The organism is Cyclobacterium sp. L-R, from assembly GCF_056859355.1.
On record NZ_JBSXOH010000097.1, the window covers coordinates 57,672 to 115,342 of the forward strand.

Below are 57,671 nucleotides of genomic sequence, written 5' to 3' on the forward strand. Positions count from 1 at the left end.
CGGACACCTTTTTCTCTATTTATTGGTTATGGTAAATGATCAAGGAGTAATTTCGGATTTTAAGACTTTTGTATTTATAAAGAAAGAATGGTGGGTTTTGGCCTATGCTTTGTCGGTGGGAGTTTTGGCTTCCATCATTCCTGCATGGAATGCATATAGGACACAAATCGCTGGACAATTGACCAAGTAAATAAGATAGTATGAGGTATTTAGTTTTATTGATAGGCTTGCTGTCTTTTTCTGCCATAGGGCAACAAGAAAATGTTTGGAAAAACCTATCCAATGTAACCTATGAAATCGGGGAGGATGACTTTGGTGAGTTGTATTTGCCCGTTTTTGGGGATAAGATTAAGGAGATGGAAGGTAAAGAGATTACAGCTGATGGTTATATTATACCCTTTGAAGGTATGTTTAAACCTGAGCACATTATACTTTCTTCACTTCCTTTGGCAGAATGTTTTTTTTGTGGTTCGGGTGGGCCAGAAACAGTGATGGAGGTAATGCTAAAAGAACCCATCAAATACACCTCTAAAAAGATAAAGGTAACTGGTAAGTTGATGCTTAATGCGAAGGACCCTGAAAAATTGATGTATATCCTTAAAGAAGCCAATATTATTGATCCGTGATTTAAACACAAATTTTGAATAGTCATTGTCAATATTCCATCTAAATTTTTGTTGACGATTTATTGAAATAGGCTGGGCCAAATATTATTGTTGCATTTTTTTTATCACATTATTATTATAACATTTGATGTAATTTAATTCCGTTTCAAACCATATACTACTTAATAATCCATGAAAAAAGCACCAATTGTATTGTTGATTTTGCTGTGTGTATCAATTTATTCTTGTGGACCGAAAATAAGCGAAAATGAATTGTTAAAAGAAAAGGTCATTCAAGTTCATGATGAGGTAATGCCTAAAATAGGTACTTTGAAATCTAATCAGAAGGTGTTAAATGAAAAAGCTGCAGAGCTTGAGGAATCAGATGACTCGGAAAATCTTCAAAAACAGATTAGCGATTTGGAGGCGGCTGCTACAGATTGTGAGAAAGCCTATGACGAAATGTTTGTATGGATGAGACAATTTGAGACAGATCTTGAGGGAATGTCCGATGAGGAAGCAAAAGCTTACTTGGAAAAAGAGCTGGTAAAGGTAGAAAAAGTAAAAAAAGACATTCTACTGGCTATTGAAAAAAGCGAGGCGCTATTATAGTTTTGGTTTTTGAGCAAGGGCTTTATTTACTTCTTCGGGAGTAATAAGCCCATGTTCATTTCCCCATACATTATAAATATAAGTGCCAATTTGGGCAATTTCCAAAGGTGTCAAATTACTATTACCCGGCATTGGCTGATTGTATTCAATATCATTCACCATAATGCTTCCCTTAAGACCATTTCGGATGATATAAAGGCTTCTGCCTACATCAGTAATCATATAGTCAGCTTTGCTTAATGGAGGGATGAGCCTGTTTAACCCTGTTCCATCTTCTTGGTGGCAATTACTACAATGTTGCAAATAGAGTTGTTGACCTTGAATAGCATATTGCTTTGTTTTTAGGTCATTAATTTTATCAATACCGTTTTGACTATTAGAATCAGTACTTTGACAGCTAGTGAAAAGTATTAATAATAAACTACCTATTGTTGCTCTCATTGTTCTCGTTGAGTAATTTGGGGATGTCTTTGATGAGTAAGTTTACCTGAGTTTCTTTTGTTCCGTCATAAACCCCTCTAATTCTTCCTAATTGATCAATCAGTACAAATGCCCCTGAGTGCAAGAATCCACCAGGCTCATTTTTATCATTCATGGCTGTAGTTAGGTAACTTGTTTGACCAATTTCAAAGATTTTTTCTTGATCACCAGTCAGAAAATTCCAAGTATTTGCATTCTCAATGCCTAGCCTCATGGAGTAATCTTTTAAAAGAGTTTGGGTGTCATACTCTGGGTCTATGGTATGACTTAAAATCATGAATTTTGGATCATCTTTATAGGCTTCAAAAACCCTCAACATTTGTTTCTTCATCACTGGGCAGATAGTAGGGCAGCTAGTGAAAAAAAAATCGGCAACATAGACTTTTCCTCTGACATCAGCATTGGTTATTTGTTTACCCTCTTGATTGGTAAAACTAAAATCTGCAATCGTATGATAGATGGTATCCTTTACTGTTTTGTTATCAATAATTACCTCCTCTACATGCCTATTGCCCAAGATAGGTAATACATCGTTATTTGAGCTTGTTTGGCAGGAGTTGAAGAATAAAACACATAGAAATAGAGGGCCTAAATAAATGAATCGAAGCATTTTATTTTTAATTAGTATGACAGCGAAAAGTGTTGTTTAGTTCCTTTTACGCATTTTTTTATACCATTTCGTTGCAAGCATTAGGGTGATGCCCAAAAGGATCAATCCTGTAATTCCCCAAACCATATTGATTAAACTTTTGAGGACGATTAAAAATACTATTGCAAATAGTAATAAGGTTGCTATTTCATTCCAAAGTCTAAGTTTGGTGCTGGACCAAACTGCTTTCCCATTCTGCAGTGATTTGAAGATATAGTGGCAACGAAAATGATAGATATAAAGCAATAAAACAAAAGTTAGTTTTGCATGCATAAATGGCATGGACAAGTATCCAGGTCGGTAAAACAACACCCATGTCCCGAAGATTAGCGTCAAAATCGCCGATGGCCAGGTAATGATGTACCAAAGCCTATTTGCCATTAAATCCAATTGGGGTTTTAATATTATTCGCTCAGCTTCAGGTCTATCCAAGGCTTCTGTTTGGTAGATAAAAAGCCTGACTATATAAAATAACCCAGCAAACCAAGTTACAATAAAAATAATGTGTAAAGCTTTAACGTATTCGAAGGCCATTCTTGCTATTTTTGGCTAAATTAACTGTTTAAGATTGTTTTTAGGACATATGAAATCAAAAAATATTATTTATTTACTTGCTGTCTTGGTTGGTGGGCTTTTAATGGTGATTGTTTACCAAAGCTTGAGTCAGCCAGGGGTTAAGGACCTGAAGGGTAACTACACAGAATTAGCCAGTTACAGAAATGAAAACAATACTGGTCCGGTGGTTAGAATTTTTGCAGTATTTACAGATAGCGAAGATTGGGAGGAAATGCGGGCCTATGGTGATTTTATGCCGCATACCAAGTATGGAAACACAAAGGTGTATTTTTTTAATCAACCTCTAGACCAGCTCGATTTGTTTCCAGAAGCACCTTATTTTAAAGCGGATTTTCAAGAATTCTGTATTGGTAGTTATGAAAAAACGGCCATGGGTAATTCAAGTTTTAAAAAGTATCCTTTTACAGAAAGCCATTAAAAAGGGATGGTTAAGCATAAAGATTTGATAGGTTCAATTAGTAGGACCTGATCTTAAATTGTTTTTTCTGCTCCTGCACTGCATTTCTAAAAGATGGCTCTGTTTCCATAAGATCATTAACAGCTTGAACGGCATGAATTACTGTACTATGGTCTCTTCCTCCAAAATGATAACCGATAGATTTTAATGAGTGGTTGGTAAACTCCTTGCTAAAATACATTGCAACTTGTCGGGCAATTACTATTTCCTTTTTTCTGGTTTTGGCTTTCAGGTTTTCTACCTTGATACCGTAATAGTCTGCACAGGATTTTTGAATAAACTCTATGCTCACTTCAGTCTCAATGTCTTTGATAATGTTTTTCATGATTGTCTTGGCCAATTCAAGACTGATTTCGACCCTGCTTAATGAAGCATGGGCGATCAAAGAAATCATGACTCCTTCAAGTTCCCTTACATTAGTGTCAACAGTGTAAGCAAGGTATTCAATCACATTATCAGGAATATCTATTCCTTCTGACTGCATTTTCTTTCTGATTATCGCTATTCTTGTTTCGAAATCAGGCATTTGCAAATCTGCCGTGAGTCCCCATTTAAACCGGGAGAGTAATCGTTCTTCTAAGCCCATTAAGTCCTTAGGAGCACAATCAGAGGTCATGATGATTTGCTTTTTATTTTGATGCAGATGGTTGAAAATGTGGAAAAACATCTCTTGGGTTCTACCTTTTCCAGCCAGAAATTGGATGTCATCGATGATCAGTACATCCACTTGCATGTAAAAGTTTGTAAAAGATTTGATGTTTCCATCTTTAATGCCATCCATAAACTGATTGACAAATTTTTCTGAAGAAACATAGAGTACAAACTTTTCATCAGGACCATTTTTGATTTCATTTCCGATGGCCTGTACGAGATGCGTTTTTCCTAAACCTACACCACCATACACCATCAATGGGTTAAATGAGGTGATTCCAGGTTTATTGGCTACCGCAAATCCTGCAGATCGGGCAAGACGATTACAATCACCTTCAATAAAAGAGCTGAAGGTATAAGTGGAATTAAGGTTGGATTGTAAGGTTGTTTGTTCATCCAAACTAGAAAGATCAAAAGGACTGTGTGCGGATGCAAGGTTTTCCTTTTTTTTGATGGCTGCAGGGCTGTTTACTCCTTGGGGATAACTAACCATATAAGGTTGGTTTTGTGAATTCCCTTTGTCTACTACTACAGCATATTCTAATTTGCCCTGAGCCCCTAAAATAGTTTTGATGGCTAATTTTAATACTTCAACATAATTGTCTTCCAGCCATTCGTAGAAAAATTGACTTGGGACTTGTATGGTAAGTACAGATCCATCGATTCGTGCAGGGATTATTGGTTTAAACCAAGTCGAAAAACTCTGTTCATTGACGTGTTTTTCGACCACCCGCAAACATTCAGTCCATATAGCATTAGCCTCTGAATTCATTGAATTTATTTTAACCGAAAGTTGAAAAATCGTGAATACTCCTTTTTTAGGGGGTAACAAAATTGTGGAAAATTATCTTAAATAAAAAATGCCCTTTTACTTGATTTTTTTACTTTATGGGTACATTGTCAGTTCAGGCGGATTTTGAATTTTAATTATTTGAAAAATGAAATGTTTTCCTTGATAATCAATAGGAATTTTGAGAGGTACCACCATTTATAATAATTCCGTTTTTAAACTGCTTAGTTTTAGGATTTTATCCTCAATTCCAAGCCAGTTAATATCAAGTTTAATGAGAGATAAGAGGCCGCTCAAGCAGGGAATAGAGGATTTGAATTGAATTTACACGATCAATTGGTCTTGAAAATGGCAATTCAAAAATATTTCAAAAAAATGTAAAAATTACCTTAAAATCAATTTAGAACCTGCTTTTAGATTGTTTTTATAAAGATATGGGTCTGGCTCATTCAGGATTGGATGAAAGGGTATTAAATTGACTTTCTAAGTTATCTTTGGATGGGTTCTTGGTATAGGAAATCAAGCTGGAAAACAAAAGCATTGCCTATTGAAAGAATTATCAATTTTGAAGAATTGGTACATTGAAAAGAGATTAAACCCGAAATATGCAATAGCCATTCTATTGCGTGCTGAAATCGCTTTAAAATACCCAATCTTTGCTGTTTTCAATTTCACCATAGCGGTGCTATGCTAAAATCTCCAAACAGCCTGATTTTCTTGCGATAGCAACACTTCCCGTAAACACGGGACAGGCTTTACCCCTGACATTGTCAGGGCGGAGAAATTCCATTACATAATCCGGGTTAACCCAGATTAAGGAATAGCTGTTTTTAAATAATATTAAGAAATGATAAATGAAAAGCAGAATATTAATTTATGATAGTAATGAAGAGGATTCAGTGCAAAATGACATTTTGCCTGAATTTGGTTCAAATTTAAGGGCAAGCTATCCTTATACTGAAGCTTTTATTGAGGAAATTGAGGAGGATGAACAGGTTGTAACTTTTCTTTCTGATGAACAATTAAAGTCATTTCTTCTTATCGCGATTAAAAGAAATCTAGAAATAGCACTTCTACCACACCCTAAAATGATCCATGGGATTAAAGGGTTTGGCGTGAAATCCAGCCTTGAGGATAATATTGCTTATATTCTACTTGAGGAGAAAGTGTCCAAAGTAGATGTTCTTGAAGCGAATGGGGTACCAGTTTTTAATACCATACTAATAGGAGAATCACTGAGTCTAATGAGTAGCTCAGTTGCTAGGTTTGGTTTTCAAAGATTTTGGCAGAGGTTAAGTTATTTTTTCAAACTTTTTTGGAGCACTAAATTGGTTGGTTTCAATATCAAAGCAGAGAATCAAGATGAAATTAACACAGCGGCCATTGGTCTAATCATCGTTCACCACGCTCAGAGTAGCTTGATAAGTAAGAAAATACTCGAGCATTCAGTAATTAATGATGGGAAGTTACATGCCTTTATTTTAGCTCCTAAAAGTATTAGTGGTTTGTTCTGGTTTGGACTTAACAGTTTATTTAGAACAAACAGTAATAGAAAATTACCGCCTTTTGCAGCTCATATTAAAACTTCGTCCATAACAATAACTGGAGACCAGCCTATAAATTATTCCCAGGATGGTGTGCTATTGTCCACCGAGAAATTGCAGATAGAAATAGGAAAAGGTGCCTTAAATATGCTGCCTGGGCAAAAGTTAAATATTGAGAATAAAGGTGGGAGTGATGATGTGTATAAAGTTGAAGCCCTGCCTAGGGGGGATGCAAGAAAGGAATTATTAAAAAGAAAACTTCCACTTATAAATCATGCAACAACAGAGGAATTTAAAGACCTGTTTTCTAGCTTAAGATCAAGTTCTATCACTTCGAGCGTATACCTTGTACTGATGCTATTGGCGACCCTAATTGCGACATTAGGGCTTTTTGGTAATTCTGCTCCTGTGATTATCGGGGCCATGATATTAGCCCCTTTAATGGCGCCGATTATATCTCTTTCTATGGGTGTTTTGAGACAAGACCGCACCTTAATAGTTAATAGCTCCAAGACAATAGGTTGGGGTGTTCTATTGGGTTATTTGTGTGCTATATTTATCACATGGCTCACTCCGTTAAATATTGCCAATGACGAGATTATGGCGAGGGTAAGACCTAATTTATTGGATTTAGGAATTGCTGTTGGCTCTGGAATAGCTGGTGCATATGCGAGTGCTAAATCAGAAATCTCTAAAACCTTGGCAGGTGTAGCAATAGCGGTAGCATTGGTGCCGCCTTTAGCAGTATCAGGTATAGGATTAGGATGGATGGAATGGGATATTTTTCGAGGAGCATTTCTCTTGTTTTTAACCAACCTTGCAGGCATGGTAATGGCTGCAGCTATGACATTTTTGCTATTGGGATTTAGTCCATTCCGTCTGGCAAGACGGGGGATTCTCTATTCCTTGGTTGTTGTTGGTTTGGTAAGTCTTCCTTTGTTTTTTGGTTTTATGGACATGGTAAGAGAAAACAATATCCTATCCAAATTAAATGGGTACACGACTAATGGTGTTGTTTTGAGAGATGTTTCTGTGCGAAATATTAAGCCTATGCGCTTAACTGTAAAAATTGTAGCAGATAAACCTCTTGACAAAACTGAGCTGGAAAATATAAAAAATGAAATTGAAAATATTGTAGGTGACAAGGTGGTCTTGGAGATAACGGTGGCAATGAAGGTCGAGTGATCCTTCTGCTTTTGATAGGAGAAAAATTAAAATGGATTTCAAAGATCTATTCTGAATAGCATTTAAGTTGAGCTTCAAATCATTAATCTGAAGATACAAATTCCCAAGTCCATGCTACAATAGTTTTAGCATTTCTGACAGATAATTAATACATTGAATATTGAAATAAAAGAACAAACTTTAAACCAATCAATACCTAAAAAGATGAAAAGAAAAGCAACAGCAATTTGGAAGGGATCCGGTAAAGATGGCAGTGGAACATTGTCTTCACCAAGCGGATTTTTTGATAAGTCACCTTATAGTTTCAAAACCAGATTTGAAAATGAGGATGGTACTAAAGGAACCAACCCTGAAGAAATGATAGCGGCAGCCCATGCGGGATGTTTCAATATGGCATTAAGTTTTCAAATCGCTGGAAAAGATTTGGAAGCTGAGGAATTAAATACTACCGCTACTGTTACTATCGAAAAAGGTGATGCGGGATTTGCCATTACAGGGATAGTACTTAACCTTACAGGGAAAGTTCCAGGTATGGATGAAAAGCAATTTATAGAGTTGGCCAATGCAGCCAAAGAAGGTTGCCCGATTAGCCAGGCTTTAAGTTCAGTTCCTATTTCATTGAATATTACTTTTAATTCCTAAGCATTTAATTTTTAATTTATGTTTGGAAAGTGCCAAAGAGTTTCTTTTTGGCACTTTTTTATTTTCCTATTACCTAATCATTATAATTATTGGTAAAGTTATCGAGTAGTTCGGAGGCAAATTAAGTGTATGAATAAAAAAATGGCAATGCTGGGGTGGATCACCCTTTTAGGCTTTGGTTTGGCTGGACTCTCCTTGGTGTATTTCTTTCAAGAAATCACTTTGATGGAGCTATTTGAAGGGCATCGGTCCCTATTTGCGCAATTGATTGCAGGATTAGTCTCCGGAATTATTGGTGCTTTTATAGCCCTAAAAATCATCAATGCCCCTTTTTTTAGAATAGAGAAGCAAAAATACAATGCACTCATCAATACTTGGCCATGGACAATAAAAGGAATTGTTTTTATTTCAATTTGTGCTGGAGTGGGAGAGGAACTTTTGTTTAGGGCTGGTATTCAGCCATTGTTGGGTCTTTGGGTGACCGCAGTGCTTTTTGTTTTAATTCACGGTTACCTCAATCCGTGGAATTGGAGAATAAGCTTATATGGATTTGTAATGATTTTTTTTATAGCCGTTTTAGGAATTCTTTTCGAAAAATACGGGGTTTCATCAGCCATAATTGCTCATTCCGTTTTTGATGCCATTTTACTTTATTGGATAGCGATAAAAAAGTCCTAAAAATCTATTTTTTTATACCAATTGTCGATTCGAGTCAGAATTGAAGATACGGAAAAATATAAAGTCTAAAACCTAAATAAAATCCAGATTTTGGCAGTGTTAACACAGAGAAAAAGCAAGAATAACGATGACCTGTCCTAAATGTTTTAGGTGGGATAAGGATATGGGAAACTCTGTGCTAGAGTTTCCCATATCCATTACTTATCATTAGGACTATTGCTTATTTCAAGTGTAGCTGATTCAATAGATTTTGCATGGTATAATTATTCCAAAGGAAAGCTAAATTCATTACTACTCCTGCCTCCTGGAGTGATGGTAACATAGCGAAGAGTGAGCGGTTTTTGGTCTTCTCCAGCAATTGGCGCTAAAATAGGAGATGATGTGTAAAGCAAAGCTGTTTGGTCGGCTTTATGCCCGTCAAAAGTGTAATAGACTGTAGCATTTTCTACCATTGGGTGGATTTCTACTATATGTCTACCGCTTGTTGGGTCTGTGCTAACATTTATTATTGCTTCTGGAATCCTGAAAAATACGTTTTTTTCTTCTAGGTTAAGAAGTCTTTTGGGTAATCTCTCAAGGCTAAAGGAATCGAAATTTTTATTACCCGCTTTAGTCCAAGCAACTTCAGCCAAAGCAAAGGCTCTTGGGAATAAAAAATATTCCATTTTGTTAACACTAGGGATGTATTCAGTCCATAAATTGGCTTGTACACCCAAGACATGCTTAGCTTCTTCTTTGGTTAATTCGTTTGGAATTGGGGAATAGCTATAAACTTTCTCTAAAGGTAGAAACCCGCCTATTGCCAAAGGTTCTGTGGTTTTATCAGCTGCCTGTGAGTGGTCAAAGTACATGTGGCTATTGGGGGTCATGATAACATCATGTCCCATTTTGGCTGCTTGAATGCCACCTTTTTCTCCTCTCCAGCTCATAACGGTAGCATTTGGGGCAAGTCCTCCTTCTAATATCTCATCCCAGCCAATCAGTTTTCTATTGTTTTTATTGAGAAACAATTCAATTTGATGAATAAAATGGCTTTGAAGTTCATGTTCATCCGCTAATTTTTCTTTTTTGATTACCTTTTGAGCAATCTCAGAGGTCTTCCAATGGTCTTTAGGTACTTCGTCTCCACCAATGTGGATGTACTCACTAGGGAAAATTTCCATCACCTCAGTAAGGACATCTTCCAAAAAGGCAAAGGCTTTAGGAGTCGGACCATAGATATTATAATGAACACCCCAAAATCCAGGGACTTCTTGGTTTATATCGTTGTCGTATTCCTTTCCATTTTCATTTACTGCAGCTATAGTACCTGTACCCATTCCTTCAAAAGTATCAAAACTTCCAAGTTCCGGATAAGCAGCCAGTACTGCAGAACTGTGACCAGGAAGTTCTATTTCAGGAATGACTGTAATTTTTCTATCAGCAGCATAGGCTACGATTTCTTTTGCTTCCTCTTGGGTGTAATATCCTCCATGTGGTTGACCATCATAAACAAATGGTTTGAAATCATAGTATTGACCAATTATTGTAGAATCTCTCCAAGCACTTACCTGAGTAAGTTTTGGGTGTTTTTTGATCTCTAAACGCCAGCCTTGATCGTCTGTTAGGTGCCAATGCAAGGTGTTTAATTTTAGCTGACCCATCAAATCGATTATTTTTTTAACTTGGTCTGTGCTAAAAAAATGCCTCGAAACATCTAACATTATTCCTCTATATCCGAAAGCTGGGGCATCGGCTATCTTCAATTGGGGTACTGTCACTTGGCCATTATTTATTTCAATTAATTGAAAAAGAGATTGTAGACCATAGAATATGCCTTTAGAGGAGCCTTTTATTATGACATATTTGTTGTCAATTTGTAAAGAATAACCTTCATCATTTTCCGGATTTTTAACTTCCTCAAGGACGATGGCCACCTCGCTTTGTGGTGTTGCCATTTTTATTGGTAAACGAAATCCTGCTTTAGTTTCTAATAGCTCGTTGAAAATGGTTGCAGATTTTCTGGTGTCATCACTATATGCTGCTATAATGGTTCCCTGTCTTAAGACCAATTGACCATCACCCATTTGAATGGATTCGGGCAAGGGGACTATAGTTAGGTTTTGCGCTTGGATATTTAAGGCAAATAAAACCAAAAAAGAGCTGGTTAGAATTAGGAATCTATACATGATAATACAATTATTTAATACCTTGTTTTTATGTTAAAGAAAGGAAAGTTAAATAAAAAAATTGATTAACATGATGATATATGTGAAAATATTTTAATTCTACAGTTGGTTTAGCTCACCTGAACGATTATTTAAAAAATAGAATCTGTATTTAGTTGCCTTTAATGTAGAATGGGTCAATACTAAATAAATTGGTATTATCTGGAGAGACATTGATTTTAACTGCATGAATGTCATTGTCTCCAAATACCTGTACAGCGGTGAAATTTGTCAAAGTCTTGCCGTTATTATCTCTCATAGGTTGATTTACCATGAAACGGTGGTGATCCCCATAAAGAAGCAGGACTGGTTTATCGTAATCCTGCACTTGCTGCCTAAGTAATGTGACGAAACTTGCGTGGCCATTGTTTTCGTCCTTGTTGTTATAGTTTAAGCCAGCGTGTAATACTAATACTAGGCCATTGCTATTGTTTTTCTTTGCTGCTTCAAAAAGAGAGATTAACCAAAAATTATTTGCTAATTCTCTTTCATAAAACTCATCGTTTAAGGCACCTTTTCCGCTGTCAAAGTTATTGTTTGAACCAATAACATGTAAAGTTCCAAATGTCACATCAGATTTTTGCCAGGTTGAATTTTCAGCGAACTTTTCAAAGCCTTCAGTTTTATTTTGTCTTAATAGTTCAATAGATCGTCCCCCTTGACTAAAGTCATTTGAGAAAAACAACTGTCTTAATTTATCCAGTCTTTCTTCAGGAACATAGCTGCCACAAGACTCCCTATCACAATCTGTCCATTCATTGTCACCTGGTGTATAGATCAAGGCTTCATCAAAGGAGTCGAAGTATCCTTTTATTTTTTCGTAGTACTCATCTGAGCAAGGAATATGGCCAGATTTAATATCTCCCACATGTAGAGTAAATGCTGGTTTGTCTTTGTTGATTTGAGCGATCATGCGATCGAATCTTTCAAAATCTTCAGGGAGGTGATATGGGACATCTCCGATGGCCATAAAACTGAACGAAGCATTTTCTTCACTTGTACAAGAAGAAAAAATGGTGCTTGCTACTACTACAAAAAGGAAAAATACTGATGTTTTCATTTGGGAAAGGTAATAATTTGCCAGTAGAATTTAAACAATTAAATATTTGAAAATTTCTGGACATTGTAATGGTGAAGTTGTTGAATAACCCTTTATTGGAGGGGCGGGAAAACTTTTTAGAAGAAAAAATCAGCCTGATTTAAGAAAAAAAATAATTTTTGAGCGCGTTGACAGCCTTCTTTTATTGCTGTAAATAATTATTTTCTATTGTTTTTTAATTACAAATAATACCTTTCTCTTTGTAAAACCATAGTTTCCCTATCAATTTGGAAGGCTAAAGATGAATGTAAAGGTTTTCGGCCGATCTAAATTATAATCTTGGGTAGAATTTATAATCATCTAAAAATTTTGAATTACCTGTTTGTGCTACTACTTTTATATTTCGATTATCGAAAGTGCTTAGGGGTTTGAAAATAGTAGTTGAACCTTTGCCTTTGAATTACCGAAATCACAAATTCATTACCTTTGAAAAATTAAGGTAGACACAACAGTTATTTACTTCTCAAAAACCAAGAATGTTATTGAGGATATTTATAATTGAAATTTCCCTTTAAAATTTATGGCCTATCAGGCGAAGCAATGATCAACAAATTTAAATTTTTATGTTCTCATCTGGTCTGATAACCATATCGATTGTAATCATCTTGGTCATTGTGTTGTACAAGGACCTGTTGAGGCCCTCTTTTGCGTTTTTGGGTGCTGTATTTTTATTGCTTGTATTGCAAATAATTAGCCCGGAAGAATTTCTGATGGGCTTAGCCAATAAACAAATCATTGTTATATTTCTACTGATTGGCTTGACATCCGGAATTCAACAAAATATAGGGACAGGATTTTTTTTTAAAATCTTTAGTCAAAAATTAAAGCCTGGTACTTTTAGGTTGAGGCTAATGTTGTTGGTAAGTAGCCTTTCCGCGATTTTGAATAATACTCCGGTGGTGGCATTCATGATACCTTATGTAAAAGAATGGACCAAAACCAATAAATTCCCCGCTTCGAAATTTCTAATTCCGCTATCCTATTCCACAATTCTAGGAGGAATGATTACAGTGGTAGGTACTTCAACAAACTTGGTATTAAATGGCCTGATTAGTCAGTTTGGTTATCCCTTATTGGGCTTCGAGGATTTTCTTTATTTGGGTATTTTGGTAGCCAGTATAGGCATGGTTTATTTAAGTATTGCCTCCAATTATTTATTGCCCTCGAGGGAAGAAAACAAAAGTGAGGTAATTGATCATTTGAATGAATATTTGGTTGAAACCTATCTGCCTATAGGTTCAAGTATGCATGAAAAAACTGTAAAGGAGGCTGGTTTAAGACAGTTAAAAGAAATATTCCTTGCTGAAATCAGAAGAGGGAAAAAGGAGATTTCACCAGTGGGGCCAAATGAAATATTACAGGAAGGAGATAAGCTTTTTTTTGCCGGAAATTCCGAAGCTATTTTAAAACTTATCCAAGAGGAGAATGGCTTAAGTTTACCGGAAGATGGGCATGTGTCAAATTATGGTTTCTTTCAACTGACAGAAGCAGTGGTGCCTACCTCTTCATCATTGATAGGTCTAAAGGTTAAAGACAGTGATTTTAGAAACAAATACCAGGGGTCAATTATATCTATTCATAGAAATGGTACTCAACTAAAGGGGAATATTGGTGAAACCAAAGTGCATGCTGGGGATCTTTTCCTAATGTTGACAGGAAAAGATCACAATAGGAATGACTATTATAAGGATTTAATCATAGTTACCCTAAGGGGTGAAATAAGTGTTGATAGAGGAAATTTAAAAAGACTTCCCTCTTTTTTGGCTTTAGCGGTGTTGTTTACTGGGATTATCGGATGGATAGATCTTTTTATAGCAGCTTTTGCAGGAATTCTTACCCTGTATCTATTTAAAGTGTTAAATTTGCAAACTTTAAAGAAGGCTGTTGATTTGGATCTTTTGTTGATTCTAGTTTGTTCGCTTTCTCTGGGGTTGGCATTAAATAATTCAGGTGCTGCCGGTGTGTTGGTGAACCTATTGATTCAATTAACAGAAGGGTCGGGAGTGATGCTAGCCTTGGTGCTATTGTTTGTCATGACTTTGATTTTAACAAGTTTGATTACCAATGCAGCTGCTGTGTCTATTATGTTTCCAATCGCATTGGAACTGGGCAACCAATTGGAACAGCCTTTGACACCCTTCTTCGTGGCAATAGCGTTTGCCGCATCAGGTGATTTTATGACTCCAATAGGATACCAAACCAATTTGATGGTAATGGGTCCTGGGAATTATAAGTTTAGAGATTATTTTATTATTGGCTTTCCACTTACTTTGATCTATACTGTAGTGGTATTGTGTTTTATTAATTGGTATTACCTTTAATTTATATAAATAGAGTAGCGTTAATTTCATTTTCCATATGCGTGAAAACATTCATCCATCTGTATTTAAGGTGAAAGTAGAACACCGAGTAAAGGCCCTAGGTCAGCAACCAAGATTAATTTGGTTTACGGGATTATCGGGTTCTGGAAAATCTACTTTAGCCAATGCAACGGAAGATGCGCTTTATAGAATGGGCTACCATACCTACCTTTTGGATGGGGATAATGTAAGGACGGGATTGAATAAAGACCTTACATTTAGTGACAAGGACAGGGTAGAAAATATCCGAAGGATAGGGGAAGTAGCAAATTTAATGTTGGATGCAGGGTTGATAGTGATTTCGGCATTTATATCACCTTTTGTCTCAGATAGGGACATGATAAAGGAATTGGTTGGAGAGGAGAATTTCTTGGAAATTTACTTGAATTGCCCCCTAAGCATATGTGAAGAACGGGATGTCAAAGGTTTGTATAAGAAAGCCCGACAAGGACTGATTAAGGACCTTACAGGAATTGGATCACCTTATGAACCACCATTGTCTCCATTTGCCGTAGTGAATACTGCAGAGGAAAAAATGGAAGATGCAGTAGCAAGATTAGTACAAAAAATAAATAAAAAAATAAAAATTTGATATGGCACAATACTATTTATCCCATCTGGAAGAGTTAGAGGCAGAGGCAATTTTTGTTATTAGAGAAGTTGTTTCTCAATTTGAAAAACCAGCCTTGTTGTTTTCAGGGGGTAAGGATAGCATCGTTTTGGCTCATTTGTCTAAAAAAGCCTTTTATCCATCCAGAATTCCTTTTCCTCTTATCCATATTGATACAGGACATAACTTTCCTGAAACCATCGCCTTTAGGGATGAGTTGGTGAAAGACCTTGGGGTGCAACTTATTGTTGGATCGGTTCAGAAAAGTATAGATGATGGTAAAGTAAGAGAAGAAACTGGGGCAAATGCCAGCAGGAATGCTTTACAGACAGTCACTTTGCTAGATACTCTGGAGGAAAATAAAATAGATGCTGCCATGGGTGGTGCTAGAAGAGATGAGGAAAAGGCACGTGCAAAAGAAAGATTTTTCTCTCATAGAGATGAGTTTGGACAATGGGATCCAAAAAATCAAAGACCAGAATTATGGAACTTGTTCAATGGTAAAAAACATATGGGAGAGCATTTTAGGGTGTTCCCAATATCAAATTGGACTGAAATGGATGTATGGCAATACATCCAATACCAAAACATAGCATTACCATCTTTGTATTTCTCTCATCAAAGAGATTGTGTGGTAAGAGACGGTGTGATATTAGCCAAATCGGACTTTATCCAGTTAAAACCTAATGAAGAAATAAAGAATTTAACGGTAAGGTACAGAACCTGTGGAGATATGCCCATTACTGGGGCGGTAGAATCTGATGCTGATGACCTAGATAAAATCATTGCTGAAGTAGCGACTACAAGAACTACCGAAAGAGGTACAAGAGCAGATGATAAAAGAGGGGAGACGGCCATGGAGGACAGGAAGAAGAGTGGTTATTTTTAGGATTAAATAACCATTATATCCCAGCCGATGTAAGGATATGCTTTTGATATTTAATTCACGCGCTTTTAGGGTGAATAAGCGTTTATATCAGAATATTCGGCAGAAATGAGATTAATAAAAAAAATTCTAGTGAAATAGTATACATACAATATGAGCATACAGGAAACCAATCAATTGTTGAGATTTACCACTGCAGGATCTGTTGATGATGGAAAGAGTACCTTAATAGGTAGATTGCTTTATGATTCAAAATCTATTTTTGAAGATCAGATTGAGGCAGTGAAAACTTCCAGCGAGAAAAAAGGATTTGATTATGTAGACCTCTCTTTGCTCACAGATGGATTGAAGTCTGAAAGAGAACAAGGGATTACTATTGATGTAGCTTATAGGTATTTTGCTACCCCTAAGCGAAAATTTATAATTGCAGATACTCCAGGTCATATTCAATACACAAGGAATATGGTAACTGGCGCTTCTACTGCAAATCTTGCCATTATTTTAATTGATGCGAGAAAAGGTTTATTGGAGCAAACTTTCAGACATAGCTTTATCGCTTCCTTATTGAAAATCCCACATGTAATCGTTTGTGTAAACAAAATGGATTTGGTGGATTATGATGAGGAGGTTTACCAGAAGATAGTAAAAAGTTACAAGGACTTTGCCAGTAAAATGGAGATTAAAGATGTTCATTTTGTGCCTATTTCCGCACTTAATGGTGATAATGTGGTTGACAGGTCTACCAATATGAAATGGTATGAGGGGCCTACTTTACTTTACCTTTTGGAAAATGTACATATAGCCTCGGATTTCAATCATATCGATTGCCGTTTTCCTGTACAAATGGTAATTAGGCCTCATACACATGAACACCAGGATTTTAGAGGCTATGCAGGTAGAGTAGAAGGTGGTATATTTAAGCCAGGAGATGAAGTAAAGGTTTTACCTACAGGATTTACCTCCAAAATTAAAAGTATAGAGTTGGATGGTAAGCCTATAGAGGAAGCCTTCTCTCCAATGTCCGTTACCATGACTTTGGAGGATGAATTGGATATTAGTAGAGGCGATATGCTGGTAAGGCCGAATAATGTGCCTAATGTAAGTCAGGACCTTGATGTAATGGTTTGCTGGATGAGTACGAAGCCTTTAGCAGGAAGAACAAAACTATTGCTAAAACATACTACTCAGGAATGCCAGGTGATGGTGAAAGATATTCTGTATAGAGTGAATGTTAATACCTTACATAGAGAAGAAGGAGTCGATCAAATTGGCATGAATGATATTGCAAGAATTAGTGTTCGCTCTGCGAAACCTTTGTTTTTTGATGCATACAGAAGAAACAGGCAAACAGGCTCAATTATTTTGATTGATCCAAATACCAATGAGACTGTTGCGGCTGGAATGGTAATATAAAAACGCGTTTTAGGGAAGTGAAGCCTATTTACTTAAATGGTAATCTTTATTTTTTCTTAAAATATAAACAGAATGGAGAACTTGTCAGGTTGTTTCTAAGCGATTCAGCTTGATAAGTTTATTTTTTCACAAACCTTGACCAATTGATTTCTGGTAAGGTATTTAGTTCTACTTTTAAAAGAATTTCATGGAAATTGATGAAAAACACCTTACGGAAATAGCCTTAGTGGCAGCAAAAGCTGCTGGACTAGAGATTCTGAAAATCTATGAAAGTGCTGATTTTGGCCTTGCTTATAAAGATGACGACTCTCCACTTACTAAAGCTGATTTGGCAGCTCATAAAAAAATATGCGAGTTGCTCGTCAGTACTGATCTACCTATTCTTTCTGAAGAGGGTAGAAATATTGCCTATCAAGAAAGAAAAGATTGGGAATATTTTTGGATGGTAGACCCTTTGGACGGTACCAAGGAATTTGTGAAGAGGAATGGAGAGTTTACTGTTAATATTGCCCTAATTCATGAGGGACGTCCCATCTTAGGGGTTGTTTATGCCCCAGTATTAAATTGGATGTATTGGGGGAATAGCCAAGGGGCATGGAAATCCAATGATGGAATAAAAACTGAAGAATTACAACAAAAGGGAAATGTCTCGGTTAGTTCTATTGTGGCTTCTAGATCACATCTGAGTACCGAAACGCAGGAGGTTATAGATAAATATCCCAATGCTGAAGTTATCAGTATGGGGTCTTCACTTAAATTCATGCTTATAGCCGAAAATAAGGCACAACTTTATCCTCGTTTTGCACCTACTATGGAGTGGGATACTGCTGCCGCCCATGGGGTGTTAATTGCCTTAGGGTATGAGATTAGGAAAGTAGATGTTGATGAACCTTTGGAATATAATAAAGAAAATCTTTTGAACCCTTGGTTCATAGCTTCTTAACTTTCTCTTGACAAAGTGAACTAAACCCGGTTTTGTTATTTAGCTCTGAACTATTAAAAATATTAGCTTTTAACTGTTTTAAGAGGTGTTTCATTTCGAATTTAGTTTAATCTGACGCTTAATTTTAAACAATACTTACAAATACGTTCTTCTATAATTAGAGTAATTCTTAAAAAAGGAAGTTGGTTTTTTGTTAAATTTTTAATTTTTGTTGGAAATAATATTAGAATTAATAATATATTTACTTAAAATTCACCAAATTAAATTGGTCTTTTTCAATATTACAGCTAAAGGAGGAGTGTGATGAAATAAGCATTGCTTTGAGGGGATGTTTTGGATATAATTCCTTGTCCTCTTAATAAGTAATGGATTACTAGTTTATTTTGTATTTGAATATGTTGGTATGATTTGGAATATAGTCTTAATTAACCAGTGAGATTATTTACTTTTGTAAGCTTTCTTTTGAGGGAATTAGAAATTTTGACGATAATTTTACGTATTTTAATTTTGAATTGGAAGGCTTAAATTTGTTGTCATAAACACTGCTTTTTGGTTAAAAATTAATAATGATTTTGTTTGCATGAATGAAGGTTTTTATCAGATATCCAAGAGCCCTTTTATTTTGAAAGAAATGGTTTTAGCTTTTGAAGCTTGGTATAAATAAATGAAACGAATTCGTAGATAAAGTATTTAGAATTTAAAATTTTAGTATTTTTGTATAATTTTTATTAATAAATGAAATATAGGGTAAGGTGAGCTCCACCCTGATTTTATAAATGTTTTAAACTATAAGAAATGAAGATCCAAAGTATTTGTTGTATAGGTGCAGGTTACGTTGGGGGTCCAACTATGGCCGTTATTGCAAAAAAATGTCCTGATATTAAGGTAACTGTAGTAGATATCAATGAGGCGCGTATTGCAGCCTGGAATGATGAGGATGTTGAAAAAATTCCGGTTTATGAGCCAGGGTTGCCTGAAGTGGTGGCAGAGGCTAGAGGAAGAAATCTATTTTTCTCCACAGATGTGGACAAGGCAATTGATGAAGCTCAAATGATTTTTATTTCTGTAAATACACCTACCAAAACCTACGGTGAAGGAAAAGGTCAAGCTGCAGATTTGAAATGGATTGAACTGTGTGCCAGGCAAATCGCCCGAGTAGCTAAGGGAGAGAAGATCGTTGTTGAGAAATCCACTCTACCGGTCAGAACAGCCAGTACTTTAAAAGATATATTGAAACATACTGGAAATGGAATGAATTTTCAAATTCTTTCAAACCCAGAGTTTTTAGCAGAAGGAACTGCTGTAGATGATTTGATGGCACCAGACAGGGTATTAATCGGTGGTGACCAATCAGAAGAGGGATTAAAAGCAATCAATGCATTGGTTGAAGTTTATGCCAGATGGGTACCGAAAGAAAGAATTCTTACTACCAATGTATGGTCTTCAGAGTTATCGAAATTGACCGCCAATGCTTTTCTTGCACAGCGAGTGTCTTCTATCAATTCTCTCTCTGAGCTTTGTGAACATACAGAAGCTGACGTGAATGAAGTGTCTAGAGCTATTGGTACAGACTCAAGAATAGGTCCTAAATTCCTTAAAGCATCAGTTGGTTTTGGAGGTTCTTGTTTCCAAAAAGACATTTTGAATCTGGTATATATCTCACGTTCTTATGGTCTTGACGAAGTTGCGGATTATTGGGAGCAAGTGATAATTATGAATGATCACCAGAAAAAGCGTTTTGCTAAAAAGGTAATAAGGAATTTGTACAATACCGTAAGTGGTAAAAAAATCGCTTTTTTGGGCTGGGCCTTTAAAAAAGACACGAATGATACCAGAGAATCTGCTGCTATTTATGTAGCCGATCACTTGTTAAATGAGCAATCTAAGGTGTCTGTTTATGATCCAAAAGTGACTGAACAACAAATATATTCTGACTTGGATTATTTGGGTAGTCGCAGTTCAGAAGAAAACAAAGCTTCCTTAAGTGTGGGTAGTGATCCTTATAAGGTATGTGAAGGAGCTCATGCAATTGCAGTTTTAACTGAATGGGACGAGTTTAAAACTTATGATTGGAAGCGAATCTATGATAATATGTTAAAACCTGCGCATGTTTTTGACGGTAGAAACATTATGGATAAGAAGGCATTGAAAGAAATTGGTTTTCAGGTTCATTCAATTGGAACCGCAGATGACAATTAATTCAAAAGAAATATAAATATTACCGAATAGTTCGGTTCTGAATCAAAAAAAGGTGAACGAGAAATCGTTCACCTTTTTTTGATTCATTATGTAGAGTATGCGGTTAAGAATTATTTGTCTTTTACGTCATCCTTTACTTCAGCCATAATTTTTTCCAAAGCTTTAATGTCTAATTGTTCATCTTTGGCAAAAAAGGAGGCAAGGTTGGCAAAAGAACCACTAAAATACCCAGTCAATAAATTTTTAATGGTAAAGCTTCTGTATTCGTCTTTAGAAACTATTGGGTAATATTCATGAGATTTTCCATACGCTTTGTGCTTTACAAAACCTTTTCTTTCCAATATACGTATGATGGTCGATACAGTATTGTACGCTGGTTTTGGAGCGGTCATTTTTTCTAGGACATCTTTGACAAATCCTTTCTCGATGTCCCATAGAATCTGCATTATCTGCTCTTCTGCTCTTGTTAGTTCTCTCATATTGATTATTAAAGTAGGTGATTTTTTATGAACTTAACCATTTAGTTTTTTATTTGCAATACTTTTTAAAAAAAACATGGCGTTTTTCATGACTTTTTTCATAAAAGTCCTTAGAATTCAGCTTTTTTAATAATTTGGAGACCTTTTTCAATGCCAATAGGAATTAGCATTATATGGTACAAGCTATTTATCTTATTTCAAGATCACATTTTTTCTGCTCAGTTTTATTCTCCTCCGTATACCTATAATGGCTTAAATAATTGGAGCCATTTTTTATGTGTTGATTAAGAAAGTAAAGTTGTACGTTCGAGGTCAATTCCTTTTTTGTTTGCAAGCAGTTACCTGCATTTTTTTAAAGATTAGCTGACCGACTTAAGTTTAATTATTCCTGTGGCATGAAGTAATTTTACAATTGGATAAGTTGGGTCAAACTCATACCATTTTACGGCGAAATTAACTCTTTTAGGAAGTCTATGATGATTGTTTTGGAAAAGCTCACCAAGCATAAGGAAATCCAGTATCAATGAGTTTTTAGACTTATCGTTATTGTCAAAATTGGCATAACCATATTTATGCCCACTCCAGTTTACTATAGCTCCATGAACGGGGCCCATCATAAAATGAATAGGTAGCATAAAATACATCCACCAATAAGTTCCCGGAAGTTCGAAGACGCTAATACTAAGTACATAGATTAAAACATATACAACAACCCATCCAATTCGAATACCCATAGTATCCGCAAAGCGATCAAATCGATTCCAATCTGGAATGTCTTTAGCAAATCTCTCTTCTGGCTTTACCTTAAAGGTGAAATGTTCATTGTAAATTTTTTTCGTTTTCCACATCATGGTAAATAAATTTTCTGTGTGATGTGGGCTATGAGGATCTAAAGGGGTGTCACTGTATGCATGGTGCATTCTGTGTAAAATAGCATAGGCACGTGGGGAAAGGTAAGAACTGCCTTGACAAAGCCAGGTGAAAATATAAAAGAATTTTTCCCAATATTTATTCATCACAAACATTTGATGAGCAGCATACCGATGTAGGAAAAAACTTTGGCAAAACAGGGAGAAATACCAATGCAATAGAAAGAAAATAATTAGAATCACTTGAGATATAATTTGATATACTCTGTAAAATTAAATCCTATTTTCATTAATTAAGCAATCTTGGCATTATTTTTTATGAAAGGTGATAATATTCATGTTTCTCGACTTCGTTTAATGAATTTTTAGGCCACTTGAGCATTCTTTTTAATTAATAAAAAGAAAATTATACTTTTACGGCATAATGAATAAACCCAACCCAAATAACATACTTACTACCAAAAAGATTTCTTTGGACAAAAGCTCAAATGGAAGTTATAGGGTTAGTGATGCTACCTTATGGCAGCAATTTAAAGAAGGTAGCGAAGCGGCATTTATCAAGATTTACAATGAAAATTTTAACATGCTTTTTAACTATGGGTTTCAACTTACAGGAAACCAGGAGTTTATTGAAGATTGTGTGCAAGATATTTTCATATACCTAAGACAAAAGAGAAAGTCCCTAGGACCTACTGATTGCATTAAGTTTTATTTAATGAAATGCATGAGAAGGAAGGTTTTTAAGGAGATGAAAAAATCAAAAATATCTTTTTGCTTGGAATACTCTGAAGGTTTTCAAATTACCTTTTCTCACGAGGACTTTTTGATTGATCAACAAATTGAACAAGAAAAATCCGAAAAGTTAAATAAAGCTTTACGTCTTCTTTCAGGTAAAAAAAGGGAAGCCATTTATTACTTTTATTTTCAAAACCTGAACTATACTCAAATCAGTGAATTGTTGGAATTATCTCATGTTAAATCTGCTCGGAATTTGGTATATAAGGCGCTTTCAGTCTTAAAAGCTTCCATGGAATAGCTTCATGATTTTTACATTTTTTGAAATTTATTCTGACAAGATCAAAGCTCCATTATAAACAGTATTGAATTTTTTTTTAACAAATTTTTAAAAATTATTGATGTCATTTTGCCATTATGGGCCTTATGTGGTTGAAGGTATTAGAAAATGACTAACAGAAAGGAAACATCACTAGTGTTATTAACAAACCCTGAATTTGTACAATGGGTATTGCATCCTAATAAGGAGTTGGATATGTATTGGAACAATTGGATGAAGGTACATCCTGAGAGTATACAGGAAGTTAAGAAAGCCAGAGAGATGCTACAAGGGTTACAACACGAGCCGCTTCATGTTTCTCAGGGAGTTAAGTCAAGGGTTTTGCAAAATGTCTTAGCAAATGATCAAGCTGTTTCATCTGAAATATCACGATATCCGTTTGACTATAAGGAGACAAAGTCATGGTTGACCATTAAACAGTGGTATAAAGTAGCGGTGATTTTAGTTTTAACCTGCTGTTCTGGCTATTTACTAAATCAGTTTTTAGGATCGAAGGAAACGGTAGAAGTAATTAAGGAGACAATGCCAACTTTAATTGCTAAGACTACTCATACCGGGGAAAAATTAAATTTTAAGCTTCCAGACGGATCAACTGTTTGGTTAAATTCCGGTAGCGAATTAACATTTCCCGAAGAGTTTGACTCCATTGAGAGAAAGGTTATATTGTTGGGTGAGGGTTATTTTGAGGTTAAGAAAGATTCTTTAAGGCCTTTTAGAGTGGTTTCAGGCAATTTGGAAACTGAGGCATTGGGTACATCATTTAACGTGAATTTTTTTGACCCTGAAAAAATATTGGTATCGCTACTTAGTGGTAGTGTTAGGATTCAATCTAAGACTGCGGATAGCAGCTATATACTTAATCCTGGACAGCAACTGCAATTTATTCCAATGGAAAAAGCATTTAAAATTTCTAAAGTTACCTCCGAAACAGCAATTGGTTGGAAAGACGGGCTGCTTTCATTTAAAAATGCTGGATTCAATGAGGTTATTAAAAGTCTTGAGCGTTGGTATGGTGTTAATATTCAAGTGACTGGTAAGCCATCGAAGACATGGAAATTAAGTGGGAAGTATAAAAATCAAAACCTTGATTTGGTGTTGGACAGAATGTCCTTCGTTGAGAATTTTAACTACGAAATAAACAGAAAAAACATTCACTTAAAATTTTAATAATATGCATATAAATAATTAAAAATGAGGGGTTATTCCCCAAAAAGTGGTAGTTAGGCTTAGTGAAATAAGCGGTATCTACCATGATCATTGATTGAAACAATAAACCAATAAAACTATGAAATTTAAATTACAAAAGACAATCTACCTATTGTCGCGTTATTTGCTATATGGGTTCTCCTTACAACTCGTTTTCTTCAACTTGGTTTTGGCATTAAATGTAAGTGCTCAATTCCAAAGCATAGAGGAAGTAAAGGTGAGTGTGACTAAAAATGAAATGACTTTGGGAGAATTTCTCCAAAAAATAGAATCTGAAACTACTTTCACCTTCTCTTTTGATAGGGCAGATGTAAATGAGGATATCTCCTTGGTGCTTTCTAAAGGGAATGCCAGTATTGAATCCTTTTTAAAAGAAATAGCCGCCCAAACTACTTTAGGCTTTCGTCAAGTCAATGACCAAATTGACATTCGACTTACAAAAAAATCAGAAGCCTTGTTGGTTGCTGTAGTAGAGAAGACAATTAAAGGGGTGGTTAAAGACGATCAAGGTCAACCATTGCCTGGTGCTACTATTTCCGTACAAGGAACAACTACTGGAACTATTTCAGATTTGGATGGTGGTTATTCTATTACTGTACCTGATGGGGCAGTGTTAGTGTTTTCTTATATAGGTTATGAATCCCAAATAATTAATATAGGAAATCAATCCATTATTAATGTTACCATGTCTATGGATGAGTCTTCTCTAGAAGAGGTAGTTGTAGTAGGTTATGGTACACAGAAAAGAAGCGACCTTACAGGTGCTGTTTCTTCTGTCAAATCAGAGGAATTGACCGCTTATCCAGCTATTGATGCTGTTCAGGCTTTACAAGGTAGGGCTGCCGGAGTTCAAATTCAATCCAATAATGGAGCACCTGGTGCCAGTATGAAAGTAAGGGTAAGAGGTGGAACTTCTATCAATGCCAGTAGTGATCCTATATTTGTAGTGGATGGGTTTATTGGAGCGGCCATGCCTCCCCCTGAAGATATTGCTTCCATAGAAGTATTGAAAGATGCCTCTGCAACAGCAATATACGGCTCTCGAGGTGCTAATGGTGTGATCATGGTGACGACCAAAAGAGGTAAGACAGGTGCTGCAAGGATTGAGTTCAATACTTCCTACAGTATGCAAAATGAAATCAACAGACTTGACTTATTGAATGCGGCTCAGTTTAATGATTATATCTCTGATGCTAGACCTAATATTCAGCCTGCAGGAGGAGATACAGATTGGCAGGATCAGATCTTCAGAACTGGAGGTATTCAAAATTATCAGCTTTCCATTTCAGGTGGCACTGATAATGTGAATTATTATGTTTCAGGTGCCTACTTTGATCAAAAAGGTGTAATTATAAATTCAGATTTCAACAGGTTTAGTATTACCAGTAATTTGGATATTCAGGCATCGGAAAAGCTCAAAATTGGCTTAAACCTTTTCGCTAGAAGAAGCAGTAGTGATGGAGTGAGAACTCAGGAGAACTCGGGGGGGTTAACTCCAGGAGTAGTTGCTTCCGCTTTTAAGTTTGAGCCTGATCAACCTATTTATAATGCAGATGGTTCTTTTACAGTAGCAAGACTTAATGACCCACATGACAACCCTTATGCAGTGGCCACTCAGTTGGTTAATGAAAATGTAAATGACAGGTTTCAGGGAAATTTCTTTGCTGAATATGATATTATAGAAGGACTTAAATTTAAAACAACCTTTGGAGCAACCGCAAATACATCAAGAACAGGTACTTTTGCTCCTACTTCAGTTACCGAAGGTAGAAATGTTGGTGGAGATGCTTCTATTAATGCGTTCAGAAACACGCTGGTTTTAAATGAAAACTACCTTACTTATTCCAAAACCTTTGGCATTGATCATACTGTATCTGCAATGGGTGGGTATTCTTTCCAGTCTTCAGAAAGTGAGAGCTTTGGGGCTAGAGGTACTTCCTTTATCACAGATGCCTTTTCTTTTTGGAACCTCGGTTCTTCTGCGGTATGGCAAGCGCCTAACTCAGCATTAACTGATTGGCAAATTTCTTCCTATTATGGACGGTTAAATTATTCTTTTGGAGACAAATACCTAATTACATTTAATGCAAGGTATGATGGTTCTTCAACCTTTTCTAAAAACAATAAATGGGCATTCTTTCCATCTGGAGCCATTGCTTGGAACATGAAAAATGAAAAGTTTTTGGAAACTTCAGACCTAATAAGTTTTTGGAAATGGAGAGGAAGTTATGGTATTACCGGTAATCAAGCCATTTCTCCTTACCAGACTTTAGCAAGGTTTTCCCCTGTTTTTACCATCATTGATGGAGTTCCTGTAAATGCCGTAAGACCTACCACTGTAGCCAATGATAATTTGACTTGGGAAACTACAGCTCAATTGAATATTGGTACAGATGTTGGTTTTTGGGATGATAGAGTGACTTTCTCTGCTGAGTATTACCGAATGGTGACTTCTGATTTGTTGTTTGCTGTTCAATTGCCTCAATATTCTGGTTATACCAATCAACTTAGAAATATTGGAGAAGTAGAAAACAAAGGGGTTGAGTTGACCTTAGGGTCTAGAAACCTTGTTGGAGCATTTCAGTGGGACATGGATATTAATTTCTCCAGAAATAGAAACAAGGTGCTTTCTTTACCTGAAGGTACTGAAATCCAGTATGGATCAGGTCCAGGTCATATGGTAGGCTTAGGCAATACACAGTTATTGAAAGAAGGCTATCCTGTAGGAAGTTTCTATGGTTGGGTTTATGATGGAGTGTACCAAGAAGGGGATGAATTTTTACCAGGTGGAGGTTTTGAACAAGTTCCAGGTGGTGAAAAATTTAGAGATCTAAACAATGATGGATCTCTCAATAGTGATGATAGAGAAATTATAGGAAATCCACATCCTGATTTCTTCTGGGGTTGGAATCATGCCTTTAGGTACAAGAATTTTGACCTTAATGTTTTCTTCCAAGGTTCTTTCGGTAATGATATCTTGAGTTATACATTGATGGAACTCAACTTGATGTCAGGTATTAACAATGCAACTACTGCTGCCCTAGACAGGTGGACACCTACTAATACCCAAACTGACATCCCTATGGCATTTAACGGAAGGACAAGAAGGGTTTCATCGAGATGGATTTATGATGGTACTTTCACCAGATTAAAGAACCTTTCTTTGGGTTATAACTTTCCTAAAACGGTTGTGAACAAATTGAAGCTTTCCAAATTAAGACTTTATGTAAGTGCACAAAACATATTGACTTTTACAGACTACGAAGGGTATGATCCAGAGGTTAATTATCGATCTGATGGAGCTACTGATGGCAACCGAAACCTTGGTTTGGATTATGGAAGTTATCCAAATGCAAAGAGCTATACTGTAGGTCTTAATGTGGGATTTTAAGCATCGAAAAAAATAGAAATAACCATGAAAACTAAAATATATAAATCATTGGTATTGGCCGCAACCTGTTTGTTTGCAGGATGTGCTGACCTAGAAGAAAAGCCTGTGGGCTTGTTGGCCCCTGAAAGTTTATTCAATTCCGAAAAAGATGTGGAGACAGCTATTTTCGGAGCCTATGGCTGGATAGCCTCAGAGAGGTTGTACGGTAGGCAATTTGTTACCTCTATCATGCTGAGAGGCGATATGGTGGATATTGGTGATAGGGGAACTCCTGCAGAAAGGCAACAAGTGAATGATTTCAATATGGACGATAACAATGGTATGGTCAGGGTTTTCTGGCCCTATTGGTACCAAGTTGTTAGTGCCGCCAACGCTGCCATCGCTGGTGCTGAAACTTTAGAATTAGACGAAACAGTTAGCAATCAATTGATTGCAGAAGCAAGGTTCGTTAGGGCTTTTAGTTATTATCACCTGGTTAGGGTGTTTGGAGACATACCTTATATCGATTATTTTATTACCGATCCTGAAGCAGTTAAGGATATTTCAAAAACTTCTGCTGAAGATGTTTACAAGGGGATTTTGGAAGATTTAGCCTTTGCAAAACAATACCTTCCAGAGACTCAGCCCAGTGATGTTAGGTCAAGGCCTACCAAAGGTACAGCAGCATCCTATTTGGCATCTGTTAATTTAACCCTTGAAAATTACCCTAAAGCTTATGAAGAAGCAAAATGGGTGATTGACAACAAAGATAGGTTTGGTTATGAGCTTGAAGCCGATTATCAAAACCTCTTCAGAGCTGATATGGCAGACAACTTAAAGGAGCATATCTTTGCGATTGATTTTCTAGGCCAACAAAATGGTGGCGGAGGAGCGAATGATGATATCATGCCACCAATGACAGGTATCAGAGGAGCTGACAATTTGGGTTGGAGTGTATGTGTTCCATCTATGGCGGTGTACAACACCTGGGACGATGGGGATTATCGTAAGCAAGTGAGTTTTGAGGATGAAGCTTTGGTTGGTGGTGTAATGGTGCCCTATACGGAGTTCCAAAATACACAAAGACCACATATTGCTAAGTACAGAAGGTTCCCTGGAAATAGTAACTCTGATGGTAGGTATTCAGACAATAACTATGCTGCCATGCGTTATGCGGAAGTATTATTAATTGCCGCTGAGGCTGCAACTGAAATAAACAATGGGCCTACTGCTGAAGCGGTTGCTTTAGTAAATTCCATTAGAGAAAGAGCAAGAAATGCAGCTGGACAAATGAATAATTTTCCTGTAGACGTTCAGTCTGGTATGGATAAAGATTCCTTTGTAAACCTTGTTTTAGAGGAAAGAAGGATTGAACTGTCTTTTGAATACAAAAGATGGTATGACATTAAAAGAAGGAAATTAGGTGAGACCGTTTTTAAAGGTGCTAATAGCTTAGAACCGCATTCTAATTTTGATGCTTCTAGAGATTATTTGATGCCTCTACCAAGTATTGAATTGGATGTAAATCCAAATTTGGCACCACAAAACCCAGGTTATTAATTGTGATTTTAAAAAAGAATTATGCAATAGGATTTCCCGATTCTAATAGGAACCTTTTAAAAAAGCGAGTAGGTGCTTGGATATAAAATGATTTAAGTGCTTTTTTTGTTTGATTATTGCATTTTCGAACTAAATATTAAAAGGTGGTAGGTTTGTCCTGCCACCTTTTTTTAAATTTACCCGAATTATGTAATAGGATTTCTCCGCCCTGACATTGTCAGGGGTGAAGCCTGTCCCGTGTTTACGGGAAGTGTTGCAATCACAAGAAAATTAGGCTGTTTAGAGATTTTAGCATAACACCGCTATGGTGAAATTGAAAACAGCAACGTAGTGGCTGATTTTAAAGCGATTTCAGCACGTAATAGAATGTCTATTGCATATTTCGGGTTTAAGGACAAAATATAGCTTTGGATAGGGATTATCGTTTCGATCAAAAGCAATTTACTCTGTGATAGGAATACTTTTTAAACACAATTTGGATGGGATCCTGTTTTAATAAACAGGGAATTCTTGCTGAAGACCACTAAAATTATCTATCATCTGCCATCTATCCTCCCTAGGTCTAATCCTAGTATTTGGATTTAGGTTTCCATAAAGAATATAAGATAAGGCGCTGGATAATTTCTTATCCTCAAGCCCGCCCCAATTGATTGAAGGGTCGTCTGAAGCAGGAATGTCTACAGGGAACCCATCATAATAATCAGCCTCACCTGAAGCATTGGCAATGGAAAAAGTTATGGGTACTAACTCGATGTCACTTTGTTCCAACGTCTCATTAAAGGAGGACAATGGAAAGGAGCCAACAGGTTTGCCGTAGGTTCTTTCACCTATAAGTACAACCTCCATATAGGGTCTTAAACAATTGATGACCAATTCACTTGAAGAAGCAGAACCTCTTGAGGTGAGCACCACCAATCTGTTCAAATCTAGATCTTTGGTTTTTTCGAAATAATAAGATTCATTCAGGCTTTCCTTATCCCGATTGAAAGCATTGGTATAAAGCAATTCCCCATTAGCTGAAATCGGCACCAAGGCATTCATTATTTGTTCTGCTACATCTACAGATCCACCACCATTGTACCTCAAATCAAGAATCAATTCATCAATGTTTTCCGCCTCCAAATAATTTAACGTTTCTTCAACTTCTAAACTCTTTATTGGGCTAACATTAGCTGAAGCTTTGAAACTATTGTAAACCCAATAACCGATTTTTTTACCACTCTGTTCGAATATTTCTTTATGTAGGACAGAGTTTGCCTGATAATTGCTTTTGGTGTTGGTCCGGCTTGTTATGGTACCATCAGGGAGTTTAAAAGTAAATGTATTTGAAATCCCAGTAGTGCTTTCTCCCAGGTTGAAATTATACCCCCCGTCTACACGGTATGACGAGATAGGTTTCCCATTTATTTCAAGAATTTGCCATCCTCTTTGCCAACCATCTTTTCCGGCAGGGGAATCCTCATAGACAAAACTAACAAATAACTCATCGTCTTCATTTAATCCAAATCCAAAGCCGTGACCAGCATTTTGGCCTGTAAAAGCATTTTCAAATTCTTCTTTTGTCGTGAGATATGACCACCTATCATATTGTAAGTACATCAAGTTGTAAAGTAATTCATCGTTAGTGCCATAACTACTGACGTCTACTGCGCTAGGCAAATGATCGTTCCAATAATACCATTCCTGCATACTCTCTAAAATTGCACTTTTGACCAGATTAGGGTCTTCTAGTGTTTCGTCTTTATTAAAATCGCAGGATGTAGCACTGAAAACAACTACAAGGAGCACCAAAAAAAAGAAGTTTTTTGACTTTATCATTGAAGTATTAGGGTTAAGCTGTTTAATGAATAACGAAAAAATATAAAAAAAAGATATTCAAATGTTTATCTACTATCGTCAAATTACTCATTCTCAAGCAAGATTTAACTGTTTATGAAAAACTTTTGCAACAATTAACAAACCACAAGGGTACTTATGGTGTTAATAAGCTGAGATAAATACACAAGAAAAATGACGGAAAAATCTAAAAATCAGGAAACTGACAAAAATAAAATTATTGAAGGATATATAGCTCATATTTTGGAGACGGGGCATGAACCGGTATCTGTTTTTAAGTTTGCCAAAGACTTGAAAATGAAAGAAGCGACATTTTATGAGTATTTCACTTCCTTCGATGCTGTGAAAAAAGCGGTATGGGAATTGAATTTTGACAAAACCATTCATGCTTTGGAAAGTCAGGAAGTTTACCAAACCTATACTTCAAGAGAAAAACTGCTTGGGTTCTTATTTACCTGGATTGAAGAACTCAAGGAACAAAGGTCTTATTTACTCGCCGTTTATGGCAATGTATCCTTGAAGGATCGTAGTTTCCCTACTGAGTTAAAAGAATTCAAATCAAAATTTAAGGATTTTGCCAATAGCATTGTAAACGAAGGCAAAGAAACAGAAGAGATTGCTGAAAGGCCTTATTTGACAGACAAATACCATGAGGCCATGTGGCTTCAGGTCATGTTTGTATTTCGTTTTTGGTTAAAAGACGATTCCCCAGCGTTTGAAAAAACAGATGCCGCCATTGAAAAGTCTGTGAATTTGGCTTTTGACCTGATGGGAAAATCAGCTGTGGATAGTTTTGTTGATTTTGCCAAATTCTTATTTCAATCCAAATAGAACATGACAGACAAATTAAGTGAGCAGCAAAGTATTCCTGTTTCAAAGGTCCAAAGAGCAGCAAAATTTATCAGTACTGGTGCCAAAGTAGGGGGCAATTATATGAAGCATTATGCCAAGAAAGTGGTGAACCCTTCCATGTCCAAAGATGAGCTTCATAAAAACAATGCCACAGATATATATGATTCATTGAGCGAACTTAAGGGAAGTGCCCTGAAAGTGGCTCAAATGATGGCTATGGATAAAAATATGCTTCCAAGAGCTTATCAAGATAAATTTACGATGGCACAATACAGTGCTCCACCTTTGTCTTACCCTCTTGTGGTAAAAACATTCAACCAATACTTTAAAAAAGGACCTGAAAGCCTTTTTGATACTTTTACCCCTTCGGCTGTTAATGCAGCATCGATTGGTCAAGTGCATAAGGCCACCAAAGACGGTAAGGAATATGCTGTCAAAATTCAATACCCTGGAGTAGGATCAAGTGTAAAATCAGATTTGAAATTAGTAAAGCCTTTTGCTCTTCGCTTATTGAACATGAGTGAACGTGAGCTAGACAATTATATGGATGAGGTGGAAGAAAAGTTATTGGAAGAGACAGACTACCAGTTGGAAGTTTTGAGAAGTAAGCAAATATCTGAAGCATGTGGCCATATAGAAGGATTGAATTTCCCAAAGTATTATGAGGAAATGAGTAGTCCAAGGGTGATTACAATGGATTGGATGGAAGGTATGCATTTAAAAGAATGGCTTCTAACTGATCCATCACAAGAAGCCAGAAATAAGGTAGGGCAAAGCTTGTGGGATTTTTATGACCATCAGGTACATAATTTAAAACAGGTTCATGCAGACCCTCATCCTGGTAATTTCATTATACAGGAAGGGAATCAATTGGCTGTTATTGATTTTGGTTGTGTTAAAGTAATTCCTGAAGATTTCTATTCTGGCTATTTTTCATTGATAAAAAAGGACCTATTAATCAAAGAAGAGGAACTAGACCAAATATTTTATGATTTGGAGTTTATTTCTGATAAGGATTCACCAGATGAAAAAATCTACTTTAAAAACACCTTTAAAGAAATGATATCATTGCTTGGAAAACCATTTCATGTAGCATCCTTTGATTTCGCTGAAGATGACTATTTTCAAATGATTTTTGCATTGGGTGATAAGATTTCTAATGACAAGATGTTTAGAAAATCAAAGCAGGCTAGAGGTTCAAGGCATGGATTGTACATCAACAGAACCTATTTTGGTTTGTATAATTTATTAAATCAATTGCAAGCAAATATTAAAACGACCAAACCAGACTGGCTAAAAAGCTAATCTGGGGTCAAATTAAAGTTGTTTTAACATACTTGATACTAGTTTGTAGGGAAGAAGTGGGTCGTCACATTGATTTGTAGTCCCAGTCATGAAGGTTTGATATTCAGGTATGTAAAAGCTGAAAGCTCCAGAGGTAAAGCCTGAATAACCTATTATCTCAGGATCCTTAGAGGCTGTCAAAAGCATTCGGGGTTTCTGATAGCGGAGAATTCCCTTACCCTGACTTAATCCTTGTTTAATTGGAAGCCATTTCATGGCCTGTTCCAGTTCGGAAAGTGGGAAAAGATGTCCATGGAAAAATGCTTTAACAAAAGTTAGGCAGTCTTTGGCTGTACTGACAATGCCACCTGAGGCTCCCATTGATACCATTGCCAAAGGTGAGTTTATTGGATTTGACTTGTAAGAAAAAAGTGCCGGGGTTCGGTCGTTTGGGTCTTTATAAATATAGGTTTGGTTCATGGAAAGTCTACTGAAATGAAAATCATTCAATGTCTTTTCCAAAGGTTCCCCATTGATGCTTTCAATGACCTTACCTAGAAGCTGTTCATTTGTAGATGAGTAAATGCCTTTTTTTGATTTTCCAGGTTTGAAATTAGGCTTTTGACCTTTAGTTCTATTAATTATTTCGGTCCAATCCCAGTCCAAGTCCGCCCCGGAAAGAATGTCTTCTTTAAAGGGGTTTTCTTTGCCTTTGGAATAATTTAAAAAATCAGGGATTCCTGAATTTTGAGAAATTAAATGAGCTATGGTGACCTCATGAGTATAATCTTTTCCTCCAATAGTAATCAAGCCCTCATACATCTTGTCTTTAAGAAAATCTGTGATGGGCTGATCCAGCTTTAATAAGCCTCTCACCTTAAGTTTTAAAATAATTGCCAAAAGGTGAAGGTTTCCTATTTCTGTGATGAAGTAGGGTTGATCCAACGATCCACTTCCTGTGGCTTCAGACCAAAGTAATGGTTCTTCGTTTTCCTTATAAATGCTCAGAACAAGCCCTGGTAATTTTTTCTGGTTAGAAAACTGGTTTAACGCTTTATGCCAGGCAGTAAAAATAGCAGGTTCCCTGTCGATAGTAGACATAAAATGATATTTATGATTGAAAGATTAAGGTACTAAATTTATCCTTTAAATGGAAAAAGGTATCAAAGGTTAGCAAACTGTTAAAGTTAAAATAATAAGGAAATATTTGTCAATCCAAAATTGATTTAAAGCATTGTTTGATTCAATTCTATTCCGAAATTCATTATATCCTTTTAATTAAAGGTTATGTGTAGCTATAGGGCACAATTGGGCTTTCAGTGTGGGAGGAATAGAGAATCCATAATTTACTGTGCTTGTCTAGATTTTATGTTGAAAATTCCTTTATTTTGAATGAATGAGTACAAAAGATCAGTGTTTATCCCTTTTTTGTCATTAGATATTACTACCATGCTTAGAAAAAAATCAATCTATTTTCAGCTATTGTTAGTTAATTTTGCGCTAATATTTAACAGCTGTGGGGGGGATTCCTCGGAAAGTAATGCGGAAAATTCAAAATTACCACGTGTGGCCATTGCAGGTTTGGCAATAGAGTCTAGCACTTTCTCACCCGCAGTGTCGGAAAAGGAAGCCTTTCATGCGAGAAGAGGGGAAGAAATATTCAATTATTATCCATTTATGAATGAGGATTCTATCAATAGATCCAGAGCTGAATGGTTCCCTACACTTAGGGGACATGCCATACCTGGAGGAATAGTTTCTCGAGAAGCATACGAATCTCTGGTTGGAGAAACACTTGAAAGGTTGAAAGAAAATTTACCTTATGACGGGTTGTTTTTTGATATTCATGGTGCCATGAGTGTGGTTGGTTTGGATGATCCTGAAGGAGATTTTATTGAAAGGATTAGGGAAGTGATAGGTAAGGAAACCCTAATATCTACTTCAATGGATTTGCATGGGAATGTTTCCTGGAGGCTAGCAGGTAATACTGATTTAATTACTTGCTACCGAATGGCTCCGCACGAAGATGCGCTGGAATCCAAAAAACGAGCAGTAGACAATCTTTTGGACAGATTAGAATCAGGAAAAGGTAAGCCAGTATACAAGGCATGGGTGCCTGTTCCTATATTGCTTCCAGGGGAGAAAACGAGTACCCGAGTTGAGCCAGGTAAAAGTCTGTATGCAGAGGTGAATCCTGCAACTCAACAGGAGGGTGTAATTGATGCTGCGATATGGGTAGGATATGCTTGGGCGGATGAACCTAGAAATCATGCCGTGGTGATGGTAACAGGAGATTCAAAAGAGAAAGTTAGCCAAACTGCAGAGAGGTTGGCGACTAGCTTCTGGGATAAAAGAAATGAATTTGATTTTATTGCCCCGACTGCAAGTTTAAAAGAGAGCTTGGATATGGCAATAGATAGTGAAGCGAAGCCTTTTATGATAAGTGATATGGGGGATAATCCAACTGCAGGGGGAGCGGGTGATGTCACCTGGACATTAAAGGAAATACTTGACAGACCGGAATTTAAAGCTGATTCAGGCCCTTCTTTAATTTATGCGTCTATTCCCGGTCCTGAATTGGTGGAGGCTGCGTTGAAAGTAGGTGTAGGTGCTAAGGTTTCTGCAAAAGCAGGAGCAGCAGTTGATGATCGTTTTTCACCCCCGATTTTACTTTCAGGTACTGTTGAAGCTATTGAAAAAGGGGATAGAAATGCCGAGGTGGAAGTTGTAGTGAAGGTAGGAAGCGTACATGTAATTGTTACCAAAAAGAGAAAACCTTATCATAGGGAAAGTGATTTTACTAATCTTGGTCTTAACCCGAGAGATACGGATATTGTAGTAGTTAAAATCGGTTATCTTGTTCCAGAATTATACGACATGAGGGCTGATTGGATTATGGCACTTACGCCAGGAGGTGTTGATCAGGACTTAGAAAGGTTGGAGTTTAAACGTATCAACAGACCCATGTTTCCGTTTGATAAAGAGATGTCAACACCAGATTTGAGTGCCCGCTTGGTTCCTTCCTCTCAAGAATTTTGACCAGATTGGTCAGTCTTTGTTTAATGCCCATTCAAGCCTTAATTAAGAAGTAGCTCAACGACAATCTTAAATTGCTCAGAGTTGCTGGTCTGAATAATATCCTTTTACTTTACGTAGTGAAAATTATATGCCTGATTTGTTGGTGAAAACAACAGATCAGGCAATTCTATTTTGTTAGAAATCAAAATTTCATTTAACAAGTCCCAATAATCAATAGGTTGATTTCATAATAGTACCGTATTACCTAAAAGTTATAAGGGAGAAAGAACGATTGTTTTAAAAAAATCCAAAAAAATGGTAAAAAAATATTGCATTATTTTCCTATTCTGTTTCCTCTCTCATTTGACTTATGCTCAGGTGAAGATTGAAAAGGAGTCCAGAGTAGTGAGTAATGATGTTCCTGAAATAGCCATAAAGTGGTTGGAGGATGTTTTTGACCATAAGAAAAAATTAAAGTGGTATTTTGAGATAAGTGCGGACAGCCACAGTTATGAAGCCAAATTTATTCGAAAAGGTAAAAAATTTAGTGTTGAATTTAGTGAGGAAGGAATTATTGAAGACATAGAAGTATTTGAGCATTGGAGGAAATTACCTCAACATGTCAAAGACAATATATCCGATTACTTGGAGGGAAAGTATATAAAATCTAGAATCGAAAAAATTCAAGTTCAATATACCGGGACAAAGGAAGACTTTAAAAATTGGGTGAAGACCAATTATTTGAACCAAATTGTAATAAAATATGAATTGGAATTTTATGGGGAAACATCAAATTCAAAAAAATTATGGGAGGGATTATTCGATAATAATGGGCAAATCCAAATGAGTAGAGAAATCATACTAACACCTTCGAATAATCTGTTTTATTGATGCGTAAACTATTACTTATTTTTCTTTTATCATTGCCAGCACAGTTAATGGCTCAAGGAACTGTCAGGATGTTTGGGTTTTTTCCTGAATTTCAGATAGGCGTTAAAGCAACAGAAAAACTGAAAATAATTGGTAAAATAGAGAGTCAACACGGTATGGCCGAAAAGTTCGAAGGCAAGGATTTGGATGTGGGTTACTTCCATAATCTTACGGATTTTCAGGGGTTTTTGGGCACCAAAGTCAATCCATTTATTGATATAGCCGCAGGGTATCAATATAGGGTGAATAGCAGGGGAGACAATAGCCATAGAACCATACAGCAAATATCCATTCTCCAGTTGCCCGGCAATTATAAGATTGGGCATCGAATTCGAGCAGATCAAACTTACGCTCCTTTTGAAAAAAATGATTATAGACTTAGATACCGTATTTCTTTTGAACTACCAATTGAAGGAAAAAGTTTGGATCCTGGAGAGTTCTATCTCGTATTTAGTGATGAAGTCCTTTATAGCTACCAAGCAGGTGAAAGCGGTGTCGAAAACCGGGTGGTGGCATCTTTGGGTCACCTTTCCAAGGAGAAACAAAAATTTCAGGCAGGAATAGATTATAGGACTGATCGCTTTTTTGACCCGGACCTCCGCCATAGAACTTGGTTTAAATTCGGATGGTACTTGAATTTTTAGCGTATATTCTGATAATAAATCAAATGCTAAAACTCATGGTTTTTGGCATTATTCCAAAACCAATCCAACTTCGTTAAACCCAGATTGGGTAATTGCTTGTATATTTAGATTTAACCCGGATTATGTAATAGAATTTCTCCGCCCTGACAATGTCAGGGGTAAAGCCTGTCCCGTGTTTACGGGAAGTGTTGCAATCGCAAGAAAATCAGGCTGTTTGGAGATTATAGCATAGCACCGCAATGGTGAAATTGAAAACAGCAACGAAGTGGCTGATTTTGAAGCGATTTCAGCACGTAATAGATTGTCTATTGCATATTTCGGGTTTAAAATAAACATAGCTTTAGGAATTTACCCTTGGCTATGTTTAGTGCTTGGCTTTTTAGGTGAGGTACATTGCGCTACAGGAAACATTGGTTACTCAGATTAGTAAACGTCCAAGATTTTGTAGTTTTGACCATTCATACTGAAAGAATCCCCTTTCTTTTTCCCTAGCATTTCTTTGTATATTGGAGCTTCTCGAGATATGCCGAATAATTTATCTCCATCTACTTCAAATTCCTCCAAACTCACGCTCGGAAAAAAAGTCATTTTATCGGTTTTTACTATTGCGCCCAAAGAAACTTCAGAAAAGTGATTGTCAGCAGTTTTCATTTGCTTCAGAAAATCTAATTCTTCGATCACAAAGTTCAGTTCCCGTGCAAGTCGATTGATGACAAGCGCGCTTTCATTTTCTTGGCCTTGCTGATCATATTCTTGAGGCTCATCCTGAGGCTGTTGTTCTCCATCCCTTATTTCTTGTATCCTTTGCCTAAAATCTGAAACGATACTTTCCTGATGTTTAATGGCCTCGACCATTACTTTTTTCTTGTGGGCTAATTTTTCCATAATAATTATGTGTGTAATTTTTCTCTATCCATCTCAAAAAGGTTGCCAAAAAAGTTAACGAAATCAGAAAATTATGAAAGCCAGACTAGACCTGAATTTTAAATTGAATCTGTTTAGTGATTGATGTGGCAATCTGGTATTTTCCTTTCTTTCAAGATTTAATACCATTATATCATTTAAATACATTAGCTAATCCATATTGCTAGATCTAGATAAGCAAAAAGCACAATTAATACTGTCAAGGTTTAAGTGAAAGTACTTAACTTAATAAAGATTCTGGTCTTGAATACATTTAAGAACAATCAAATAGGACGATAATGTTGCTGTTTTTGAACTAATAGATTATTTTGTAAATAGCTGATAAATAACATTTTGGTTTTGATATTTTTAAAAAAGATGTATCTTTAAAAGAATCAGATACTGTAATAATATGAAAATGATAAAAAATTTAAGGAGCGTTGCTTTATTGTTATTACTAATGGGTTTTTTCTTTTCATTCACTGTTACTTCTTGTGGAAACAAGAAAGCTGAGAGTACTGAACAAACCGAAGAACATCCTGCTGGAGAAGATGAGCATCCGGCTGGAGATGACGAACACCCTTCAGATAGTTCTGAACATCCAACAAAGGAATAATAATGTACCCATAAAGAAGGCGCTTAATTCGCGCTCTTTTTTATGGGTAATTTTACCTGGTAAAAGAAAATGTTGTTTTCGCTACTGCGGATTTACCATCAATTTCTAAGACAGGGTAAGCCATGAAGTTTACAGGTCCAGCCTCTGGTCCAGGGTTTAAGGCTAAATCTCTACCTCTACTTAATTCTACCCTATTGGCCGGATGGCGACCAAAATAATAAGTGGAAAGTGCAGTATATTTATTGCCCTCGCTTATATCCACAGGCCACCATTTTCCTTCTGCATAAAATTCAGCCCAGCAATGATAACCATCAATGCCTCCTTCGTCTCGGTCTGAGGGTATAGCTGCACCTATAGAAAATCTGGCTGGAATGCCAACAGAACGTGCCATGGAAATAAATAAGGAGTGAAACTCGGTACAGTTTCCGGTTTTTGTATCACAAGCATAGATAGAATCGCCTTTGCCATAATCACCATATTTCATGTACTTCATATTGTCTATAATGTAGTCGTATATAGCCCTGGCTTGCATTAAGTGACTGTCATTCTTTTTTTCTCCTATGGCCTCCAAAGCCAACTCCCGGAAGCGTCTACCTACAGGCATTAATGCACTTGACTCCAGATACCGTGGATCCATTTCACTAGCGTCTTCATAGGGGCCTTTTTCTTTGCGTTTGACATTATAAACCAAGGTAACCGGTTTGCCACTCTCTTCTGAAGTAAGGTCAAGGAATAGAATGGCATTGTTATTTGCAATGTCTTTGATGATCTCATGCTTACCTGGTATTTCTTGTTTTGCTAGTTCCACTTCCTGAAAGTCATCAGTGATAGCCACTGGGATCCACATTTTTGCCTTTCCAACTATAGTTGGCAAAATGACTTCATAATTAAATTGAAATTGATCTTCTCCCTCTATTACCCCCAGTAATAAATTACTAGCCTCTGCTACAGGTAGTCGATGCCATGTTTTATCTGGCTTCTGTTTCCAGGTATAAAATGGTTTTCCATTTAATTTATGGACAGTAGTTTCAGTTACTTCCATCTCCCCAGGTTTGCCCTCCATGAAAAAATCCACATCGTAAACGTCTCCACTGGTATCCGCAAGGTCCACACATGCAAAATGGCTGTTAGGGCCTAGGTTTGATAAATATTCTGTGTGGACCCTTACCAATTGTAAGCGCAAAAATTTATTATCATCCTTCACCAGAAAAAAACCATCATTCTCCGCTGCTTTGTTGGTGATAAAGGCCTTGATGCCCTCCTCAATATCAGCAATGTCTACTTTGGGTATAGGTGCAGTTTTATTTTTGAACTGAATAGTTTCTTTTTTCTCAGCTTGGCAGCTTATTTGTGTCAGGGAAAAAATGAAAAAAACAATTAACGGAGCAAAACACAATTTTTTTTTCATGATAAGGCTTTTAGTTGTTGTGTTTAAGGTGGTAGGGGTAGTGGTTCATTAACTCAAAGTTAGTGTTTCTTAATTAAGTATCAAGTCAATAAAAGCTTATCTGTTTCTAACTTTTATATAAAAATAAGGTGAAATTTGTACTGGAGGGTATGTGTGATTTTTATGTTGAAAAATGAATAATCAATATAAATTTATATTTTAAAGTGCTGTCCATCAATGGTTCTCGTTAATAATTATTACTTAGCAGGTATAATACAAGTATAAAAAGAGTAATTTACTTTCTAAGGTATTTTATTTTATCAAAACCATTATTGATTATATTGCACCTTAGTTTTTGACCCTTAATATCCGATTGAATTGACAAAACTACAAACCCATTAATCCAAAATTCATGAATTTCACCTCATTAGACCTGGCAATATTTGTTGGTTATTGTATCCTTATCATCTTGATGGGGTATTTTGTATCAAGAGAGAAAAAAGGCCATGTAAAAGATTCCAACGATTATTTTCTAGCAAGTAAGGCCCTGCCTTGGTGGGCAGTTGGAGCCTCATTGATCGCTTCCAATATTTCAGCAGAACAATTTATTGGGATGTCTGGATCAGGATTTGCTCTTGGATTGGCTATCTCTACTTACGAGTGGATGGCTGCAGCAACATTGATTATTGTGGCTATATTTTTCCTTCCCATCTATCTGAAGGAAGGGATTAGTACCATGCCTCAATTTCTACTCAAAAGGTACGACAGTAGGGTACGGACAGTAATGGCTGTATTCTGGCTATTGGTTTATGTATTCGTAAACCTTACTTCTGTATTGTACCTAGGCGCATTAAGTCTTGAAACCATATTAGGTGTACCAATGATCTATGGGATTGCAGGATTGGCAGTATTTGCCATGTTGTATTCCATATATGGGGGACTTAAAGCGGTTGCATGGACAGATGTAGTTCAGGTATTTTTCCTGGTACTAGGTGGATTAGCAACTACCTATCTGGCCCTGTCAATAGTTGGCTCCGGAGATGTTTTTGCAGGAATTGCAACGCTTTTTAGAGAAGCCCCATCACATTTCAATATGATAATAAATGAGGGAGAGATGATGATCCCTGATGGAGCAGGAGGAGTAAGAGATGCCTATATGGATTTACCGGGTATTTCCGTACTCATAGGCGGAATGTGGGTAATTAACCTTAGTTATTGGGGATTTAATCAATACATCACGCAAAGGGCCTTGGCTGCAAAATCACTGAATGAAGCGCAGAAAGGGATGGTCTTTGCTGGGTTCCTAAAATTATTAATGCCTTTAATTGTGGTGATACCTGGGATTGCTGCTTTGGTAATTGTAAACCAAGGAGTAGATCCATCATTTGCTGAATCCATGACAGACCCTGTTAGTGGTATAATCAAATCAGATAGGGCTTATCCTACCTTGCTTCAATTGCTACCATCAGGTTTAAAAGGTTTGGCATTTGCAGCATTGACAGCAGCAATAGTATCCTCTTTGGCTTCTATGGCCAACAGTACTTCCACTATATTTACTTTGGATATTTATAAGAATTTCTTCGACCAAAATGCTTCAGAAAAAAAGCAGGTTAGGGTAGGAAGGATAACAGCAGTTGTTGCCTTTATTGTTGCAGCCATCGTCGCACCAGCATTAAGGGAATTAGACCAGGCTTTTCAGTACATACAGGAGTATACTGGTTTTGTTTCGCCAGGTGTGTTTGCCATTTTTATGTTTGGTTTCTTCTGGAAAAAAACCACTTCAAATGCCGCATTAACTGCTGCTGCACTTACTATTCCTTTGTCAGCTGCTTTCAAGTTTTTGACCCCGACTCTACCATTTATAGACCGAATGGGTTTGGTTTTCCTTATCATTTCAGGCCTTATAATCCTTATCAGTTTAGTAGAAGGTAAAGGAAAAGACCATCCTAAAGGAATAGAGATCACCAAAGATCTTTTTAGGACAAGTACTCAATTTAAAATAGGAGCAATACTGATATCTGGTATTATAGCGGCCCTATACATTGTATTTTGGTAAATATTAATTCGTAACATGAGACAACTCCTTATAGGATATGATATTGGCAGTTCTTCTGTAAAAGCCACCCTCTTGGACGCAGATTCCGGTAAGGTAGTGGCCGCAAAAGGGCTTCCTGAAGTAGAGATGAGCATTGATTCCCCTCAAAAGGACTGGGCGGAACAGGATCCTGAATTGTGGTGGAAATACATCAAAGAAACGACAAAAAATATAATTACACAGGGGAATGTAAAAGCCGGTGAGGTAAAGGCTATAGGTATTTCCTATCAAATGCATGGCCTCGTGATGGTAGACAAAGACTTGTCTGTAATTAGGCCTGCCATCATCTGGTGTGATAGCAGGGCAGTGGAAATTGGCAATCAAGCATTCTCAAGTTTAGGAAGTGATTACTGTCTCAGTCATTTGCTCAATTCTCCGGGTAACTTTACAGCTTCAAAGCTTAAATGGGTAAAGGAGAATGAACCTGATAGGTATGAACAAATACATAAAATAATGCTTCCTGGTGATTTTATAGCTATGAAGCTTACAGGCGAGATCCTTACCTCTGAGACGGGGTTGTCGGAAGGAGTTTTTTGGGATTTTCTAGAAAATAATATTGCCGACCGACTGTTGTATCACTATGGGATAAGTGCTGATTTACTACCCAAAACGGTTTCTTCATTTGGTGTGCAAGGTGGCTTATTGCCTCAGGTTGCCAAGGAATTAGGCTTAGATACTGGAATCCCGGTTACTTATAGGGCTGGTGACCAGCCTAACAATGCCTTTTCCCTAAATGTACTTCAAGAAGGAGAATTGGCCACTACGGCTGGAACTTCTGGAACCGTGTTTGGCGTTAGCACCAAGCCTGTATATGATCCCCTTTCCAGAGTCAATACCTTTGTTCATGTCAATCATCAGAAAGATGACCCTAGTTATGGGGTCTTACTTTGTGTGAATGGAACGGGCATATTGAACAGTTGGCTCAAGCGATCGTTTGGAGGTCAATTTCTCGATTATGGAGAGATGAATCAACTTGCGGGCGAAGTGCCAATAGGAGCAGAAGGGCTAAGCTTTTTGCCTTTTGGAAATGGGGCTGAAAGGATTTTGGAGAACAAACAAGTCGGTGCACAACTTTCAAAATTGAACTTGTTGAAGCACGACAAGAGACATGTTTTTCGTGCCGGGCAGGAGGGGATTGTTGCAGCATTGACCTATGGGTTTAATATAATGAAGAACATGGGCCTCAACTTGAAAACTGTGAAGGCCGGTAAGGCCAATATGTTTTTAAGTCCAATTTTCAGAGAAGCTTTCGTGAATATGAACAATGTGTCTCTCGAACTCTATGACACAGATGGTGCTCAAGGAGCAGCAAGAGGAGCCGGAATAGGGGCGGGCATTTATTCTGGTCCTGAGGAAGCTTTCCAAGGCCTGGTTAAAATCCAGGATTTTGAACCCGATGCAAAGAAGATTGAAGCATATGGGGAGGTTTATAAGCAATGGGAGGATTGCTTGAACCTGATAAAATAATTAAAAATACTTATCTAAAACCTAACAAAAATACAATTATGTCTGATTTGTTTTTTCCTGAAATTGATAAAATTAAGTTTGAAGGGAAGGATTCTAATAATCCATTGGCTTTTAAATATTACGATGAAAACCGAGTGATTGGTGGAAAATCGATGAAGGAGCATTTTCGCTTTGCTATAGCTTATTGGCACTCATTCTGTGCTACAGGAAATGATCCCTTTGGGCCAGGTACTATTGTTCACAAATGGGATAAATCCAATGATCCTATTCAGCGAGCCAAAGAAAAAATGGATGCCGCATTTGAATTTATTCAAAAAATTGGTGCACCATTTTATTGTTTTCATGATATAGACCTTATTGATGAGGGAGACAGCATTGTCACTTATGAGAAACACATGGGAGCTATAGTGGACTATGCCAAAGAAAAACAAAAAGAAACAGGAATAAAATTACTTTGGGGAACTGCAAATGTATTTAGTCATCCTAGATACATGAATGGAGCAGCTACCAATCCGGATTTTGATGTGGTAAGTAGAGCTGCTACCCAGGTTAAAAATGCCATAGATGCTACCATTGAGCTTGGAGGTGAAAATTATGTTTTTTGGGGAGGTAGAGAAGGTTATATGTCTTTGCTAAACACCGACATGAAAAGGGAAACAGAGCATTTGGCTCAATTCTTAACCATGGCCAGAGATTATGGTAGAAAACAAGGGTTTAAAGGTACTTTCCTAATTGAACCAAAGCCAATGGAGCCTACTAAACACCAGTATGACTATGATGCAGCTACTGTTATTGGCTTCCTTAGGCATTTTGGACTGGATAAGGACTTTAAATTGAATTTGGAAGTAAACCATGCAACCCTTGCTGGCCACACTTTTCAGCATGAACTACAGGTAGCGATGGATGCAGGCCTTCTAGGTAGTATAGATGCCAATAGAGGTGACTATCAGAATGGTTGGGATACCGATCAATTTGCGATCAACTTACAAGAGCTTACCGAGGCAATGTTAGTATTGTTGCAAGGACCTGGATTTACTTCTGGTGGAGTTAATTTTGATGCTAAGATTCGTAGGAATTCTACCGACCTGGATGATCTTTTTCATGCACATGTAGGAAGTATGGATGCATTTGCCAGAAGTTTGCTCATTGCCAGTGATATCATGGAAAAATCACCATATCAATCATTAAGGAAGCAACGTTATAGTTCTTTTGATAGTGGTAAAGGAAAAGAATTTGAATCAGGTAAACTTGATCTTGAAGCTTTGAGAAGCCATGCATTGGAAATTGGTGATCCAAAAATGATCAGTGGAAAACAGGAGATGTTTGAAAATATTCTAAATCAATACATCTAAAACACTATATTTGAATTATAAAAAAAGCAGCTTATGAATTCTAAGCTGCTTTTTTTTATGCGATTTTTTAAGGCAAAATCCTTATTGTACTTTCTCTTTTGCCAAAAGTGCTTTTACTTCTTTAATCAAAGCCTCACTCAGTCCGTAAACCAAATTAAGGTCTTGGTCCCAAAAATCTATCTTGGCCAAAACACTTTCTACCACTACATCAGGCGTTTTGATTTTCCATACCTGATCAAAATATTTCACAATCTCAGTTTTGTCATTGATGGGTGTCTTTTCAGCGTTATAATGACCTCTGTAATAAACAATCATTGCAGCAAATGCTTGAACCATTCCAGTTGGGATTTCATCTTTTTTATTGATGTAATCTAGCAAGGATGGCAATACCCTTACTTTCCACTTAGAAATAGCGTTTAAAGCAATGTCACTGAGCTTATGCTTGATAAATGGATTTCTGAATCGATCAAGCACGTCTTCTGCAAAAGGAGTTACACTAGCAGCTGGTTGATCCATTGCAGGTATTATTTCATTAAAGATAACCTGTTTAAGGTAATTACTGGTTTCCTCATTTTCCATGGCGTCTTTAACCAATCTGATCCCTGCCAGATAAGCAACAGGTACCAAACAAGTGTGGGCACCATTTAATATACGCACTTTTCTGGTTCTGAATGGTGCAATATCTTTTACAAATTGTACATTAAAGCCTGCATTGTCAAGAGGCAATTCCATCCTCAACCAATCCGGACCTTCTATGGCCCAGAAGTGGAAAGGTTCGGCCATTACCATTTGTTCATCCTTGAATCCGAGCTGAGCCTGAATTTCATTTCCACTGCCCACAGGGTATCCTGGGACAATTCTGTCTACAAGGGTATTACAGAAAGTATTGTGTTTGACAATCCAATCTTCAAATGATCCTGGAAGTTCCCATAAATCAATGTATCTTAAAATGTTGTCCTTTAATTTTTTACCATTGTCTTCTACCAACTCACATGGAATAACTACCAGTCCTTTTTCAATATCACCTTTGAAATGCTTGAAGCGCCGATAAAGCAAAGCTGTTAATTTTCCTGGAAAGGATTCAGGAGAAGTGGCCCAGTCTTTGTCATTTTCATCAAAATAAATCCCAGCTTCGGTAGTGTTGGAAATTACGAACCTTAATTCAGGTATTTTTGCAATTTCCAAATAGGCATTATAGTCTAAAAATGGATTGACGGCCCCTCTTACTGACTGGATGAGCCTGTTTTCTTCTATTGTTTTTCCCTTACTTATTCCCCTCGTTAAAACATGGTATAAGCCTTCCTGGTCATTTATTCCTTGAGCCGGCTTTCGGCTATGCACTTGTACCATTTGAATGTCTCCATCAAATGATGTTTTTTCGTTTAGGACATCAATCATCCAATCAGCAAATCCTCGTAAAAAATTCCCCGTGCCAAATTGGATTACCTTTATTGGACGAGAAGTGGGAGTTGGGATATTTTGTCTATTTAATGGTTTCATGCTTTACTTTCAATTAGTATTGTTAATGTTGTTTGAATTTTTTCTTGTTATGATGGTTAATTAGGTGATTTATTTTTTATGGAAAAGTCTTCTTCCTAATCAAGTTCTTTGAAGTCTATGGATAATGATAATTAAAGCGTGGTAGTAAATTCACTAAATTGTTCATTCCTAAATTAATATAGACTTTCAACTCAAGCAATTTACATGTTGTTTCTGTCCATATATCTCAATGATTTCACAATGTCATAATTACTTACGAAAAATTGCATCAAATTGGCTGTTTTTTTTAAAAGTAGACCTGATGTATTATTATCCTATCTTTCAATTTAAGCTACCCAATACGGTATATTTTCATCAAATTTCATACCGATATGAGCTTAATATGATTATAAAATTTGGAATTACATGTTGTATTTCTGCCGGCTAATAGAATGATTTGCTAAGACCTTTTAATGCTGGCACTTACAGGTATACAATTACAATAAAATCAATGTTCAATCGCATCGACTATTTTGATAGTAAGATTTGAATACAGGGTTTTAACGTCTGTATTTCATTTTTTAGCGACAGCGCTCGTAAAAAATTGACTTTTCCTGTATTAATGACTAAAAATAAGGGTTTAAATAGAACAATGATCTGTTCGACAGTAAGGAGAAAAGCCTAGTAACTTAACTTCCGAATGGATGATCTTGCGCCTGTATGCTCCTAATCAAGCCAATATTACATTTAAAGTAGAAATTTACTCATTGTTAGACAATACCGCTTATAAAGAATTATATGCTTGAAATGCATAAAATGCAATCCCTTGCTCCAATTTTTGTTTTATTCTCCTTTTATATTCTTTATATTTAATCCCTTGATGAGTTTTCTTGCTGTTCTATTATTTAGAACAATAATTGGATTTTCTTGCATCAAAAATAGATTGTCCCAAAGTAATTATTACCTAATTTTATTTAATTACCAAAACTAGATCTTATGAAATTCAATAGTAAATTTTGGTCACCATTTGCTGCCTCAATTTTGCTTTTATCAGTATCATGTTCCAATGAAAAAAATGTGGAAGAAGAAGTGAAAACCACCTTTACAGGAGGTAAGAATGAAATTAAACTGTTGACTCTTGATCCAGGTCACTTTCATGCCCACCTCGTAAAAAAATCCATGTATGAGCAAGTAGACCCTAAAGTTTACGTTTATGCTCCTGATGGTCCAGAGTTGCAGTCTTATTTAAAATCAATTGAAAGCTACAATACCCGTGAAGAGGATCCTACCAGTTGGGAACTTGAGGTATACAAAGGCGACGACTACCTTCAAAAAATGCTTAGTGAAAAGAAGGGTAACGTAATGCTTACTGCTGGAAACAATAAAGAGAAAACAGCCAATATCAAGGCAACCATTGAAGCAGGTATAAATGTTTTGGCAGATAAACCAATGGCCATTGATGCCAAAGGTTTTGAAACATTAAAGGAGGCTTTCGAGCTGGCAGAAAAAAACAATGTTTTACTGTATGATATCATGACCGAAAGGTTTGAGATCTCTACGATTCTCCAAAGAGAGTTTTCTTTGATTCCCGATGTGTTCGGACAAATGGAAAAAGGAACAGTTGACAATCCGGCCATTACCAAAGAGAGTATTCACCATTTTTCTAAGTTGGTTTCAGGAAAGCAACTGATCAGGCCAGGATGGTTTTATGACGTAAATCAACAAGGGAATGGTATTGTGGATGTTACTACCCACTTGGTTGATTTGGTACAATGGGAAAGTTTTCCAAATAAAATCATAGATTATAAGACTGACATCGAAATGATCAATGCCAAGAGGTGGACCACAGACCTTACTCTTGAAGAGTTCACTAGTTCTACAAACCTTACTGAATTCCCTGATTACCTTCAGTCAGTGGTGTCTGACGGCTTATTGAAGGTTTATGGCAACGGAGAAATTAATTACAAGATCAATGGGGTGCATGCGAAGGTATCTGTTATCTGGAATTACAAAGCGCCTGAAGGTTCTGCGGATACGCATTATTCTATCATGAGAGGTACCAAAGCAAACTTGGTTATCAGACAAGATGCTGAAGAAAACTATAAACCTGAGCTATACATAGAGCCTGTAGAAGGTCAGGATTTGGCTGAGTTTGAAGCCAATGTTACCAAGCATGTAAAAGAACTAGCTGGTACCTTTAAAGATTTGGATGTTGTGAAAGTAGAAGGTAAAAACTCTTGGAGAGTTGTAATCCCACAAGCTTACCGACATGGCCATGAAGATCATTTCAGGGAAGTAACAGAAACCTATATCAAATACCTTAAAGAAGGTAAATTACCTGATTGGGAAGTGCCTAATATGTTGGCCAAATACTACGTTACTACACAGGCTTTAGAATTGGCCAAATAATAAATTCATACTAAAAAAATACAAGCAGATGAAAAAGCAAAGAAGAGACTTTATCAAAACTGCAGGATTGGCAGGGTTTGGTTTAGCAGGAGGAGTATTATCTCCTCAAAGTTTTGCTTTTTCATCTGCTATAAAAGACCTTGCCATGAGCAAAAGTGACCTTAGTATCATCGGTCCATATGGCCCTTGGGCCAATGGGTTGATAAGCAAAGAATTGCCCTCGCTTTCTTTCAGAAACGAACGATTCACAGCTCTTGAATCCTGGAAAATGGAAGCCATGTCCACTGCCAAAGAAAGACTGGGAATTCCTGATTTGGGTAAGGTCCCAGAGGTAACTGTTCATGATACTTATGTCAATGATGGTTTGCGTTTTGAAGAAATAAGTTGGCAGCTTCCCTATGGCAATCCCACCAAAGCTTTGGTCATCAAGCCTGAGGGAGTTAAAGGAAGGTTACCAGCCATATTGGCTTTTCATGACCATGGAGGAAATAAATATTTTGGCTTAAGAAAAATTACAAGAACAGGTAAAGCGCAGCATCCACTGATGATAGAACATCAGGATCATTATTATGAAGGAAAGGCTTGGGCCAATGAAATCGCCAAAAGAGGATATGTGGTAATAGTGCCCGATTCCTTCACTTTTGCTAGCCGCAGGGTGCTCTTGGAAGAAGTTCCGGAGAATCGAAGGAGAGGTTTGACTGATGAAAACCCTGAAAAAGAAGAAAACATCTCAGCCTATAATAAATGGGCAGCAGATCATGAACACATCATGGCCAAGTCCTTGTTTTGCGGAGGTACTAGCTGGCCTGCAGTGTTTTTCGCTGAGGATCAAGTCGCTTTGGAAGTTTTACTTGCCAGAAAAGATGTAGATCCGGACAGAGTCGGTTGTGGAGGCCTTTCAGGTGGAGGATTGCGAACAGTGATGATGGGAGGATTGGATCACCGTATCAAATGTGCGGTATGTGTTGGTTTTATGAGCACATGGACAGATTTTTTATTGAACAGGGCTTATACACATACCTGGATGGCCTATGTGCCAAGACTGCCCAATGAATTGGATTTCCCTGAAATTCTTGGTTTGAGAGTTCCATTACCCACCTTGGTGCTCAATGATATTGACGATCAGTTGTACACCCTTCCTGAAATGCAAAAAGCAGATAAAATTCTTGAAGCGGTATTTGATAAAGCCGGAGCCCAAGACAAATACAAAGCCTCTTATTACCCCGGACTTCACAAGTTTGACCAAGCCATGCAAATAGAGGCTTTTGAGTGGTGGGATCAGTGGTTGAAAAATTAACTATTTCTTTATGAAAAACACCTTCCTTATGAAATCAAATTGGTATTTAGTAGTAATCCTCTTCCTGGTTTTTACTTTTCCAGAAGTAGTGAATGCCCAAAGTTTAGATTCAGACTTGCTCTGTGTTGGTGATCATTGGACAGAAGAAGAAGGAGCAGCATTTCTCCAAATGGAGAAGAAAAAGTACAGCACCGAAAAAGCTTGGAACAAAAGAGCTGCTGAGATTAGAAAACAAATACTTAAGGGAACGGACCTAGTTAAAATGCCTAAAAAGTCACCTTTAAAACCAATTATGGGTGAAATTAGAAAATTTGATGGCTATGTGGTTCAAAATATAGCTTTCGAAAGTTTGCCAGGTGTTTTTGTAACCGGAAGTTTGTACATGCCTAGTGAAAACCCCGGTAAAGCACCAGGGATTCTTAGTCCTCATGGACACTGGACAAAACCTGGAGATGTAGGAAGGTACAGACCTGATGCGCAAAAAAGATTTGCCTCTATGGCCAGAATGGGTGCAATAGTTTGGGCTTATGATGCTGTTGGTTATGGTCAAATGGGTGAAATTGGCTGGGAACATAGAGAAGGAGATGTGCTCAAATTGCAATTATGGAACAGTATCAGAAGCGTGGATTTTATCCTTTCCTTGGGAGCGGATCCCGATCGACTGGCGGTTACCGGTGCATCAGGAGGAGGAACACAATCCTTTCTATTGGCAGCAGTGGATGATCGAATCGATGTTGCAGCGCCAGTAGTAATGGTTTCTGCTCATTTCTTTGGTGGATGTGAGTGTGAGAGTGGCATGCCAATACATAAATCAAAGAACTATCAAACCAACAATGTAGAGATTGCGGCAGTATTTGCACCAAAACCTCTTTTATTAACCTCTGTGGGAGGTGACTGGACCAAGAATACCCCGAATGTGGAATACCCATTCCTTCAGTACATTTATGGACTAAAAGGTCATTCTGAAAAAGTTGAGAACAAGCATATCCCAGAGGACAATCATGGCTATGATGAGAAGAAAAGAAAAGCTGTATATCCTTTTTTAGCTAAAAATTTAAAATTGGATCTTTCCAAAGCCATGTACAGTGACGGCCGCTTAAAAGAAGAAGCCGTTACAGTCGAAGACCAAAAAGCATTGTATCCTTTTAATGATAAGAATCCTTTCCCTGCTTATGGAATTACTTCCATAGATAACGTAAAATGGTAAACCCAAAACAATGAACAACGATCAAAATAATCGAAGAGAATTTCTTAAGAAAAGCCTTTTGTCAGGTATAGCACTGAGCAGTATGGGGACCACATGGGCCAGTCCTGTTATTCCTAAAGTGGCTTCTATGAAGTTGGGTTTAGTGACCTATCTGTGGGGAAAAGACTGGGCATTACCTGAACTTATATCCAACTGTGAAAAAGCAGGGTATGAAGGTGTAGAACTTCGGACACAACATGCTCACGGCGTGGAAACGAGTCTTAGCAAAAAAGAACGAAAAGAAGTTAAAAAGAGATTTAAAGGCAGTCCAGTAACCTGCGTTGGTTATGGTAGTAATTATGAATACCATAGCCCTGACCCAGCAGAGTTGGCCGCAAATATTAGAGATACTAAGGAATACATAAAATTGTGCCATGATATTGGTGCTACTGGAATTAAAGTAAAGCCCAATCGACTTCCAGAAGAAGTGTCACGAGAGAAAACCATCGCTCAAATCGCCAAATCCTTCAGCGAGGTAGGTGAATATGCCAAAGACTATGGTCAGTTGGTGCGTGTAGAAGTTCATGGAAAAGTAACCCAACAGCTTCCTGTGATGAAAGAAATATTTGATCAGGTAACTTCTTCCAATGTGAAAATTTGCTGGAATAGTAACAATACCGATCTAATGGAACCAGGGCTTGAGGGGAATTTTGATATGGTCAAACAATGGTTGGGAGACACTACCCATATCCGGGCATTTGATGAAAATGATTATCCTTTTCAGGAGCTTCTCAAATTGATGCATAAAGCGGATTACAATGGCTGGATACTAATTGAAGCTCATAGTGATCCTGTTGACAAATTAGCGGCAATGATTGCTCAGAAAAAGACTTTTGAGCAATACCTAAAAAACTTATAGCCCATGAGAACAACAATTATTCAAAAAAGTGAAACTGGTTAGAGACACAGAAGAAGATAGCTTAAATTTCTTACAGATTGGAAAGAGGAGTCAGGTTCATGGAGGATTATTAGAAGTTTTGCCAATGATTCTGAAGCAGACACCATGCTCACTAGGCCTAGTCGACCTCCTTACGTCGTTCCAGATCAAGTGTAAATATTGAGAATGAGGACTTTAATAGTTGGTCTTTTCAATTTACAATATATTAGGAAGGATTTTTCTTTTGTTTTAAAGGAAAAAGCCTTTCGTTTTTATTCCAATAGTTACCAGCAAATAATGGGGCTAATTGATACTTAACTAAATTATTTTTATAAAAAAGCCACAACTGGTTGTGAAAACCTGTTGTACTGTTAAATTACAAACTTTCTATAAATGAAAAAAATACCACTGACACTACTGCTTTTTATTGGCTTGGCTTCTATCGGGTTCTCCCAGGAAGATCTAACAGTGATTCAATCTCACTGGGTTAACTTCACCGCCGGTCCTAATGCTCTTTACAAGCACCAAAGCCAACTAGCACTTGATATGCTTGATGAAAGAGACAAGGCCATTGCTTCTATCTCTTCTTTGAATGAATGGAAAGACTGGCAAGAAAAAGCCAAAGACAAACTGATGGAGGCGGTAGGACCATTTCCTGAAAAAACACCTTTGAATCCAAAAGTTACCGGAAAGCATAGAGGGAATGGATATAAATTTGAAAACATTGTATTTGAATCCCAACCGGGATTTTTTGTGAGTGGGACTCTTTTTATTCCTGATGGAGTAAAAGGGAGAACCCCTACCATTATTTATTGCTCAGGACATACGCCTTTGGCTTATAGAGCTCCTACTTACCAGCATGTAATTCTTAATTTGGTAAAGAAAGGGTTTATTGTTTTTGGCTTTGATCCCGTTGGACAAGGAGAAAGATTGGAATATTTTGATCATGACACAAATAAAGATCTGGTAGGAGGCCCAACTAAGCAACATTCTTATCCAGGAGCGCAAGCATTTGTTGTAGGTTCTTCAGAGGCCAGACACATGATTTGGGATGGTATCAGGGTGGTTGATTACCTGATGACTAGAAAAGAAGTGGATCCAGATAGAATTGGAATCACAGGAAGGTCAGGAGGAGGTACGCAATCTTCTTATATCGCTGCTTTTGATGAGAGGATTAATGCATCTGCACCTGAAAATTACATTACCAATTTCAAGCGACTGATGCTTACTCATGGTCCTCAGGATGCCGAACAAAATTTCTACCATGCCATTGCAAAGGGGTTGGACCATCCCGATCTAATGATCGTCAGGGCACCAAAACCCAACCTGCTTATCTCTACTACCCGTGACATGTTCAATATAGAGGGGGTAAGAGAAACCAGTCAACAGGTACAAAGAATTTATGATGCTTATGGTGTATCAGAGAACTTTCAAAAAATTGAAGATGATGATGGCCATGCTTCTACAAAGAAGAACAGAGAACGCATGTATGCTTTCTTTAGAAAACATCTTGACTTACCAGGAGCTGTGGAAGACCAGGACATCGATACATTATCAATGGAGGTGTTGCAGGTTTCTCCTACAGGGCAGTTGGTGAGCAGCTACAATGGCAAAACCACCTATGACCTAAACAAGGCTGAACTACAGGAATTGAATGGCTCTTTGGAAGAGAAGGTAGACTGGGCAAGAAAACTTTCGGGTTATAAAAAGCCGGAAGCATTGTCAGAAACCATGATGGTTGGCAGGTATCAACGTGATGGGTATACCATAGAACAACACTTGATGAAGGGAGAAGGAGACTACTGGTTGCCTTACCTATTAATGAAACCTAATCATGCTACAGATAAAGCGGTGCTTTATTTAGATCCATCAGGTAAAGCTATTGATGCTGGTGTAGGTGGAGACATGGAGGCTTTGGTCAAAGGAGGTGCCATGGTACTTGCTCCGGATCTTTTGAATACTGGAGAGATGGGTAATGGAGGTTTTAGAGGCGATGCTAATTTCGACGGCCATTCATATAACCTTTGGTTTGAAAGTATTCTTATTGGAAGAAGCATTGTGGGGATTAATGCAGGTGATGCCAATCGTCTGGTAGCTGTTTTGCAGGAGAAAGAGGGAGCTAGAGAGATAAAAGGCCTTGCTAAAGGAGAAATGTCTTCGGTACTGCTTCATGCGGCCAATTTCAACCCTGCAATATCTTCAATAGCATTAGTAGATCCAATGAGTTCTTACAGAGGAATTGTAGAGTCTTTCAGGTACAATACTAGTGAAATTAATTATTCAGTAGCTGGTGCATTGAAGCATTATGATTTGCCAGACTTGTTGGAAAATTTGAGCATTACCAATCCATTAGTGCTTCATGAAAATACAGAGTTGAAAAAAGAACACTCCCTATTGCCTGAGCGTGGAGGTAAGGAAAAAATCAAAGCCCTTTCCGTAAAAAATGCAAAAGATAGAAAAGCCCATTTGACAAAATGGCTTAATCCTTAAGGAAGGGTATTGTTTCAATTTTAGGAACAGATTTGACCTGAAAAGATGAATACAGTTAAAAAGCATCGGGTTTCTACTCGGTGCTTTTTTTTAATCACTCATTATTGCGAGGGGGAACGTATAAGATTTGTAAGTTGAGGCCCCTTTTAACAATATCAACTGTCAACCTAAGAAATTATTAGACAACAACTTTAGTAGGAAATCCAAAAAAACAAAAAAAAAAGCTACCCTAATAGGGCAGCTTTAACAATCAAATAGCATTTTCTAAACTTAGTTTCTATCCAATGCATTTAGCATATCGAAGGCAAGTTCTAATCTTTTGCCGAAGTTTTCTTCACCTTTTCTAAGCCATACCCTAGGGTCATAAGACTTTTTGTTAGGATTGTCTGCTCCTTCAGGATTTCCCAATTGAGTCTGAAGATATCCTTCTTTGCTGTGGTAGTATTTCAATACACCTTCCCAGAACGCCCACTGAAGATCTGTATCGATATTCATTTTTACAGAACCATAGCTATTGGCTTCTCTAATTTCTTCTACGGTAGATCCTGATCCACCATGGAATACGAAGTTCACAGGTTTGCCAGTAGTTCCGAATTTCTCATTGATATAATCCTGAGAATTTTTCAAAATTATAGGTTTCAATGAAACATTACCTGGCTTGTATACACCGTGAACATTTCCAAAAGCAGCAGCAACAGTGAACAAGTCATCCACTTTTTTCAACTCCTCATAAGCATAAGCTACTTCTTCAGGCTGAGTATATAGTTTGGAGCTATCGATTTCTGTATTGTCTACACCATCTTCTTCTCCACCAGTTACACCTAGCTCAATTTCGATTGCCATTTTAATTTTGGCAAACTCCTTGAAATATTTTACGGATGTTTCAATGTTTTCCTCAATAGACTCTTCAGACAAATCCAACATATGGGAGCTGAAAAGAGGTTTTTTATAAGCTTCATAATAAGCTTTTCCTTCGGCAAGTAAGCCATCTATCCAAGGAAGTAATTTCTTAGCTGCATGATCTGTGTGTAAAACTACAGGGACACCATATATTTCAGCCATTTTATGTACATGCAGGGCACCGGAAACACCACCTGCCACAGATGCTTGTTGCTTGTCATTTGGAAGGCCTTTGCCAGCATAAAACTGAGCACCACCATTTGAAAACTGAATCATTACCGGGGAGTTGACCCTTTTTGCGGTTTCTAAAACAGCATTCACAGTATTACTGTTGATACAATTCACTGCAGGCATTGCAAATTCGCTTTCTTTCGCATAGGCCAATAGGTCTTTAAGCTCTTCGCCGTACTTTACTCCAGGTTTGAATTTCATATTAAATAATTTATGGTTGTATTAAATTTGATCCACCTCCATTCACCTAAGTGATAGCTTTGGAACTCAAAGATATAAATAGTGCAGAACAATTACCTTATAATTTGATTGAAAAATACATTTTCACCGAATATTTCATAATTTCCCTGCCCATTATCATTGATTGGAAACTATAAAATTTCCTTTATATATTTGTTTTATGGAAAAGATAAGGATTACAGGGGTGCCCGAGCATTTTAATTTTCCCTGGCAAAAGTTGGTTAAAGAACAACCATTTTTGGATGATCAGGTTCAACTGGTCTGGGAGAATGAACCCAGAGGATCCGGTGCTATGAATAGCGCCATAAGAACTGGTGCAACAGATTTGGCCATTGTTCTTACAGAAAGTTTTTTGAAAGACAAAGTGGATGGAAATTCCGGAAAAATTATAGGTTACCATGTCAAGTCACCATTAATTTGGGGGATTCATGTTCCCGGCATTTGCGAGGTGCAAAAGCTTGAAGATTTACAAAATGCTCCTTTTCTTATAAGCAGAAGGGGTTCAGGCTCTCATTTAATGGCCTACCTTCTTTCAAAAAGAGAGGGGTGGGACGCCCAGGGTCTTGATTTTGAAATTATTAATAATTTGGACGGAGCCATTAATTCCTTCAAAGAAAATAAATCCAAAGCCTTTCTTTGGGAAAAGTATACGACAAAGCCCTTAGTGGACAAGGGGCTTTTTAAGAGGGTGGGAGAAATTCCAACTCCCTGGCCTTGTTTCGTCATAGTCGCCTCTGAACAGATGTTGAAGGAGAAGAGAGAATTGCTTTTAAGTATTCAAAAGGAAATTTACCGGATAAACTCGACCCTAATGGAAAATAAGCAAAGCTTTGTTTTGCCTATTAGTGAGACTTACCAGATAGAAGAGAGTGATGTCTCAGAATGGTTAACTCAGACCAATTGGGCAACTGATGGTACGGTGCCGAATGAGGATGTAACTACCACTTTGGATGTTTTAATGAGTCTTGGTCTT

Annotated in this window: 46 protein-coding genes (2 of these 46 cut by a window edge); 32 read left to right on the forward strand and 14 right to left on the reverse strand. The window is 37.1% G+C overall.

Annotation, left to right across the window (positions count from 1 at the left end):
* The 3 genes from AC13EX_RS21915 to AC13EX_RS21925 all read left to right on the forward strand — a co-directional run.
* Positions 1 to 190, forward strand: the 3' end of a protein-coding gene (locus AC13EX_RS21915; RefSeq protein ID WP_482894347.1) for an ABC transporter permease. The gene continues 1,031 nt to the left of window position 1, outside the view; 190 of the gene's 1,221 nt are visible here — the last part of the coding sequence; the start codon falls outside the window, past its left edge; its stop codon occupies positions 188 to 190.
* Positions 191 to 200: 10 nt separating this feature from the next.
* On the forward strand, positions 201 to 626 hold the full coding sequence (locus AC13EX_RS21920; RefSeq protein WP_482894348.1) for a hypothetical protein: 426 nt from the start codon (positions 201 to 203) through the stop codon (positions 624 to 626).
* Between the two features lie 171 nt (positions 627 to 797).
* Positions 798 to 1,217, forward strand: a complete 420-nt coding sequence (locus AC13EX_RS21925; protein ID WP_482894349.1) for a hypothetical protein — start codon at positions 798 to 800, stop codon at positions 1,215 to 1,217.
* Here the strand turns inward: AC13EX_RS21925 and AC13EX_RS21930 are convergent.
* Genes AC13EX_RS21930 through AC13EX_RS21940 form a run of 3 tightly spaced genes read right to left on the reverse strand, consistent with a single transcriptional unit; the run spans position 1,212 to position 2,880 of the window.
* The gene (locus tag AC13EX_RS21930; RefSeq protein WP_482894350.1) at positions 1,212 to 1,658 is read right to left on the reverse strand and encodes a c-type cytochrome; all 447 of its coding nucleotides are present in this window, start codon (positions 1,656 to 1,658) and stop codon (positions 1,212 to 1,214) included. The genes AC13EX_RS21925 and AC13EX_RS21930 overlap by 6 nt on opposite strands.
* Positions 1,639 to 2,307: an SCO family protein gene (locus tag AC13EX_RS21935; RefSeq protein ID WP_482894351.1), complete on the reverse strand. Its 669-nt coding sequence runs from the start codon at positions 2,305 to 2,307 to the stop codon at positions 1,639 to 1,641. Before AC13EX_RS21935 ends, AC13EX_RS21930 begins: the two co-directional genes overlap by 20 nt.
* A 36-nt stretch (positions 2,308 to 2,343) precedes the next feature.
* Entirely contained in the window at positions 2,344 to 2,880 is a 537-nt protein-coding gene (locus AC13EX_RS21940) for a CopD family protein (protein ID WP_482894352.1), read from the reverse strand.
* Between the two features lie 49 nt (positions 2,881 to 2,929).
* Here AC13EX_RS21940 and AC13EX_RS21945 point away from each other — a divergent pair, with 49 nt between their 5' ends.
* Positions 2,930 to 3,340, forward strand: a complete 411-nt coding sequence (locus AC13EX_RS21945; protein ID WP_048640034.1) for a hypothetical protein — start codon at positions 2,930 to 2,932, stop codon at positions 3,338 to 3,340.
* 37 nt (positions 3,341 to 3,377) lie between these two features.
* On the opposite strand, the gene dnaA is transcribed toward AC13EX_RS21945, so the two are convergent.
* Positions 3,378 to 4,802: a chromosomal replication initiator protein DnaA gene (dnaA, locus tag AC13EX_RS21950; protein ID WP_048640033.1), complete on the reverse strand. Its 1,425-nt coding sequence runs from the start codon at positions 4,800 to 4,802 to the stop codon at positions 3,378 to 3,380.
* Between the two features lie 872 nt (positions 4,803 to 5,674).
* Between dnaA and AC13EX_RS21955 the strand changes: the two genes are divergently transcribed.
* The 3 genes from AC13EX_RS21955 to AC13EX_RS21965 all read left to right on the forward strand — a co-directional run bounded on the left by AC13EX_RS21955 (position 5,675) and on the right by AC13EX_RS21965 (position 8,869).
* Positions 5,675 to 7,549, forward strand: a complete 1,875-nt coding sequence (locus AC13EX_RS21955) for a DUF389 domain-containing protein (RefSeq protein ID WP_339716971.1) — start codon at positions 5,675 to 5,677, stop codon at positions 7,547 to 7,549.
* 204 nt (positions 7,550 to 7,753) lie between these two features.
* The gene (locus AC13EX_RS21960) at positions 7,754 to 8,191 is read left to right on the forward strand and encodes an OsmC family protein (protein ID WP_048644748.1); all 438 of its coding nucleotides are present in this window, start codon (positions 7,754 to 7,756) and stop codon (positions 8,189 to 8,191) included.
* Between the two features lie 129 nt (positions 8,192 to 8,320).
* On the forward strand, positions 8,321 to 8,869 hold the full coding sequence (locus tag AC13EX_RS21965; RefSeq protein WP_482894353.1) for a CPBP family intramembrane glutamic endopeptidase: 549 nt from the start codon (positions 8,321 to 8,323) through the stop codon (positions 8,867 to 8,869).
* Positions 8,870 to 9,132: 263 nt separating this feature from the next.
* Here the strand turns inward: AC13EX_RS21965 and AC13EX_RS21970 are convergent, their stop codons facing one another.
* Positions 9,133 to 11,037, reverse strand: a complete 1,905-nt coding sequence (locus AC13EX_RS21970) for a family 20 glycosylhydrolase (protein WP_482894354.1) — start codon at positions 11,035 to 11,037, stop codon at positions 9,133 to 9,135.
* 151 nt (positions 11,038 to 11,188) lie between these two features.
* Positions 11,189 to 12,136 (reverse strand): metallophosphoesterase, encoded by a 948-nt coding sequence (locus AC13EX_RS21975; RefSeq protein ID WP_482894355.1) that lies wholly within the window; start codon positions 12,134 to 12,136, stop codon positions 11,189 to 11,191.
* 602 nt (positions 12,137 to 12,738) lie between these two features.
* Here AC13EX_RS21975 and AC13EX_RS21980 point away from each other — a divergent pair.
* From AC13EX_RS21980 to AC13EX_RS22005, 6 genes are all read left to right on the forward strand, one after another.
* Positions 12,739 to 14,496, forward strand: coding sequence for an SLC13 family permease (locus AC13EX_RS21980; RefSeq protein ID WP_048644254.1), 1,758 nt, complete (start codon positions 12,739 to 12,741; stop codon positions 14,494 to 14,496).
* A 37-nt stretch (positions 14,497 to 14,533) separates the two neighbouring features.
* Positions 14,534 to 15,127, forward strand: a complete 594-nt coding sequence (gene cysC / locus AC13EX_RS21985) for an adenylyl-sulfate kinase (protein WP_482894356.1) — start codon at positions 14,534 to 14,536, stop codon at positions 15,125 to 15,127.
* A 1-nt stretch (position 15,128) separates the two neighbouring features.
* Positions 15,129 to 16,034 (forward strand): sulfate adenylyltransferase subunit CysD, encoded by a 906-nt coding sequence (gene cysD, locus AC13EX_RS21990; protein ID WP_482894357.1) that lies wholly within the window; start codon positions 15,129 to 15,131, stop codon positions 16,032 to 16,034.
* A gap of 150 nt (positions 16,035 to 16,184) precedes the next feature.
* On the forward strand, positions 16,185 to 17,444 hold the full coding sequence (locus tag AC13EX_RS21995; RefSeq protein WP_482894359.1) for a sulfate adenylyltransferase subunit 1: 1,260 nt from the start codon (positions 16,185 to 16,187) through the stop codon (positions 17,442 to 17,444).
* A 187-nt stretch (positions 17,445 to 17,631) separates the two neighbouring features.
* Positions 17,632 to 18,387 (forward strand): 3'(2'),5'-bisphosphate nucleotidase CysQ, encoded by a 756-nt coding sequence (gene cysQ / locus AC13EX_RS22000; RefSeq protein ID WP_157470594.1) that lies wholly within the window; start codon positions 17,632 to 17,634, stop codon positions 18,385 to 18,387.
* Between the two features lie 795 nt (positions 18,388 to 19,182).
* Positions 19,183 to 20,586, forward strand: coding sequence for a UDP-glucose 6-dehydrogenase (locus tag AC13EX_RS22005; protein WP_048644250.1), 1,404 nt, complete (start codon positions 19,183 to 19,185; stop codon positions 20,584 to 20,586).
* A gap of 110 nt (positions 20,587 to 20,696) precedes the next feature.
* On the opposite strand, the gene AC13EX_RS22010 is transcribed toward AC13EX_RS22005, so the two are convergent.
* Both AC13EX_RS22010 and AC13EX_RS22015 read right to left on the reverse strand, forming a co-directional pair.
* On the reverse strand, positions 20,697 to 21,065 hold the full coding sequence (locus AC13EX_RS22010; protein ID WP_048644249.1) for a BlaI/MecI/CopY family transcriptional regulator: 369 nt from the start codon (positions 21,063 to 21,065) through the stop codon (positions 20,697 to 20,699).
* A gap of 359 nt (positions 21,066 to 21,424) precedes the next feature.
* The gene (locus AC13EX_RS22015) at positions 21,425 to 22,177 is read right to left on the reverse strand and encodes an acyl-CoA desaturase (RefSeq protein ID WP_482894360.1); all 753 of its coding nucleotides are present in this window, start codon (positions 22,175 to 22,177) and stop codon (positions 21,425 to 21,427) included.
* Between the two features lie 181 nt (positions 22,178 to 22,358).
* Here AC13EX_RS22015 and AC13EX_RS22020 point away from each other — a divergent pair, with 181 nt between their 5' ends.
* From AC13EX_RS22020 to AC13EX_RS22035, 4 genes are all read left to right on the forward strand, one after another.
* Positions 22,359 to 22,970: an RNA polymerase sigma factor gene (locus tag AC13EX_RS22020; RefSeq protein ID WP_482894361.1), complete on the forward strand. Its 612-nt coding sequence runs from the start codon at positions 22,359 to 22,361 to the stop codon at positions 22,968 to 22,970.
* A 147-nt stretch (positions 22,971 to 23,117) separates the two neighbouring features.
* Positions 23,118 to 24,176, forward strand: coding sequence for a FecR family protein (locus AC13EX_RS22025; RefSeq protein ID WP_482894362.1), 1,059 nt, complete (start codon positions 23,118 to 23,120; stop codon positions 24,174 to 24,176).
* A gap of 118 nt (positions 24,177 to 24,294) precedes the next feature.
* A complete protein-coding gene (locus tag AC13EX_RS22030; protein ID WP_482894363.1) occupies positions 24,295 to 27,606 on the forward strand; it encodes a SusC/RagA family TonB-linked outer membrane protein in 3,312 nt (1,103 codons plus the stop codon).
* 24 nt (positions 27,607 to 27,630) lie between these two features.
* The gene (locus AC13EX_RS22035; protein ID WP_482894365.1) at positions 27,631 to 29,145 is read left to right on the forward strand and encodes a RagB/SusD family nutrient uptake outer membrane protein; all 1,515 of its coding nucleotides are present in this window, start codon (positions 27,631 to 27,633) and stop codon (positions 29,143 to 29,145) included.
* Positions 29,146 to 29,637: 492 nt separating this feature from the next.
* Here AC13EX_RS22035 and AC13EX_RS22040 read toward each other — a convergent pair whose 3' ends face one another.
* Positions 29,638 to 30,963 carry a S41 family peptidase gene (locus AC13EX_RS22040; protein WP_482894367.1) on the reverse strand — a complete coding sequence of 442 codons (1,326 nt, stop codon included), beginning with the start codon at positions 30,961 to 30,963 and terminating at the stop codon, positions 29,638 to 29,640.
* A 192-nt stretch (positions 30,964 to 31,155) separates the two neighbouring features.
* On the opposite strand from AC13EX_RS22040, the gene AC13EX_RS22045 reads away from it, so the two are divergent.
* Both AC13EX_RS22045 and AC13EX_RS22050 read left to right on the forward strand, forming a co-directional pair.
* Positions 31,156 to 31,812, forward strand: coding sequence for a TetR/AcrR family transcriptional regulator (locus AC13EX_RS22045; protein WP_482894368.1), 657 nt, complete (start codon positions 31,156 to 31,158; stop codon positions 31,810 to 31,812).
* A gap of 3 nt (positions 31,813 to 31,815) precedes the next feature.
* Positions 31,816 to 33,138 (forward strand): ABC1 kinase family protein, encoded by a 1,323-nt coding sequence (locus AC13EX_RS22050; RefSeq protein ID WP_482894370.1) that lies wholly within the window; start codon positions 31,816 to 31,818, stop codon positions 33,136 to 33,138.
* Positions 33,139 to 33,150: 12 nt separating this feature from the next.
* On the opposite strand, the gene AC13EX_RS22055 is transcribed toward AC13EX_RS22050, so the two are convergent.
* Complete coding sequence (locus AC13EX_RS22055) at positions 33,151 to 34,218, reverse strand: serine hydrolase domain-containing protein (protein ID WP_482894372.1); 1,068 nt, start codon at positions 34,216 to 34,218, stop codon at positions 33,151 to 33,153.
* Positions 34,219 to 34,566: 348 nt separating this feature from the next.
* On the opposite strand from AC13EX_RS22055, the gene AC13EX_RS22060 reads away from it, so the two are divergent.
* The 3 genes from AC13EX_RS22060 (at position 34,567) to AC13EX_RS22070 (ending at position 37,709) form a co-directional block, all read left to right on the forward strand.
* Positions 34,567 to 36,156, forward strand: coding sequence for a M81 family metallopeptidase (locus tag AC13EX_RS22060; protein ID WP_482894492.1), 1,590 nt, complete (start codon positions 34,567 to 34,569; stop codon positions 36,154 to 36,156).
* Between the two features lie 294 nt (positions 36,157 to 36,450).
* Complete coding sequence (locus tag AC13EX_RS22065) at positions 36,451 to 37,026, forward strand: hypothetical protein (RefSeq protein WP_482894373.1); 576 nt, start codon at positions 36,451 to 36,453, stop codon at positions 37,024 to 37,026.
* Positions 37,026 to 37,709 carry a DUF2490 domain-containing protein gene (locus tag AC13EX_RS22070; protein ID WP_482894374.1) on the forward strand — a complete coding sequence of 228 codons (684 nt, stop codon included), beginning with the start codon at positions 37,026 to 37,028 and terminating at the stop codon, positions 37,707 to 37,709. The genes AC13EX_RS22065 and AC13EX_RS22070 overlap by 1 nt, the downstream gene beginning before the upstream one ends.
* Positions 37,710 to 38,132: 423 nt before the next feature.
* Here the strand turns inward: AC13EX_RS22070 and AC13EX_RS22075 are convergent, their stop codons facing one another.
* Entirely contained in the window at positions 38,133 to 38,594 is a 462-nt protein-coding gene (locus AC13EX_RS22075) for a hypothetical protein (RefSeq protein WP_339711578.1), read from the reverse strand.
* A gap of 436 nt (positions 38,595 to 39,030) precedes the next feature.
* On the opposite strand from AC13EX_RS22075, the gene AC13EX_RS22080 reads away from it, so the two are divergent.
* A complete protein-coding gene (locus tag AC13EX_RS22080) occupies positions 39,031 to 39,228 on the forward strand; it encodes a hypothetical protein (RefSeq protein WP_157470592.1) in 198 nt (65 codons plus the stop codon).
* A 52-nt stretch (positions 39,229 to 39,280) separates the two neighbouring features.
* Here AC13EX_RS22080 and AC13EX_RS22085 read toward each other — a convergent pair whose 3' ends face one another.
* On the reverse strand, positions 39,281 to 40,636 hold the full coding sequence (locus AC13EX_RS22085) for a transglutaminase-like domain-containing protein (protein ID WP_482894375.1): 1,356 nt from the start codon (positions 40,634 to 40,636) through the stop codon (positions 39,281 to 39,283).
* 391 nt (positions 40,637 to 41,027) lie between these two features.
* On the opposite strand from AC13EX_RS22085, the gene AC13EX_RS22090 reads away from it, so the two are divergent.
* From AC13EX_RS22090 to xylA, 3 genes are read left to right on the forward strand one after another with little or no spacing between them, the layout of a single operon-like run.
* Entirely contained in the window at positions 41,028 to 42,671 is a 1,644-nt protein-coding gene (locus AC13EX_RS22090) for a sodium/sugar symporter (protein ID WP_048644235.1), read from the forward strand.
* 15 nt (positions 42,672 to 42,686) lie between these two features.
* Positions 42,687 to 44,177, forward strand: a complete 1,491-nt coding sequence (locus tag AC13EX_RS22095; RefSeq protein ID WP_482894376.1) for a xylulokinase — start codon at positions 42,687 to 42,689, stop codon at positions 44,175 to 44,177.
* Positions 44,178 to 44,215: 38 nt separating this feature from the next.
* A complete protein-coding gene (xylA, locus tag AC13EX_RS22100; RefSeq protein WP_482894377.1) occupies positions 44,216 to 45,529 on the forward strand; it encodes a xylose isomerase in 1,314 nt (437 codons plus the stop codon).
* 81 nt (positions 45,530 to 45,610) lie between these two features.
* On the opposite strand, the gene AC13EX_RS22105 is transcribed toward xylA, so the two are convergent.
* Complete coding sequence (locus AC13EX_RS22105) at positions 45,611 to 47,029, reverse strand: tagaturonate reductase (protein ID WP_482894378.1); 1,419 nt, start codon at positions 47,027 to 47,029, stop codon at positions 45,611 to 45,613.
* Between the two features lie 975 nt (positions 47,030 to 48,004).
* Between AC13EX_RS22105 and AC13EX_RS22110 the strand changes: the two genes are divergently transcribed.
* From AC13EX_RS22110 to AC13EX_RS22130, 5 genes are all read left to right on the forward strand, one after another.
* Positions 48,005 to 49,417, forward strand: coding sequence for a putative oxidoreductase C-terminal domain-containing protein (locus AC13EX_RS22110; protein WP_482894379.1), 1,413 nt, complete (start codon positions 48,005 to 48,007; stop codon positions 49,415 to 49,417).
* Between the two features lie 28 nt (positions 49,418 to 49,445).
* Entirely contained in the window at positions 49,446 to 50,714 is a 1,269-nt protein-coding gene (locus tag AC13EX_RS22115) for a dienelactone hydrolase family protein (protein ID WP_482894380.1), read from the forward strand.
* Between the two features lie 28 nt (positions 50,715 to 50,742).
* Positions 50,743 to 51,921 carry an alpha/beta hydrolase family protein gene (locus AC13EX_RS22120; protein WP_482894381.1) on the forward strand — a complete coding sequence of 393 codons (1,179 nt, stop codon included), beginning with the start codon at positions 50,743 to 50,745 and terminating at the stop codon, positions 51,919 to 51,921.
* Between the two features lie 10 nt (positions 51,922 to 51,931).
* The gene (locus AC13EX_RS22125) at positions 51,932 to 52,819 is read left to right on the forward strand and encodes a sugar phosphate isomerase/epimerase family protein (protein WP_482894382.1); all 888 of its coding nucleotides are present in this window, start codon (positions 51,932 to 51,934) and stop codon (positions 52,817 to 52,819) included.
* Between the two features lie 411 nt (positions 52,820 to 53,230).
* Positions 53,231 to 55,327 (forward strand): alpha/beta hydrolase family protein, encoded by a 2,097-nt coding sequence (locus AC13EX_RS22130; protein WP_482894383.1) that lies wholly within the window; start codon positions 53,231 to 53,233, stop codon positions 55,325 to 55,327.
* Positions 55,328 to 55,597: 270 nt separating this feature from the next.
* Here the strand turns inward: AC13EX_RS22130 and fbaA are convergent, their stop codons facing one another.
* Positions 55,598 to 56,659, reverse strand: coding sequence for a class II fructose-bisphosphate aldolase (fbaA, locus tag AC13EX_RS22135; protein ID WP_339711600.1), 1,062 nt, complete (start codon positions 56,657 to 56,659; stop codon positions 55,598 to 55,600).
* Positions 56,660 to 56,858: 199 nt separating this feature from the next.
* On the opposite strand from fbaA, the gene AC13EX_RS22140 reads away from it, so the two are divergent.
* Positions 56,859 to 57,671, forward strand: partial view of a type 2 periplasmic-binding domain-containing protein gene (locus AC13EX_RS22140; RefSeq protein ID WP_482894384.1) — the 5' portion only. 45 nt of this gene lie beyond the right edge of the window; only the first 813 of its 858 coding nucleotides appear in the window; its start codon is at positions 56,859 to 56,861; its stop codon lies off the right edge, out of view.

What these genes read in the sequence shown, in the direction of transcription:
- AC13EX_RS21960 (WP_048644748.1), top strand. Translation starts at nt 7,754, where the DNA reads ATGAAAAGAAAAGCAACAGCAATTTGGAAGGGATCCGGTAAAGATGGC.
- AC13EX_RS22125 (WP_482894382.1), top strand. Translation starts at nt 51,932, where the DNA reads ATGAACAACGATCAAAATAATCGAAGAGAATTTCTTAAGAAAAGCCTT.
- AC13EX_RS22070 (WP_482894374.1), top strand. Translation starts at nt 37,026, where the DNA reads ATGCGTAAACTATTACTTATTTTTCTTTTATCATTGCCAGCACAGTTA.
- AC13EX_RS22055 (WP_482894372.1), bottom strand. Translation starts at nt 34,218, where the DNA reads ATGTCTACTATCGACAGGGAACCTGCTATTTTTACTGCCTGGCATAAA.
- AC13EX_RS22105 (WP_482894378.1), bottom strand. Translation starts at nt 47,029, where the DNA reads ATGAAACCATTAAATAGACAAAATATCCCAACTCCCACTTCTCGTCCA.
- fbaA (WP_339711600.1), bottom strand. Translation starts at nt 56,659, where the DNA reads ATGAAATTCAAACCTGGAGTAAAGTACGGCGAAGAGCTTAAAGACCTA.
- AC13EX_RS22035 (WP_482894365.1), top strand. Translation starts at nt 27,631, where the DNA reads ATGAAAACTAAAATATATAAATCATTGGTATTGGCCGCAACCTGTTTG.
- AC13EX_RS22010 (WP_048644249.1), bottom strand. Translation starts at nt 21,065, where the DNA reads ATGAGAGAACTAACAAGAGCAGAAGAGCAGATAATGCAGATTCTATGG.
- cysD (WP_482894357.1), top strand. Translation starts at nt 15,129, where the DNA reads ATGGCACAATACTATTTATCCCATCTGGAAGAGTTAGAGGCAGAGGCA.
- AC13EX_RS21965 (WP_482894353.1), top strand. Translation starts at nt 8,321, where the DNA reads ATGAATAAAAAAATGGCAATGCTGGGGTGGATCACCCTTTTAGGCTTT.
- AC13EX_RS22045 (WP_482894368.1), top strand. Translation starts at nt 31,156, where the DNA reads ATGACGGAAAAATCTAAAAATCAGGAAACTGACAAAAATAAAATTATT.
- AC13EX_RS21925 (WP_482894349.1), top strand. Translation starts at nt 798, where the DNA reads ATGAAAAAAGCACCAATTGTATTGTTGATTTTGCTGTGTGTATCAATT.
- AC13EX_RS22005 (WP_048644250.1), top strand. Translation starts at nt 19,183, where the DNA reads ATGAAGATCCAAAGTATTTGTTGTATAGGTGCAGGTTACGTTGGGGGT.
- AC13EX_RS22065 (WP_482894373.1), top strand. Translation starts at nt 36,451, where the DNA reads ATGGTAAAAAAATATTGCATTATTTTCCTATTCTGTTTCCTCTCTCAT.
- AC13EX_RS22030 (WP_482894363.1), top strand. Translation starts at nt 24,295, where the DNA reads ATGAAATTTAAATTACAAAAGACAATCTACCTATTGTCGCGTTATTTG.
- xylA (WP_482894377.1), top strand. Translation starts at nt 44,216, where the DNA reads ATGTCTGATTTGTTTTTTCCTGAAATTGATAAAATTAAGTTTGAAGGG.
- AC13EX_RS21930 (WP_482894350.1), bottom strand. Translation starts at nt 1,658, where the DNA reads ATGAGAGCAACAATAGGTAGTTTATTATTAATACTTTTCACTAGCTGT.
- AC13EX_RS22090 (WP_048644235.1), top strand. Translation starts at nt 41,028, where the DNA reads ATGAATTTCACCTCATTAGACCTGGCAATATTTGTTGGTTATTGTATC.
- AC13EX_RS21970 (WP_482894354.1), bottom strand. Translation starts at nt 11,037, where the DNA reads ATGTATAGATTCCTAATTCTAACCAGCTCTTTTTTGGTTTTATTTGCC.
- AC13EX_RS21955 (WP_339716971.1), top strand. Translation starts at nt 5,675, where the DNA reads ATGAAAAGCAGAATATTAATTTATGATAGTAATGAAGAGGATTCAGTG.
- AC13EX_RS22080 (WP_157470592.1), top strand. Translation starts at nt 39,031, where the DNA reads ATGATAAAAAATTTAAGGAGCGTTGCTTTATTGTTATTACTAATGGGT.
- AC13EX_RS22115 (WP_482894380.1), top strand. Translation starts at nt 49,446, where the DNA reads ATGAAAAAGCAAAGAAGAGACTTTATCAAAACTGCAGGATTGGCAGGG.
- AC13EX_RS21995 (WP_482894359.1), top strand. Translation starts at nt 16,185, where the DNA reads ATGAGCATACAGGAAACCAATCAATTGTTGAGATTTACCACTGCAGGA.
- AC13EX_RS21940 (WP_482894352.1), bottom strand. Translation starts at nt 2,880, where the DNA reads ATGGCCTTCGAATACGTTAAAGCTTTACACATTATTTTTATTGTAACT.
- AC13EX_RS22040 (WP_482894367.1), bottom strand. Translation starts at nt 30,963, where the DNA reads ATGATAAAGTCAAAAAACTTCTTTTTTTTGGTGCTCCTTGTAGTTGTT.
- AC13EX_RS22050 (WP_482894370.1), top strand. Translation starts at nt 31,816, where the DNA reads ATGACAGACAAATTAAGTGAGCAGCAAAGTATTCCTGTTTCAAAGGTC.
- AC13EX_RS21920 (WP_482894348.1), top strand. Translation starts at nt 201, where the DNA reads ATGAGGTATTTAGTTTTATTGATAGGCTTGCTGTCTTTTTCTGCCATA.
- AC13EX_RS21935 (WP_482894351.1), bottom strand. Translation starts at nt 2,307, where the DNA reads ATGCTTCGATTCATTTATTTAGGCCCTCTATTTCTATGTGTTTTATTC.
- AC13EX_RS22060 (WP_482894492.1), top strand. Translation starts at nt 34,567, where the DNA reads ATGCTTAGAAAAAAATCAATCTATTTTCAGCTATTGTTAGTTAATTTT.
- AC13EX_RS22110 (WP_482894379.1), top strand. Translation starts at nt 48,005, where the DNA reads ATGAAATTCAATAGTAAATTTTGGTCACCATTTGCTGCCTCAATTTTG.
- cysQ (WP_157470594.1), top strand. Translation starts at nt 17,632, where the DNA reads ATGGAAATTGATGAAAAACACCTTACGGAAATAGCCTTAGTGGCAGCA.
- AC13EX_RS21945 (WP_048640034.1), top strand. Translation starts at nt 2,930, where the DNA reads ATGAAATCAAAAAATATTATTTATTTACTTGCTGTCTTGGTTGGTGGG.
- AC13EX_RS22085 (WP_482894375.1), bottom strand. Translation starts at nt 40,636, where the DNA reads ATGAAAAAAAAATTGTGTTTTGCTCCGTTAATTGTTTTTTTCATTTTT.
- cysC (WP_482894356.1), top strand. Translation starts at nt 14,534, where the DNA reads ATGCGTGAAAACATTCATCCATCTGTATTTAAGGTGAAAGTAGAACAC.
- AC13EX_RS22095 (WP_482894376.1), top strand. Translation starts at nt 42,687, where the DNA reads ATGAGACAACTCCTTATAGGATATGATATTGGCAGTTCTTCTGTAAAA.
- dnaA (WP_048640033.1), bottom strand. Translation starts at nt 4,802, where the DNA reads ATGAATTCAGAGGCTAATGCTATATGGACTGAATGTTTGCGGGTGGTC.
- AC13EX_RS22120 (WP_482894381.1), top strand. Translation starts at nt 50,743, where the DNA reads ATGAAATCAAATTGGTATTTAGTAGTAATCCTCTTCCTGGTTTTTACT.
- AC13EX_RS22130 (WP_482894383.1), top strand. Translation starts at nt 53,231, where the DNA reads ATGAAAAAAATACCACTGACACTACTGCTTTTTATTGGCTTGGCTTCT.
- AC13EX_RS21975 (WP_482894355.1), bottom strand. Translation starts at nt 12,136, where the DNA reads ATGAAAACATCAGTATTTTTCCTTTTTGTAGTAGTAGCAAGCACCATT.
- AC13EX_RS22075 (WP_339711578.1), bottom strand. Translation starts at nt 38,594, where the DNA reads ATGGAAAAATTAGCCCACAAGAAAAAAGTAATGGTCGAGGCCATTAAA.
- AC13EX_RS21980 (WP_048644254.1), top strand. Translation starts at nt 12,739, where the DNA reads ATGTTCTCATCTGGTCTGATAACCATATCGATTGTAATCATCTTGGTC.
- AC13EX_RS22025 (WP_482894362.1), top strand. Translation starts at nt 23,118, where the DNA reads ATGACTAACAGAAAGGAAACATCACTAGTGTTATTAACAAACCCTGAA.
- AC13EX_RS22020 (WP_482894361.1), top strand. Translation starts at nt 22,359, where the DNA reads ATGAATAAACCCAACCCAAATAACATACTTACTACCAAAAAGATTTCT.